This is a genomic window from Pararoseomonas baculiformis, assembly GCF_017813395.1.
In the GTDB taxonomy this organism is placed as follows: domain Bacteria; phylum Pseudomonadota; class Alphaproteobacteria; order Acetobacterales; family Acetobacteraceae; genus Roseomonas; species Roseomonas baculiformis.
On sequence record NZ_JAGIZB010000017.1, the window covers coordinates 1 to 55884 of the forward strand.

General features: G+C 71.1%; 54 protein-coding genes (1 of these 54 only partly in view). 34 read left to right on the top strand and 20 right to left on the bottom strand.

Going from position 1 to position 55884, the window contains the following annotated elements; genetic code table 11:
* Positions 1-123: 123 nt before the first annotated feature.
* From J8J14_RS25765 to J8J14_RS25635, 3 genes are all read right to left on the bottom strand, one after another.
* Positions 124-309, bottom strand: coding sequence for an NYN domain-containing protein (locus tag J8J14_RS25765; RefSeq protein ID WP_408896189.1), 186 nt, complete (start codon positions 307-309; stop codon positions 124-126).
* A 345-nt stretch (positions 310-654) separates the two neighbouring features.
* Positions 655-1851, bottom strand: coding sequence for a Zn-dependent hydrolase (locus J8J14_RS16740; protein WP_245215880.1), 1197 nt, complete (start codon positions 1849-1851; stop codon positions 655-657).
* A gap of 87 nt (positions 1852-1938) precedes the next feature.
* A complete protein-coding gene (locus J8J14_RS25635) occupies positions 1939-3057 on the bottom strand; it encodes a calcium-binding protein (protein ID WP_209380692.1) in 1119 nt (372 codons plus the stop codon).
* A gap of 162 nt (positions 3058-3219) precedes the next feature.
* Here J8J14_RS25635 and queA point away from each other — a divergent pair, with 162 nt between their 5' ends.
* The 4 genes from queA to queG are packed head-to-tail and all read left to right on the top strand — an operon-like array spanning position 3220 to position 6963.
* Positions 3220-4305: a tRNA preQ1(34) S-adenosylmethionine ribosyltransferase-isomerase QueA gene (gene queA, locus J8J14_RS16750; RefSeq protein ID WP_209380693.1), complete on the top strand. Its 1086-nt coding sequence runs from the start codon at positions 3220-3222 to the stop codon at positions 4303-4305.
* Positions 4302-5453 carry a tRNA guanosine(34) transglycosylase Tgt gene (gene tgt / locus J8J14_RS16755; protein ID WP_209380694.1) on the top strand — a complete coding sequence of 384 codons (1152 nt, stop codon included), beginning with the start codon at positions 4302-4304 and terminating at the stop codon, positions 5451-5453. The genes queA and tgt overlap by 4 nt, the downstream gene beginning before the upstream one ends.
* Positions 5450-5911: a preQ(1) synthase gene (gene queF / locus J8J14_RS16760; protein ID WP_209380695.1), complete on the top strand. Its 462-nt coding sequence runs from the start codon at positions 5450-5452 to the stop codon at positions 5909-5911. The genes tgt and queF overlap by 4 nt, the downstream gene beginning before the upstream one ends.
* Positions 5908-6963: a tRNA epoxyqueuosine(34) reductase QueG gene (queG, locus tag J8J14_RS16765; RefSeq protein ID WP_209380696.1), complete on the top strand. Its 1056-nt coding sequence runs from the start codon at positions 5908-5910 to the stop codon at positions 6961-6963. The genes queF and queG overlap by 4 nt, the downstream gene beginning before the upstream one ends.
* Before the next feature lie 19 nt (positions 6964-6982).
* On the opposite strand, the gene J8J14_RS16770 is transcribed toward queG, so the two are convergent.
* Both J8J14_RS16770 and J8J14_RS16775 read right to left on the bottom strand, forming a co-directional pair.
* Complete coding sequence (locus tag J8J14_RS16770) at positions 6983-8218, bottom strand: tetratricopeptide repeat protein (protein ID WP_209380697.1); 1236 nt, start codon at positions 8216-8218, stop codon at positions 6983-6985.
* 135 nt (positions 8219-8353) lie between these two features.
* Positions 8354-9079 carry a GntR family transcriptional regulator gene (locus J8J14_RS16775; protein ID WP_209380786.1) on the bottom strand — a complete coding sequence of 242 codons (726 nt, stop codon included), beginning with the start codon at positions 9077-9079 and terminating at the stop codon, positions 8354-8356.
* Between the two features lie 859 nt (positions 9080-9938).
* Here J8J14_RS16775 and J8J14_RS25090 point away from each other — a divergent pair.
* From J8J14_RS25090 to J8J14_RS16790, 3 genes are all read left to right on the top strand, one after another.
* The gene (locus tag J8J14_RS25090; RefSeq protein ID WP_342452475.1) at positions 9939-10631 is read left to right on the top strand and encodes a transglycosylase SLT domain-containing protein; all 693 of its coding nucleotides are present in this window, start codon (positions 9939-9941) and stop codon (positions 10629-10631) included.
* A gap of 71 nt (positions 10632-10702) precedes the next feature.
* Positions 10703-11743 carry a ligase-associated DNA damage response exonuclease gene (locus J8J14_RS16785; protein WP_245215881.1) on the top strand — a complete coding sequence of 347 codons (1041 nt, stop codon included), beginning with the start codon at positions 10703-10705 and terminating at the stop codon, positions 11741-11743.
* Complete coding sequence (locus tag J8J14_RS16790; protein ID WP_209380700.1) at positions 11740-13350, top strand: cisplatin damage response ATP-dependent DNA ligase; 1611 nt, start codon at positions 11740-11742, stop codon at positions 13348-13350. Before J8J14_RS16785 ends, J8J14_RS16790 begins: the two co-directional genes overlap by 4 nt.
* A gap of 57 nt (positions 13351-13407) precedes the next feature.
* Here J8J14_RS16790 and J8J14_RS16795 read toward each other — a convergent pair whose 3' ends face one another.
* Together J8J14_RS16795 and J8J14_RS16800 are read right to left on the bottom strand one after the other, a co-directional pair.
* Positions 13408-14574 carry an aminotransferase gene (locus tag J8J14_RS16795; protein WP_209380701.1) on the bottom strand — a complete coding sequence of 389 codons (1167 nt, stop codon included), beginning with the start codon at positions 14572-14574 and terminating at the stop codon, positions 13408-13410.
* 105 nt (positions 14575-14679) lie between these two features.
* Positions 14680-15771 (bottom strand): alpha-hydroxy acid oxidase, encoded by a 1092-nt coding sequence (locus J8J14_RS16800; protein ID WP_209380702.1) that lies wholly within the window; start codon positions 15769-15771, stop codon positions 14680-14682.
* 106 nt (positions 15772-15877) lie between these two features.
* On the opposite strand from J8J14_RS16800, the gene J8J14_RS16805 reads away from it, so the two are divergent.
* The 3 genes from J8J14_RS16805 (at position 15878) to J8J14_RS16815 (ending at position 20927) form a co-directional block, all read left to right on the top strand.
* Positions 15878-18364, top strand: a complete 2487-nt coding sequence (locus tag J8J14_RS16805; protein WP_245215882.1) for a heavy metal translocating P-type ATPase — start codon at positions 15878-15880, stop codon at positions 18362-18364.
* Positions 18361-18783 (top strand): Cu(I)-responsive transcriptional regulator, encoded by a 423-nt coding sequence (gene cueR / locus J8J14_RS16810; protein WP_209380703.1) that lies wholly within the window; start codon positions 18361-18363, stop codon positions 18781-18783. The genes J8J14_RS16805 and cueR overlap by 4 nt, the downstream gene beginning before the upstream one ends.
* Before the next feature lie 170 nt (positions 18784-18953).
* Entirely contained in the window at positions 18954-20927 is a 1974-nt protein-coding gene (locus J8J14_RS16815) for a hybrid sensor histidine kinase/response regulator (RefSeq protein ID WP_209380704.1), read from the top strand.
* Positions 20928-21004: 77 nt separating this feature from the next.
* Here the strand turns inward: J8J14_RS16815 and J8J14_RS16820 are convergent, their stop codons facing one another.
* A complete protein-coding gene (locus J8J14_RS16820) occupies positions 21005-22345 on the bottom strand; it encodes an NAD(P)/FAD-dependent oxidoreductase (protein WP_245215883.1) in 1341 nt (446 codons plus the stop codon).
* 30 nt (positions 22346-22375) lie between these two features.
* Positions 22376-23362 (bottom strand): Gfo/Idh/MocA family protein, encoded by a 987-nt coding sequence (locus J8J14_RS16825; protein ID WP_209380705.1) that lies wholly within the window; start codon positions 23360-23362, stop codon positions 22376-22378.
* A 133-nt stretch (positions 23363-23495) separates the two neighbouring features.
* Here J8J14_RS16825 and secD point away from each other — a divergent pair, with 133 nt between their 5' ends.
* From secD to J8J14_RS16845, 4 genes are all read left to right on the top strand, one after another.
* A complete protein-coding gene (secD, locus tag J8J14_RS16830; RefSeq protein WP_209380706.1) occupies positions 23496-25100 on the top strand; it encodes a protein translocase subunit SecD in 1605 nt (534 codons plus the stop codon).
* A 14-nt stretch (positions 25101-25114) separates the two neighbouring features.
* Complete coding sequence (secF, locus tag J8J14_RS16835) at positions 25115-26110, top strand: protein translocase subunit SecF (RefSeq protein ID WP_209380707.1); 996 nt, start codon at positions 25115-25117, stop codon at positions 26108-26110.
* Between the two features lie 8 nt (positions 26111-26118).
* Positions 26119-27084 (top strand): tripartite tricarboxylate transporter substrate-binding protein, encoded by a 966-nt coding sequence (locus tag J8J14_RS16840; RefSeq protein ID WP_209380708.1) that lies wholly within the window; start codon positions 26119-26121, stop codon positions 27082-27084.
* A gap of 82 nt (positions 27085-27166) precedes the next feature.
* A complete protein-coding gene (locus J8J14_RS16845; RefSeq protein ID WP_209380709.1) occupies positions 27167-28348 on the top strand; it encodes an EAL domain-containing protein in 1182 nt (393 codons plus the stop codon).
* Positions 28349-28666: 318 nt separating this feature from the next.
* Here J8J14_RS16845 and J8J14_RS16850 read toward each other — a convergent pair whose 3' ends face one another.
* Positions 28667-29446, bottom strand: a complete 780-nt coding sequence (locus J8J14_RS16850; RefSeq protein WP_209380710.1) for a DUF4394 domain-containing protein — start codon at positions 29444-29446, stop codon at positions 28667-28669.
* 202 nt (positions 29447-29648) lie between these two features.
* Between J8J14_RS16850 and J8J14_RS16855 the strand changes: the two genes are divergently transcribed.
* Positions 29649-30644, top strand: coding sequence for a Bug family tripartite tricarboxylate transporter substrate binding protein (locus J8J14_RS16855; RefSeq protein WP_245215884.1), 996 nt, complete (start codon positions 29649-29651; stop codon positions 30642-30644).
* 31 nt (positions 30645-30675) lie between these two features.
* Here the strand turns inward: J8J14_RS16855 and J8J14_RS16860 are convergent, their stop codons facing one another.
* Positions 30676-31530 (bottom strand): class I SAM-dependent methyltransferase, encoded by an 855-nt coding sequence (locus J8J14_RS16860; RefSeq protein WP_209380711.1) that lies wholly within the window; start codon positions 31528-31530, stop codon positions 30676-30678.
* Between the two features lie 162 nt (positions 31531-31692).
* Here J8J14_RS16860 and ubiM point away from each other — a divergent pair, with 162 nt between their 5' ends.
* Positions 31693-32889, top strand: a complete 1197-nt coding sequence (gene ubiM, locus J8J14_RS16865; RefSeq protein ID WP_342452476.1) for a 5-demethoxyubiquinol-8 5-hydroxylase UbiM — start codon at positions 31693-31695, stop codon at positions 32887-32889.
* A gap of 80 nt (positions 32890-32969) precedes the next feature.
* Positions 32970-34061: a catalase family protein gene (locus J8J14_RS16870; RefSeq protein ID WP_209380712.1), complete on the top strand. Its 1092-nt coding sequence runs from the start codon at positions 32970-32972 to the stop codon at positions 34059-34061.
* A gap of 18 nt (positions 34062-34079) precedes the next feature.
* Here the strand turns inward: J8J14_RS16870 and J8J14_RS16875 are convergent, their stop codons facing one another.
* Together J8J14_RS16875 and bdcA are read right to left on the bottom strand one after the other, a co-directional pair.
* Positions 34080-35534: an MFS transporter gene (locus J8J14_RS16875; protein ID WP_342452477.1), complete on the bottom strand. Its 1455-nt coding sequence runs from the start codon at positions 35532-35534 to the stop codon at positions 34080-34082.
* Positions 35535-35669: 135 nt separating this feature from the next.
* Positions 35670-36383, bottom strand: a complete 714-nt coding sequence (gene bdcA, locus J8J14_RS16880) for an SDR family oxidoreductase (protein WP_209380713.1) — start codon at positions 36381-36383, stop codon at positions 35670-35672.
* Positions 36384-36470: 87 nt separating this feature from the next.
* On the opposite strand from bdcA, the gene J8J14_RS16885 reads away from it, so the two are divergent.
* From J8J14_RS16885 to J8J14_RS16905, 5 genes are all read left to right on the top strand, one after another.
* On the top strand, positions 36471-37049 hold the full coding sequence (locus J8J14_RS16885) for a TetR/AcrR family transcriptional regulator (protein ID WP_209380714.1): 579 nt from the start codon (positions 36471-36473) through the stop codon (positions 37047-37049).
* Positions 37050-37141: 92 nt separating this feature from the next.
* Positions 37142-37960: a type I methionyl aminopeptidase gene (map, locus tag J8J14_RS16890; RefSeq protein ID WP_209380715.1), complete on the top strand. Its 819-nt coding sequence runs from the start codon at positions 37142-37144 to the stop codon at positions 37958-37960.
* Complete coding sequence (locus tag J8J14_RS16895) at positions 37957-38613, top strand: carbonic anhydrase (RefSeq protein WP_209380716.1); 657 nt, start codon at positions 37957-37959, stop codon at positions 38611-38613. The genes map and J8J14_RS16895 overlap by 4 nt, the downstream gene beginning before the upstream one ends.
* Positions 38606-39793: a glycosyltransferase family 61 protein gene (locus J8J14_RS16900; RefSeq protein ID WP_209380717.1), complete on the top strand. Its 1188-nt coding sequence runs from the start codon at positions 38606-38608 to the stop codon at positions 39791-39793. Before J8J14_RS16895 ends, J8J14_RS16900 begins: the two co-directional genes overlap by 8 nt.
* A 116-nt stretch (positions 39794-39909) precedes the next feature.
* A complete protein-coding gene (locus J8J14_RS16905; RefSeq protein ID WP_209380718.1) occupies positions 39910-41031 on the top strand; it encodes an acyltransferase family protein in 1122 nt (373 codons plus the stop codon).
* On the opposite strand, the gene J8J14_RS16910 is transcribed toward J8J14_RS16905, so the two are convergent.
* Positions 40997-41968, bottom strand: coding sequence for a DUF6492 family protein (locus J8J14_RS16910; protein WP_245215886.1), 972 nt, complete (start codon positions 41966-41968; stop codon positions 40997-40999). The two genes, J8J14_RS16905 and J8J14_RS16910, sit on opposite strands and share 35 nt — an antisense overlap.
* Positions 41969-42040: 72 nt before the next feature.
* Here J8J14_RS16910 and radC point away from each other — a divergent pair, with 72 nt between their 5' ends.
* From radC to J8J14_RS16925, 3 genes are read left to right on the top strand one after another with little or no spacing between them, the layout of a single operon-like run.
* A complete protein-coding gene (gene radC / locus J8J14_RS16915) occupies positions 42041-42823 on the top strand; it encodes a RadC family protein (protein ID WP_245215887.1) in 783 nt (260 codons plus the stop codon).
* Between the two features lie 50 nt (positions 42824-42873).
* Positions 42874-44118 carry a helix-turn-helix transcriptional regulator gene (locus J8J14_RS16920; protein ID WP_209380721.1) on the top strand — a complete coding sequence of 415 codons (1245 nt, stop codon included), beginning with the start codon at positions 42874-42876 and terminating at the stop codon, positions 44116-44118.
* A 31-nt stretch (positions 44119-44149) separates the two neighbouring features.
* Positions 44150-45088, top strand: coding sequence for a S1C family serine protease (locus J8J14_RS16925; protein ID WP_209380722.1), 939 nt, complete (start codon positions 44150-44152; stop codon positions 45086-45088).
* A 43-nt stretch (positions 45089-45131) separates the two neighbouring features.
* On the opposite strand, the gene J8J14_RS16930 is transcribed toward J8J14_RS16925, so the two are convergent.
* The 3 genes from J8J14_RS16930 to J8J14_RS16940 all read right to left on the bottom strand — a co-directional run bounded on the left by J8J14_RS16930 (position 45132) and on the right by J8J14_RS16940 (position 47271).
* Entirely contained in the window at positions 45132-45782 is a 651-nt protein-coding gene (locus J8J14_RS16930) for a hypothetical protein (RefSeq protein ID WP_209380723.1), read from the bottom strand.
* Entirely contained in the window at positions 45766-46404 is a 639-nt protein-coding gene (locus J8J14_RS16935; RefSeq protein ID WP_209380724.1) for a TerC family protein, read from the bottom strand. Before J8J14_RS16935 ends, J8J14_RS16930 begins: the two co-directional genes overlap by 17 nt.
* A gap of 213 nt (positions 46405-46617) precedes the next feature.
* Positions 46618-47271, bottom strand: a complete 654-nt coding sequence (locus J8J14_RS16940) for a TerC family protein (RefSeq protein WP_209380725.1) — start codon at positions 47269-47271, stop codon at positions 46618-46620.
* A 280-nt stretch (positions 47272-47551) separates the two neighbouring features.
* Here J8J14_RS16940 and purB point away from each other — a divergent pair, with 280 nt between their 5' ends.
* The 4 genes from purB (at position 47552) to J8J14_RS16960 (ending at position 50947) form a co-directional block, all read left to right on the top strand.
* Positions 47552-48910, top strand: a complete 1359-nt coding sequence (gene purB / locus J8J14_RS16945; RefSeq protein WP_209380726.1) for an adenylosuccinate lyase — start codon at positions 47552-47554, stop codon at positions 48908-48910.
* A gap of 143 nt (positions 48911-49053) precedes the next feature.
* Entirely contained in the window at positions 49054-49386 is a 333-nt protein-coding gene (locus tag J8J14_RS16950) for a hypothetical protein (RefSeq protein ID WP_209380727.1), read from the top strand.
* Between the two features lie 284 nt (positions 49387-49670).
* On the top strand, positions 49671-49877 hold the full coding sequence (locus J8J14_RS16955; RefSeq protein WP_209380728.1) for a hypothetical protein: 207 nt from the start codon (positions 49671-49673) through the stop codon (positions 49875-49877).
* Between the two features lie 164 nt (positions 49878-50041).
* Positions 50042-50947 carry a hypothetical protein gene (locus J8J14_RS16960; RefSeq protein WP_209380729.1) on the top strand — a complete coding sequence of 302 codons (906 nt, stop codon included), beginning with the start codon at positions 50042-50044 and terminating at the stop codon, positions 50945-50947.
* Positions 50948-51029: 82 nt separating this feature from the next.
* Here the strand turns inward: J8J14_RS16960 and J8J14_RS16965 are convergent, their stop codons facing one another.
* Complete coding sequence (locus J8J14_RS16965) at positions 51030-51950, bottom strand: general stress protein (RefSeq protein WP_209380730.1); 921 nt, start codon at positions 51948-51950, stop codon at positions 51030-51032.
* Between the two features lie 48 nt (positions 51951-51998).
* Positions 51999-52592: a hypothetical protein gene (locus J8J14_RS25485; protein WP_209380731.1), complete on the bottom strand. Its 594-nt coding sequence runs from the start codon at positions 52590-52592 to the stop codon at positions 51999-52001.
* 290 nt (positions 52593-52882) lie between these two features.
* Here J8J14_RS25485 and purC point away from each other — a divergent pair, with 290 nt between their 5' ends.
* From purC to purQ, 4 genes are read left to right on the top strand one after another with little or no spacing between them, the layout of a single operon-like run.
* Complete coding sequence (purC, locus tag J8J14_RS16975; RefSeq protein ID WP_209380732.1) at positions 52883-53647, top strand: phosphoribosylaminoimidazolesuccinocarboxamide synthase; 765 nt, start codon at positions 52883-52885, stop codon at positions 53645-53647.
* Positions 53648-53661: 14 nt separating this feature from the next.
* Entirely contained in the window at positions 53662-53901 is a 240-nt protein-coding gene (gene purS, locus J8J14_RS16980) for a phosphoribosylformylglycinamidine synthase subunit PurS (RefSeq protein WP_209380792.1), read from the top strand.
* Between the two features lie 57 nt (positions 53902-53958).
* A complete protein-coding gene (locus tag J8J14_RS16985) occupies positions 53959-54213 on the top strand; it encodes a hypothetical protein (RefSeq protein WP_209380733.1) in 255 nt (84 codons plus the stop codon).
* On the top strand, positions 54210-54884 hold the full coding sequence (gene purQ, locus J8J14_RS16990) for a phosphoribosylformylglycinamidine synthase subunit PurQ (protein WP_209380734.1): 675 nt from the start codon (positions 54210-54212) through the stop codon (positions 54882-54884). Before J8J14_RS16985 ends, purQ begins: the two co-directional genes overlap by 4 nt.
* Positions 54885-54947: 63 nt before the next feature.
* Here the strand turns inward: purQ and J8J14_RS16995 are convergent, their stop codons facing one another.
* On the bottom strand, positions 54948-55352 hold the full coding sequence (locus tag J8J14_RS16995; RefSeq protein ID WP_209380735.1) for a hypothetical protein: 405 nt from the start codon (positions 55350-55352) through the stop codon (positions 54948-54950).
* Between the two features lie 183 nt (positions 55353-55535).
* Here J8J14_RS16995 and J8J14_RS17000 point away from each other — a divergent pair, with 183 nt between their 5' ends.
* On the top strand, positions 55536-55884 hold the start of the coding sequence (locus tag J8J14_RS17000; protein ID WP_209380736.1) for a tripartite tricarboxylate transporter substrate binding protein. The gene runs 611 nt beyond the window's last position; only the first 349 of its 960 coding nucleotides appear in the window; its start codon is at positions 55536-55538; the stop codon falls past the right edge of the window.

The window sequence follows — 55884 nt, forward strand, 5'->3', positions numbered from 1 at the left end:
GGATCACCGCGGCGAAGCGGGTCGGCAGGCAGAGCATGGCGGCGTCTCTTGGCGGGGACGCATCCACCCTAGCCGGTCAGCCCGCTCCGCCGCCTCTCCTCAGCTCAAATGGCCAAAGTCGAGCTAAGTAGACAGCACTTCGGACCAACTCTTGAGTCGGGTTCCCGAAAAGTCCCCGTAGATCCGACGCACACTGGCCTCTCCAATAGCAGCTATTTCTTCAAACAAACCTGCTGCTATGCGATGCGAGGAATTTTCTGCGTCGATGAGGACGGCCAGTTTCAGCGAGCGTTCGTATTCGTTTGGCATCCTAGCAGTATGAACAGCGCGGTTGCCTTGTCATCTCCGAAAGCAGGGGGAGCAGCGGTGCATATCTGCATCTGGTAGGCTCTTGTTCCTTAGCGGATCGTCAGCTTTCGGCCAGGTCTGCCATCAGGCGCGGAGCCAGACAGCTCGCGTTTGCGGCCGCTCGCGAGGCTGGAACGGACATCCAGTCCTACGCCTTCTACCAGCCCGCTGCGCCCCGACCTGCGGTAGCTCTCCCCACTAGTGGAGCGATACTTCCGGCTGAACGATGTGAATTCGGTGGACGCTGCTGCCTCATAGCCGACCCTCGCTGGCCGGGGCATCGCCGCCCCGGCCGCGAGCCCCGCCTCAGGCCCCCAGGATGCGCCGCGCGCCCTCGGCCAGCACGCGCATGCCCAGCGCCAGGTCCTCGTCGCTGGTGTCCTCGGTCCAGTGATGGCTGATGCCGTTGATCGAGGGCACGAAGAGCATCGCCGCCGGCATCACCCGCGCGAGGTACTGGGCGTCATGCCCGGCGCCAGAGGGCATGCGCTGCCACCGGCCCGGCGCCAGCGCCTCGGCGGCATCCGCCAGCGCGTCCTGCAGCCCGGGGTCGCTCACTGCCGGGGTGGAGAGGGACATGGCCTCCAGCGCCACCTTGCAGCGCTCCCGCCGGTTGCTCTCGGCCACGCAGCGCCGCAGCACCACTTCCAGCCGCCGCAGCACGTCAATGTCCACGTCCCGGTACTGGAACAGGATCTCGGCCCTGCCGGGAATGATGGAGGGCGCGCCGGGGCTCAGCTCGATCCGGCCGGCGGTCCACACCGTGCGCTCGGCGCAGTGCCGCGGGAATTCCTCGTCGATCATCGCCAGCAGCCGCACCGCCGCCATGCCCGCATCGCGCCGCTCGGCCATGGTGGTGGTGCCGGCGTGGTTCTGCTGGCCCTCGATGGTGATCTTCCACTGCCAGATGGCGACGATGCCCGTCACCACGCCGATGCCGAGCCCCTGGCCCTCCAGCTGGCGTCCCTGCTCGATATGCATCTCCAGGAAGGCCTTGTAGCGGTCGCGCTCCACCTGCAGGCGCGGCTTGGCTTCCAGCCCGGCCTCGCGCAGCGCCTCGCGCAGCGGCTTGCCGTGGTACTTGTTGGCCAGCCCGTCGATCTCGGATTCCTCGAGGATGCCGGTGAAGGAACGGCTGCCGATGAAGCTGCCGTAATGCCCTTCCTCGTCGGAGAACACCGCCACGTCCACCGGCAGGCCTGACGCCGCGAGGTGCAGGGCGGCCACGCAGCCCAGCGCGCCGTCCAGCCACCCCGCCTCGTTCTGGCTTTCCAGATGGCTGCCCGCCAGCAGATGCGGCCCCGGCTTCGGATTGCGCCCGAGGATGTTGCCGATGCCGTCGATCTCGGCTTCCAGCCCTTCCTCGCGCAGGCGGTCCATGAACCAGCGCCGCGCCTCCATGTCCTGCGGGGAGAAGGTCGGGCGGTGCACGCCGGTCTTGAACGCGCCGAACCTCCGCAGCTCGTGCAGATCCGCCAGGAACCGGTCCGTGTTCACCTGCATGCGCGCCATCCCATCCTCAGCAATGCGCGCCCAGGTGTAATGCGCTTCGCCCGGGCGCGGAATCGCCGGGGCGCAGATTTCCGCCCCTCAGCCCAGCCAGTCGGACGCCGTCGGCGCCACGCCATCCACCAGCACCTCCACCACCTCAAAGCCCGAGGCGGCGATGCCGAGGCGATCGTCCCGGTACACCGCGTCCTCGCCATGGCCCTGGGCCACCCATCGCGCCAGGGAAGTGATGGCCGCGCGGTTCGCCGCCTCCCCCCAGGAGCCGGAATCGATCTCCAGCCGCAGCGTGTCACGCCCCGCCCCGCCCAGCAGGATGTCGGGCGCCACCAGCCTTTCCGCGAAGGCATGGATCACCAGGTCGTCCCCATCCCCGCCCAGCACCCGGTCCAGCCCCGCGCCGCCGGCCAGGATGTCGTCGCCCGCCCCGCCCATCAGCAGGTCCTGCCCGGCACCGCCGAAGATCAGGTCGGCGCCCTCGCCCCCATCCGCGGTGTCGTCGCCATCGCCCAGGAGGATCATGTCGTCCCCTGCGCCGCCCAGCACGGAGTCATCGCCCCCGCCGGATGAGATCAGGTCAGCGCCATCGCCGCCCAGGATGGTATCCCGCCCGCCGCCGCTGCCGATCAGGTCCAGCCCCGCCCCGCCTTCGATCCGGTTGTCGCCCGGCCCGGCCTGGATGAGGTCGTTGCCATCCCCGCCGAGGATCGTGTCGTTCCCTGCGCCGGCGGTGATGTCGTCCCGCCCACCACCGCCGGAGAGGAGGTCATCGCCCCCACCGCCCAGGATCGTGTCGTCCGCGTCTCCGCCCGTCAGCACCTCCCCTGCCGCCCCGCCCCGCAGGAACAGGGGCCGTGGCGGGGTGGGCGGCGCGGGCTGGGGTGCCGGTTCCGGGACTGGCGCCGGAGGGGCGGGAAGCGGTGGTTCCTCCCGCGGAGCCGGCTCCACTGGCGGGGGCGGAGCGGGATCCGGGCGGGGCTGGGCCGGGCTCTCTTCCGCCTGTGTCACCACCGCCGGGGCGAGGGCCACGGGGGGCGGAAGTTCCGGCATCTCCTCCCGACCGGGCAGGGGTGGAGGCCAGCCAGCCAGGCCCGGCCATGGCGGCAGGAGCCCGCCGGACCAGTCGAAGGCCATGGCTTCCGCATGCAGCGCGTCGAGAGCGCCATCGCTGTCACCGGTTCGGAGGGAAGGACGGTTCCGCACGAATCGTTCACCAATCGTCAACGATCTCTTTTCTGAGACGATCCCCGCGCCTCTTCAACCTTCATCTTCATTAACCATTTTGATGTTGTCGTGACCGGCCACGCTTGCCCCACGGCCCCGGAAGGGCTACCGGCCCCCGCCCCCCGAAACAGCCCGAACACCTTGCCCCGCCCCCTCTCGACCAACGACTTCGCCTTCGACCTGCCCGAGGCGCTGATCGCCCAGACACCCGCCCGCCCGCGCGATTCCGCGCGCCTCCTCCGCATCGCGGAGGAACGGCAGGACCTGACCATCCGCGCCCTGCCGGACCTGCTCCGCCCCGGGGACCTGATGGTGGTGAACGACACCCGGGTGATCCCCGCCCGCCTGCGCGCCCGGCGCGGGGAGGCGAAGGTGGAGATCATGCTGAACCGCCAGGAAACGGACGGCACCTGGCACGCCCTGGTCCGCAATGCCCGCAAGCTGCGCGCGGGGGACATCCTTGCCGTCGAAGGCGCGCCGGAACTCGCGCCGCGCGTGGTGGAAAATCCCGAAGGCGGGACCGTCCGCCTCGATTTCGGACCGGACCAGGCGGCCCTTGCCGCCGCGTTGGAGAAGGCGGGCGAAATCCCCCTCCCCCCCTATATCGCCCGCCCCGAAGGCCCCAGGCCGGAGGACCGCGAGGATTACCAGCCCATCTTCGCCCGCATCCCCGGCGCGGTCGCGGCGCCCACGGCCAGCCTCCACTTCACCCCGGAGCTGCTGGCGGCGCTCGATGCCCGCGGCGTCGCCCGCACCACCCTTACCCTGCATGTCGGCGCCGGCACCTTCCTGCCGCTGCGCGGCGAGGACCCGCGCGCCCAGCGCCTCCACGCCGAATGGGGCGAGGTGACGGAGGAAGCGGCGCAGGCCATCAACGAGACGCGCGCGCGCGGCGGCCGCGTCGTCGCCATCGGGACCACCGCGCTCCGCCTCCTGGAAACCGCGACGGGCAGCGACAACATCACCCGTCCCTTCCGGGACCTGACCGACATCTTCCTGCTGCCCGGCCACCGCTTCCACGGGGCCGACCTCCTCCTCACCAACTTCCACCTGCCGAGAAGCACCCTCTTCATGCTCGTCTGCGCCTTCGGCGGCACCGACCGGATGCGCGCGGCCTATGCCCACGCCGTCGCGGCCGGCTACCGCTTCTACTCCTATGGCGATGCCTGCCTGATCGACCGCAACGACGTAGAGGCTGCGCCGGACGACGCAGAGGCGGCGGCATGAGCGCGCGCTCCTTCACCCTCCAGGCGCGGGACGGCACCGCGCGCGCCGGCACGCTGCACACGGCGCATGGGGAGGTTCAGACGCCGGTCTTCATGCCGGTCGGCACCGCCGGCACGGTGAAGGCGATGACCGCCGATGCCGTGCGCTCCACCGGCGCGCGCATGATCCTCGGCAATACCTATCACCTCATGCTCCGCCCGGGCGCCGAGCGCGTCGGCCGCCTCGGCGGGCTGCACAGGCTGATGGATTGGGACGGCCCGATCCTGACCGATTCCGGTGGCTTCCAGGTCATGTCCCTGGCGGGCCTGCGGAAGATGGATGCCGATGGCGTCACCTTCCAGAGCCATATCGACGGCTCGAAGCACCGCCTGACGCCGGAGCGCAGCATCGAGATCCAGCATCTGCTCGATGCCGACGTGACCATGTGCTTCGACGAGTGCACGCCCTTCCCGGCGACGCATGAGGACGCGGCGAAGAGCATGCGCCTTTCGATGAAATGGGCCGCCCGCTCCCGCGAGGCCTTCCGCCCGCGGGACGGCTACGGCCTGTTCGGCATCCAGCAGGGCAGCACCTTCGAGGATCTGCGCGCCGAAAGCGCGAAGGCCCTGACGGAGATCGGCTTCGAGGGCTACGCCATCGGCGGCCTGGCGGTGGGCGAGGGCCAGGCGGAGATGTTCCGCACCCTCGACTTCTCCCTGCCCATGCTGCCGCAGGACAAGCCGCGCTATCTGATGGGCGTCGGCACGCCGTCCGACATCATCGGCGCCGTCGCGCGCGGCGTGGACATGTTCGACTGCGTGATCCCCACGCGGTCCGGCCGCACCGGCCGCGCCTATACCAGCCGCGGCGTGCTGAACATGCGCAACGCGCGCCACGCTGACGATGCGTCCACGTTGGATCCGGAATGCGATTGCCCCGCCTGCACCCGGCACTCGCGCGCCTATGTCCAGCACCTCATCCGCGCCGAGGAGATGCTCGGCCCGATGCTGCTGACCTGGCACAACATCCGCTACTACCAGACCCTCACGGCGCGGCTCCGCACCGCCATCCTGGAGGGTCGCTTCGAGGCCGAGGCCGCCGCGATCATGGCGAAGTGGGAAAACACCCCGCCGCCCGAGCCGCCCTCGCCGGAGGAGACGACATCATGAGCCACGACCTATCCGGCCTGACCATGCTCGGCCGCAGCACTTCCCAGCCCGACAGCCCGGAAGAGGCGGTGCTGGAGCGCGTGCCTAACCCGCACCCCGGCACGCATTACGTTGCCCGCTTCACCGCGCCCGAATTCACCAGCCTCTGCCCCATCACGGCGCAGCCGGACTTCGCGCATCTGGTGATCGACTATATCCCCGGCGACTGGCTGGTGGAGAGCAAGAGCCTCAAACTCTACCTCACCTCCTTCCGCAACCATGGCGCCTTCCACGAGGCCTGCACCATCGACATCGCGAAGCGCCTCGTGGATTTGCTGGAACCTGCCTGGCTCCGCATCGGCGGCTACTGGTACCCGCGCGGGGGAATCCCGATCGACGTCTTCTGGCAGACCGGCGCCCCGCCCGCCGGGGCCTGGATCCCCGAGCAGGGCGTCCCGCCCTATCGCGGCCGCGGATGACGGAAGAGGCGCGCGCCGCTATCCGCGACGAAGCCCTGCGCCTGGGCTTCGATGCGGTGGGTTTCGCGCGCGCCGATCTCGGCCCGGAGGTGCGCGAGCGCCTCGCGGACTTCCTGGCCCAGGGCTATCACGGCGAGATGGGCTGGATGGAAACCCGCGCGGAACAGCGCGCCCATCCCCAGGCCCTCTGGCCCGAAGCCCTGTCCGTCATCTCCCTCGGCCTCTCCTACGCGCCGGAGGACGATCCGCTCTCCTATCTGGACATGCCGGATCGCGGCACGATCAGCGTCTATGCCCGCCATCGCGACTACCACGATCTCGTCAAATCCCGCCTGAAGGCGCTGGCACGCTGGATGGTCGCGCGTTTCGAAAGCCCGGGCGTGAAGGTGTTCGTGGATACGGCCCCCGTCTCGGAAAAGCCTCTCGCGCAGCAGGCCGGGCTGGGTTGGCAGGGCAAGCACACCAACCTCGTCTCGCGCACGCATGGCTCCTGGCTCTTCCTCGGGGAGGTTTACACAACCCTCGCGCTTGAGCCTGACGCGCCCCATGCCGACCGCTGCGGCTCCTGCACCCGCTGCCAGGTCGCCTGCCCCACCGACGCATTCCCGGCGCCCTACCGGCTCGACCCGCGCCGTTGCGTCTCCTACCTGACCATCGAGCATCGCGGCCCCATCCCGGAGGAGCTGCGCCCGCGCCTGGGCAACCGCATCTATGGCTGCGACGATTGCCTCGCCGTCTGTCCGTGGAACCGCTTCGCGACACCGACGAGCATTCCTGGCCTGATCGCGCGGGAAGACCTCGTGGCGCCGCGCCTCGCCGAGCTGGCGATGCTGGACGATGCCGCCTTCCGCGCCCGCTTCTCCGGTTCTCCCATCAAGCGCATCGGGCGCAATCGCTTCGTGCGGAACGTGCTCAACGCCATCGGCAATTCAGGCGACGCCTCGCTCCTGCCCATCGCGTTGCAACTCCGCGATGACGAGGACGCGGTGGTGGCCGACAGCGCCCGCTGGGCCGCTGCGCGGCTGGGCGCCTCTACACCACAATCCGCCTGAGCGGGACCGCAGGGCGGCCCTAGGCGTCCTCCTCCTCGGCTTCGTCGCCTGTGTTCGCTTCGGCGATTTCCAGGGCCAGGGCGGCCGCGCCGCCCTCCTTGCTCCCGGCGCTGCGGAGAAGGCGCTCCGCACGCTTGCGGAGATCCGCGCCGGCACCCAGCTCCTCCGCCTCAGCAAGTAGTCGCCGCGCGGCCTCCGTATCGCCCAGCACCGCCTTTGCCTCCGCCATCCCTGCCAGAGCTGCGGCGCGATCCCGCGCATGCAGCAGCGCCGCCTCGTATTCGGCCAGTGCCCTGGCGGGCTGCCCCGCTAGCATCAGCAGCCGCGCGCGATGCAGGCGGTACTTGGCGTTGCGCGGCTTCGCCATGCAGGCTGCCTCGGCCGCCGCGAGCCCTTCCTCCCGCGCCCCGCCCCGGAAGAGCGGCACGCTCGCCAGGAAGGCCACGCTCGGATCCGCGGGCGCCAGGGCCCGGGCGCGCCGCGCTGCAGCCAAGCCAAGCGCCGGCCGCCGGTCTGCCGCGTTGCGGGCCAGCCGCGCCCACCACAGCGGGATCCGGCGCCGCCGGGCGCGGAAGCGCATCCGCACCCCCACATCCGGTCGGCCACGGACGATGCCCAGGACCCAGAACTTCAACTCGCTGCCCTGCTGCAGCAGCAGCCCCGTCGGATGGCCCGACAAGGGCATGACGAGAGGCTGCGGATTGGCGGAATGCGCCAGGAGCGCCTCCGCATGCAGCCGGTCTCCCCTGAGCAACGGGTCATAGGCCAGATGCAGTTCCGCCTCGGGGCGAATCAGGTTCGCCATGTTATCGCGGCAGAACCCGGCGCCCTTGCGGATGCGCGCCGCCCAGGTCTGATAGCGGCGGTCCCATGGCGCCTTTCGCTCATCCACCGAGAATTGCGGCGAGATGGCGATGATCGCATCGGCGCCGAGCGCCGAGCTGGCCGCTGCGGCCGCATAGCCGCCCATGCTGGATCCATAGGTGACGACCCGCCGGAACCGGGCCGCCACCGGCCGGATCGCCTCCAGCGCAGCATCGCATTCTTCCGTCTGGAACCAGTGGCTCCATGCCGCCGTGAACACCACGGCGGAAATGCCCTGTGCGGCCAGGAAGCGGGCACCGAAGCCCTCCCCGTCCAGCGAAAGCCTTGGGCTGGACGGCGGAAAGGTAACGACCAGGGTTCCATCATCCCCCGGGCGCGTGAGATCGACGACGCGAATATCGTCACCGTCGAACAGGCGCTCGCCCGTCATCCTGGACCCACTCTCCCCCGCGCTTCGCATTGATCTGGATTCGAGAGGCTGCATCGGTCAGGCGAGCCACCCAACCGTCACAATATATCACGGATCAACAAAGGGAACCGCCCATGCGGAGGGCGGTGGCGAGGCTCAGGCGATTTCCACCGCGTACCGATGGGAGCGCGTGTCCAGCCGCGAAACGCGCAGCTCCACCGGGCGCCCTGCCGCGTCGAAGGTCACGCGCTCGATCAACAGCAGCGGCGTTCCCACGGCGCAGCCCAGCACCGCCGAATCCGCCTCGGACGCTGCCGTGGCCGACAGATTCTCCTCGGCCTGCACGACGATGATCCCATGCGCGTTGCGGTAATGCACATAGATCTCCGTCGCCAGCTGCGCCGGGGCGAGCGGAAGCGAAAGGCCGGGGAAGAGCGCGGCCGGGACGATGATCTGCTCGGCGATGCGCGGCTCTCCCTCGAACACCCGGCTCCGCTCGATCCGGTGCACGGTTTCGCCCGGCTGCAGCCGCAGCTTCGCGCCCTCCTCCTCCGTCGCGGGTCCGGTGGCCACGCCGGTGATGAGCGTCTCCGGCTCCACCGGCATTCCTGCCAGGTTCCGCACCCGGAAGAACTGCCCCAGCGCCTGTTCGCTCGTCTGCTGGGTGACGTAGGTGCCGCGCCCCTGCCGGCGCTCGATCAGGTGGCGCTGCTCCAGCCGTGCCAGTGCGCGCCGCAGCGTGCCGGCGGAAACGCCCAGCTCGGCCGCAAGCTCCGGCTCGGCCGGCAGCGCCTGGCCCGACTTCCAGTCGCCCGAGACGATCCGGGCATTCAGGATGGCCTCGACCTGCACATAGAGGGGCCGGGCATCGGGGCGACGCATCTCGTTCACGGGACGCTTCTGCATTGGTGGAAGGCGCCGATCCTACCATCCCGCAACGCAACAGGGCGAGGCCCATCCAACACCGCAGGGCCCAGGCCGGACTAGATCACGCCTCCGCGAGCGATAGGGCTCGTTCAAATTGCGTCTTGTGTCTTATATAAGACCATGCGAGAAAAACCGTGCCGCCGTCAAAGACGGGCCGGGTTTGGGGAAGGAAACGAGGAGACGGCGCTGAGCCGCGGGGTTCCAGAGGCGCAATGTACGCCACGGACCCGGGGCTCGGCGTCGTTAACCTTTTCCGGTCACACCTCCCCCGTCTTCCCCCTGAAATCAGCAACTTCGCCGCAGGCCGCATGAAGGCCGCGGCGAATCGTTGCTGCGCGCCGTTTCCAACCTTTCCTTTCGCCCTCGCTGCCAAGGAGGCGCGGCTGCCCCCCGCGCTGCCTGCGAGGGCGCTTGGCCAAAAGGGCCACGACTCCGTTTTTACTGTATTCGTAAGTACTCATCAGCCCCGACGGACGCCAACATAAGTCCAAACTTCATGGTGGATACTTACAGGCCACCACACGGCGAAACATCCCTCCCCGATTGTGGCGAGAGCGGGGCGGAAACCTTCGTTTCGTTCTGGCGTTTTTACCCGCGCGACCAATCCCGCGGCGTTTTGGGTTGCGCTGAGCTGCGCCTTGCTGGTAGCGCTTCCTGCATGACGTCCGCGCCCCGACTGTCGGCCCCCCCGGGCCGACTGCCCAACGCGGCGTTCCCGTGCGCGAAGCCGCGGAGCGCCCCTCCGACCCGAGCCGGGAGCCCGACCCGACGACGCCAGAACAGCGTCGCCCGGGCCGCGCTCGCCTCGACCATCGTGATCAGCCTCGGCTCCCTTGCCGCCGGTTGTGCTACGGCGGACGAGCCCCATCTCGCCTCCCAGCCCACACCCCCGCCGGCCGACCTGCCGCGGCACATCCAGACCGTCTCGCTCGTCTCGCCCAGCACCACCATCCGCGCGCGCCCGGCCGTCCTGCGCCGGACGGATCTCGACAGCCCCCGCGCTGCCTGCCTCGACGCCGTGCGCCAGGCCGAGCTCGCCCACAACATCCCTGAAGGGCTGATGGTCGCCATCTCCCTCGCGGAATCGGGCCTGCACGCCCATGCGATGAATATCGGCGGCCGCGCCTACTATCCCGACACGATCGACGAGGCCCGCCGGATCTACCGCGGCGCCCCGTCTGGCGCCTACGTCATGGCCGGCTGCGTGCAGGTGAACGCCCGGGTCCATGCCCGCAGCTCCGACTGGCCGCTGGATCCCTGGCGGTCGGCCGATTGGGGCGCCAGCTATCTGCGCCAGCACTTCGACACCTATGGCAACTGGGTGGATGCCATCCGGCGCTGGAACGGTGCGGGCAACAACAAGCTCGCCTGCCGCGTCCAGGCAAAGCTGCAGGTGACCAACCCGGACAGCGACGTGCTGGACGGCGTGAGCTGCGGCGGGACCTCCATCGCGCGGGAGCGCCGCAACGGCGCCGCCCTGCTCGAGATTGCCGAGGCCGCGGAGTGATCCGCGCCGCTTGAAGCGGGGGCAGGAGGCCCAATCTAACCTCGCCCATGCCCCCGCATCCCGAAACCTGGATGAAGGTCACGCCCCTCGGCCTCTATTGCGAGCCGGGGGGTTTCCATGTGGACCCCACCCGCGCGGTGGATCGCGCCGTCATCAGCCACGGCCATGCGGACCACGCCCGCCCCGGTCACGCCGCCGTTCTCGCCACGCCCGAAACGCTGGCCATCATGCGCGCCCGTTTCGGCGAGGATCGCGCCGGCGACACACAGCAGCCGCTGCGCTACGGCGAATCCGTCACCATCAACGGCGTCCGCCTCACCCTCCATCCCGCGGGCCATGTCCTCGGCTCCGCCCAGGTGGCGCTGGAATGGCAGGGCAGCCGCATCGTGGTCTCGGGCGACTACAAGCGCCGCCGCGACCCGACCTGCGCGGGCTTCGTGCCGGTCGAATGCGATGTCTTCGTTACCGAGGCGACCTTCGCCCTCCCCGTCTTCCGGCACCCGCCGGATTCGCATGAGATCCGCCGCCTGCTCGACAGCGTCGCGCTCTTTCCCGAACGCGCCCATGTCGTCGGCGCCTATGCGCTGGGGAAGACGCAGCGCATCATCGCCCTGCTGCGCGAAGCTGGCTGGGATCGCCCCATCCATCTCCACGGCGCCGTGGAAAAGCTCTGCACGTTGTATGAATCGCTCGGCGTCCCGCTCGGCGCGCTTCTTCCGGTGCCGAAGGGCCTGAAGCGCGGGCACCCGCCCATTCTCGCCGGGGAAATCGTGATCGCCCCGCCATCCGCCGAGGCCACACCCTGGGCCCGCCGCCTGGCCGATCCGGTCACCTGTGCCGCCTCGGGCTGGATGACCGTGCGCCAGCGCGCCAAGCTGCGCGCCGTGGAGCTTCCCCTCATCATCTCCGACCACGCCGACTGGGACGAGCTGCTGCAGACGATCGACGATGTCCGCGCACCGGAGGTCTGGGTCACCCATGGCCGCGACGACGCCCTGGTCCATGCGCTGTCCCTGAAAGGAATCCGTGGGCGGGCCCTGCACCTCGTCGGGCGGGAGGACGAGGAGGACGAGGGCGCGCCCGAAGCCCTCGGCGAAGAGACCACCCCGTGAGCGTCCAGGCCTTCGCCGACCTGTTGGAGCGCCTTGTCTTCACGCCCGGCCGCAACGCCAAGATCGCACTCATCCGCCGCTGGTTCGCCGACCAGCCCGACCCGGACCGCGGCGTTGGCCTCGCGGCACTGACCGGCGAGCTTGCCTTCACCGCCGCCAAGCCGAGCATCATCCGCGACCTCGTCGCCAGCCGGGTCGATCCGACGCTCCTCGCGCTCTCGCATGACTATGTCGGCGACCTCGCCGAAACGGTCGCCCTGATCTGGCCCGAATGCCACGGTGTGAACACCCCGCCGCCCTCGCTGTCCGAAGTGGTCGAAGGCCTTGAACTCGCCTCCCGCGCCGAGGTGCCGGCGCTGATGGAGGGCTGGCTCGATACCCTCGACGCCGGCGGCCGCCTCGCCCTCATCAAGCTGGTCACGGGTGGTTTGCGCGTCGGCGCCTCCGCGCGCCTGGCGAAGACCGCGCTGGCCGAATGGTCCCGCCAGGAGATCGGCGAGATCGAGGAAGTCTGGCACGCCGTCGTGCCACCCTATCTTCCCCTCTTCCGCTGGCTGGAAGGCAAGGGCCCGCGCCCCGATGCCGCCGGCGCACCTGTCTTCCGCCCGCTCATGCTCGCCCACCCGCTGGAGGCCGAGGCTGACATCGTCGCCATCGAGCACGCCCCCGCCGAATGGCGTGCCGAGTGGAAGTGGGACGGCATCCGCGTCCAGCTGACCGGCGCGCCTGGCGGCAGGCGCCTCTGGTCCCGCACGGGTGAGGACATCTCCGGCGCCTTCCCCGAGATCGCGGACGCCATGGATTTCCACGGCGTGCTGGATGGCGAACTCCTCGTCATCCGCGACGGTGCCGTGGCGCCCTTCTCCGATCTCCAGCAGCGCCTGAATCGCAAGGTCATCGGCCCCAAGCTGATGCGCGACTATCCCGTCGCCGTCCGCCTCTACGACCTGCTGCTGGATGGCGAGGAGGATCTCCGCTCCCTTCCCTTCACCACCCGCCGTGCCCGGCTGGAGGCCTGGTTCGCGCGCCACGCCCCGGCGCGCATGGATGTTTCCGAACTCATCCCTTTCGAGAAGCTGGAGCACCTGTCCGCGCTGCGGGACAGCGCGCGCGAGGCCTCGATCGAAGGGCTGATGATCAAGCGCGCCGACAGTGCCTATGTGCCGGGGCGTGTCAAAGGCCTTTGGTGGAAATGGAAGCGCGCCCCGCTCAGCGTCGATGCCGTGCTGATGTATGCGCAGCGCGGCCATGGCAAGCGTAGCTCCTACTACAGCGACTACACCTTCGGGCTTTGGCGCACGAACGAGGATGGCACGCGCGAGCTTGTGCCGGTCGGCAAGGCCTATTCCGGCTTCACCGACCAGGAACTCATCTTCCTGGACCGCTGGGTGCGAAACCACACCACGGCCCGCTTCGGCCCGGTGCGGGAGGTCGAGAAATCCTTCGTGCTGGAGGTTATCTTCGACGCCGCGCAGCTTTCCTCCCGCCATCGCTCCGGCGTTGCCATGCGCTTCCCCCGCATCGCTCGGCTTCGCCAGGACAAGCCCGCCGAAGAGGCGGACAGGCTCGAGACCCTAATGGCGATGGTGGAGAACAGGCCCGGATGAAAGCGGGTGGCGCCTTCCGGGCCGTCTTCGCTAGATGCGGGCGTTCCGCGCGCTGAGCTAGGGCGTCGCGTCCCGCAGCCGCTCCTCCATCGCCGCGATCCCGGCCAGGTCCAGATTCGCGAAGGCGATGCGCAGATGCGCCTCCTCCCCCGCGAAGGCCGGTCCCGGCAGGCACATCGCCCCGTGCCGGTCCACCAGCGCCTTCACCACCTCCCGCGCGCTGCGCCCCACCAAGGGATGCCGCACATAGGCGAAATAGGCGCCGCAGGCCTCCAGCCTCCATCCCGGCAGGCGCGAGAAGACGGCGCGCACCGCCTCCACCCGCTCCCCCATCTCCGCACGTTTTCCCGCGCGCCATTCATCCAGATTCGGCAGCCCCCAGGTCAGCGCCGCCTGCCCCACCCGCCCCGCGCAGATCTGCACGGAATCCACCACCTTCCCGACCTCCGGCATCGCCGCGGCCGGCGCGCCCAGCGCACCCAGCCGGTAGCCCGGCACTGCGAAGGATTTGGAAAAACTGTAGAGCTGCACGAGGTTTTCCGGCCATTCATCCCCGGCCAGCAGGTCATGCGCCCGCGCCTGCCCGGGCGGCAGGAAGTCGCGATAGGTTTCGTCCAGCACCAGCCAAATGCCGCGCTCCCGGCACAGCGCGTGGAAGCGCGCGATCACCTCGGGCGGGTAGATCGCGCCCGTCGGGTTGTTCGGCGTCACCAGCACGATCGCCCGCACGCGGCCATCGATCAGCGCCGCCGCATCCTCCACATCCGGCACGAAGCGCTGCTGCGCGCGGCAAGGCAGCGCGCGCGCCTCGATACCGAGCATGTTCAGGGTCATCTGGTGGTTGAAGTACCAGGGCGTGGGCAGCATCACCGCATCGCCCCGCTGCGCCAGCGCCATCATCGCGATGAAGAAGGCCATGTTGCAGCCGGCGGTGATCGCCACCTCCGCCGCATCGCGCCGCCCGCCATAAACGGCCGACAGATGCGCCGCATAGGCCTCGCGCAATGCCGCATCGCCCATGATCGGCCCATAGCCCGCCATGCGCGGATCCCCTGCCGCCTCCGCCAGCCGCGCTAGCATCCCGGGCGCCGGCGCATGGGCGGGCACCGCCTGGCACAGGTTCAGCAGCGGTCCCGCCGCACCGTCATAGGCGGCGCCCCAGCCCTGGATCTCCGGGATCGGCGGGCTGCCCGTGTCGAGAAGGAGCGGATTGATCGGCGGCATCGGCGGGTCCTGCTGGGCGCGGCATCACGCGTCCTGCCGCCCGGCCGCAGCCTTGTCCAGCCGCAGGAGGGCGCGGGATGGCCAGGCCAGCGGCGCCGGCGGGCCCTAGCCGCGCCGCCAGATCACCTCTTCCCCGATCGCCTCCAGCGTCGGGCACCCTGTCTGCACCATCGCCACTTCCAGTTCGGTCCGCAGCAGCTTCAGCACATGCGCCACACCCATGGCGCCGGCCACAGTGAGGCCGTGCAGCACTGGCCGCCCCACCAGCACGGCCTTCGCACCCAGCGCCAGTGCCTTCAGCACATCCGTCCCGCGCCGGATGCCGCCATCCAGCAGCACCGGCACCCGCCCCGCCACCTCCCGCGCGATGGCGGGCAGCACCTCGATCGTGGCCGGCTGGGTGTCCAGCACCCGCCCCCCATGGTTGGAAACCACGATGCCATCCACCCCCGCGGCCACTGCCCGCGCGGCATCGCCGGATGTCATGATCCCCTTCAGCAGCACGGGAAGACGCGTTGCCCCGCGCAGCGCCGCGATATCGTCCCAGCTGGCCGCCCTGGCCACGGCGCCGAAGATATCGCTCTCCCCGGCGACCGGAACCGGTGGGCGGGCGCCGCGCAGGTTCACCGCCTCCACCCCCGGCGGAAGCTGGAAACCGGCCCGCTGCTCCCGGTTCCGCAGGCTTACCGGCGCATCCACCGTCACCACCAGCGCCGCATAGCCCGCCGCCTCCGCCCGCCGTGCCAGGGCAAGGGTGAAGTCGCGATCCGGCTGGACATAGAGCTGGAACCAGGGCGCCTGCCGGGCCTGCGCCGCCACTGCCTCCAGTGGCAGGCTCGCCTGCGCGCTGACCACCATGCCGGACCGCGTGGCCGAGGCGCCGAGCATGGTCGCCACCTCGCCATCCTGGTGCAGCAGGCGGTGGAAGGCCGTGGGCGCCACCATCACGGGGTGCTCGAAATCCTGCCCCAGCAGCCGCAGCCTGGTATGGGCGCCGCCCATCGGCACCAGCACGCGGGAGTTCAGCCGCAGCCGCTCGAACGCGGCCCGGTTCTCCCGTTGCGTCAGCTCATCCCCCGCCCCGCCGCCCACATAGGCCCAGGCATTCTCCCCCATGCGCTCGCGCGCGGGCTGCTCGTAATCCGGCACGCAGACGATGCCGGCCGGGATGGGATCGAAACCGGGGGATGCGGACATGCGCCCGGATTAGGCCGGAACCCTGGCCGCGCAAACAGGCCGCCCGTGCCCCTTGACCTTCCCATGATGGGAATCCCCATCTGACCGGCAGCGAAGGAGACCGGCCATGTCCGCTGCCACCGCCACTCGCCTCTCCCTGCCTGTCGAGGGCATGCATTGCGCCGGCTGCGCCGGGAAGGTGGAGCGCGCCCTTGCCGCCCTGCCGAATGTCACGGCCGCCGCCGTGAACCTTGCCACGCGCCGCGCGACGGTGGAGGGCGAGGCCCTGAATCCCACCGCCCTGCGGGACGCCATCGCCCGGGCCGGCTTCGCCTCCCCCACCGAAACCACCGAGCTGGCGGTGGAGGGCATGAACTGCGCCGCCTGCACCGGCCGGGTGGAGCGTGCCCTCGCCGCCCTGCCCGGCGTGGAGGAAGCGGTGGTGAACCTCGCCACCCGCCGCGCCACCATCCGCCACGCCCCCGGCACCCCCGACCGCCAGGCGATCGAGGAGGCCATCCGCGCCGCCGGCTACCAACCCGCCCCCGAGGCGGCGCCCGAGCCCGCGCCGCGGGACCATGCCGGCGCCGCCGCGTCCGATCCGGCGCATGCCCGCCACGCCGCGCCCCCGGAGGCGGGAGAGGAAGCGGGCCTGCGCCGCGACACCCTGCTTGCCCTCGCCCTCGCCGCCCCGCTCTTTCTCATCGAAATGGGCGGCCATCTCCTGCCCGCCCTGCACCACGCCACCGCCGGAACCACCTGGAACTTGGTCCAGCTCGCCCTGGCCACTGCCGTCATCCTGGGGCCCGGCCGCCGCTTCCACGCCATCGGCTGGCCCGCGCTCTTCCGCGGCGCACCGGAGATGAACAGCCTCGTCGCCCTCGGCACCGCCGCCGCCTGGGCCTATTCCGCCGCCGTCACCCTTGCCCCCGGCCTCGTGCCGGAGGAACAGCGCCATGTGTATTTCGAGGCGGCGGCCGTCATCACCGCCCTCGTCCTGCTCGGCCGCTGGCTTGAAGCGCGCTCGCGCGGCCGCGCCTCGGCCGCCATCCGCCGCCTGCTGGACCTCCAGCCTGCCACGGCCCGGGTGGAGCGCGACGGGGTGGAGCAGGAGATCCCCGCCACCCGCCTCCGCGCCGGCGACATCCTCCGCCTCCGCCCCGGCGAGCGCATCCCGACCGATGCGGAGATCATCGAGGGCGAGAGCCATCTCGATGAATCCATGGTCACCGGCGAATCCCTGCCCGTGCATCGCGGCCCCGGGGAGAGGGTCATCGGCGGCACGGTGAACGGCCCGGGCGCGCTGCGGCTGCGCGCCACCGCCGTCGGCTCGGCCACCGTCCTCGCGCGCATCACCCGGCTGGTGGAGGAAGCCCAGGGCGGCAAGCTCCCGATCCAGGCGCTGGCCGACAAGGTCACACGGTACTTCGTTCCCGCCGTCATGGCGGTGGCCGCCCTCACCTTCGCCGGCTGGCTCCTGGCGGGCGGCGGGATCGCGCATGCCCTGGTGGCGGCCGTCGCCGTGCTCATCATCGCCTGCCCCTGCGCTATGGGCCTCGCCACCCCCGTCGCGGTGATGGTGGGCACGGGCCGTGGCGCCGAGCTCGGTGTCCTCTTCCGCCGTGGTGCCGCCCTTCAGGCCCTGCAGGATGTCTCCACCATCGCCATGGACAAGACCGGCACGCTGACGGAAGGCCGCCCGGCGCTGACCGACCTCATCCCCGCGCCGGGATTCGATGAGGCCAGCCTTCTCCCCCTCATCGCCGCCGCGGAATCCGCCAGCGAGCATCCGGTGGCCGAAGCCATCCGCGCCGCCGCCAGGGACCGCGACCTCCCTATCCCCCGTGCCATGGCGACCCAGGCCATCCCTGGCATGGGGCTGCGCGCGGGGGTCGAGGGCCGGCGGGTGGAAGTCGGCGCGGACCGCTTCATGGAATCCCTGGGGATCGATATCGCGCCCTTCGCCGAACGGGCCGCGCGCCTCGGCGATGCCGACCGCAGCCCGATCTACGCCGCAATTGACGGCCGTCTCGCGGCCATCCTCGCCGTGGCCGATCCCATCCGCCCCAGCACCGCGCCCGCCCTCCAGGCCCTGCGCGGCATGGGCCTCGACCTCGCCATGGTCAGCGGTGACAACCGCCGCACCGCCACCGCCATCGCCCGCCAGCTCGGCATCGGGAAGCTGGAAGCCGAGGTGCTGCCCGAGGGCAAGGTGGAGGCCATCCGCCAGCTGCGCGGCGCCGGGAAGCTCGCCTTCGTCGGCGACGGCATCAACGACGCCCCGGCGCTTGCCGCCGCCGATACCGGCATCGCCATCGGCACGGGCACGGATGTCGCGATCGAAAGCGCCGATGTGGTGCTGATGTCGGGCGATCCCCGCGGCATCCCCACCGCCATCGCCCTCAGCCGCGCCACGCTGCGCAACATCCGCCAGAACCTCTTCTGGGCCTTCGCCTACAATGTCGTGCTCATCCCCGTCGCCATCGCCGGCCTGCTCTCCCCGGTGCTCGCGGCGGCCGCCATGGGGCTGTCCAGCGTCTTCGTCGTCGGCAATGCGCTGCGCCTGCGCCGCTTCCGCGCGCCGGAGATGGCCGCCACGGAGAAGCCGGCATGAGGATCGGCGAAGCCGCCCAGGCCTCCGGCGTCTCGGCGAAGATGATCCGCCACTACGAGGCCATCGGCCTTCTTCCGGCCGCCGCGCGGTCCGAGTCGAATTACCGCGACTACACCGAGGCGGAGATCCACACCCTCCGCTTCATCCGCCGCGCCCGCGACCTCGGCTTCGCCCTGCACGAGATCGCCAGCCTCCTGGCTCTCTGGGGAGACCGCCAGCGCGCGAGCGCCGAGGTGAAGCGGCTGGCCCTGGCCCATGTCGAGGCGCTGGAGGCGAAGGCGCGCGACCTTTCCGCCATGGCGGCCACGCTGCGCCACCTCGCGGCCCATTGCCACGGCGATGCCCGGCCGGACTGCCCGATCCTCGATGAGCTGGCGGGCCCCGGCGAAGCCCCCGGCGCAGGGCGAAACAGCTTGTAATGGCCCTTCGCCCGGGTTTGTGAAGGGCCGACCGCTTGAGACGGGCGGAGGATGCTGAGACACCACGGGACGGGCTGCAGAGTACCGGCCGCGCAGGCCGGTGCCGCCCGCATCACAGCTGACCGGATCCTCGGAATGCCACGCGCGCGAACGGACGAACGCCCAGCAGCATGAACGGATCCAAGGAGCTCTCCCGCACCGCCCCCGCCAGGCAGACCATCTCCCCGGCGGCGGCCGCCGAACTTCTGGTCCAGGCCGCCGTGGACTACGCCATCTACATGCTCGACGCCGAGGGCCATGTCGTCAGCTGGAATCCCGGCGCCGAGCGCATCAAGGGCTACGCGGCCGAGGAGATCATCGGCTCCCATTTCTCCTGCTTCTACACCGCCGAGGACCGCGAGGCCGGCATCCCCGCCCAGGCCCTCCGCAGCGCGAGAGAGGCCGGCCGCTTCACCGCCGAGGCCTGGCGCCTGCGCAAGGACGGCACCCGGTTCTGGGCGATGGTGGTGATCGATCCCATCCGCCAGAACGGCAAGCTCATCGGCTTCGCGAAGATCACCCGCGACATGACCGAGCAGCGCATGATGCAGCTGGCCGCCATGGAGAGCGAGCGGCGCTTCCGCCTGCTCGTGCAGGGGGTGGTGGACTACGCCATCTTCATGCTCAGCCCCGAGGGCTATGTCACCAACTGGAACGCGGGCGCGGAGCGCATCAAGGGCTATTCCGCCGGCGAGATCACCGGCCAGCATTTCTCCCGCTTCTACACGCCCGAGGACGTGGCCACGCGCCTGCCCTGGCGCGCCCTGGAAACGGCGCGCAGGGATGGCCGCTACGAGGCCGAGGGATGGCGGCTGCGCAAGGACGGCGCCCGCTTCTGGGCCAGCGTCGTCATCGATGCCGTCCGCGACGAGGCGGGCAGCATCATCGGCTTCGCCAAGGTCACGCGCGACCTGACCGAGCGGCGCGAGGCGCAGCTCAAGCTTGAAGAAGCCCGCCAGCAGCTCTTCCAGGCGCAGAAGATGGAGGCGCTGGGCCACCTTACCGGCGGCCTGGCGCATGACTTCAACAATCTCCTCACCGGCATGCTCGGCAGCCTGGAGATGATGCGCACCCGCATCGCCCAGGGCCGCCTCAAGGATCTCGACCGCTACCTCTCCGCCGCCAATGGCGCCGCCAGCCGCGCCGCCGCGCTTACCCACCGGCTCCTCGCCTTCGCGCGCCGGCAGACGCTGGACCCCAAGCCCACCGATGCGAACCGCCTTGTCACGGACATGGAGGATCTCATCCGGCGCACGGTCGGCCCGGCGGTTGTGATCGAAACCAAGCTGGAGCCCCGGCCCTGGACGGTGCTCTGCGATCCCAACCAGCTCGAAAGCGCGATCCTCAACCTCTGCATCAATGCGCGCGACGCCATGCCGGATGGCGGCCGCATCACCATCGAGACTCGCCACGAGGCCATTACCGAAGCCCCGGCATCGGCGCCCGATCTCCGGCCCGGCGACTACTTGGGCATCCTCATCACCGACACCGGCACCGGCATGCGGCCCGAGGTGCTGGAGCGCGCCTTCGACCCGTTCTTCACCACCAAGCCGATTGGCCAGGGAACCGGCCTCGGCCTCTCGATGGTCTATGGCTTTGCCCGGCAGTCCGGCGGCACGGTCCGGATCCGATCCACGCCGGGCGAGGGCGCCACGATCCATCTCAGCCTTCCCCGCCACAGCGGCCCGGCCGAGGCCGAGGAAGACCCGCGCCCCTCCCCGGGCGCCAGCCATGCCGGCGCGGGGGAGACGGTCCTCGTGGTCGATGACGAGGGGACGATCCGCATGCTCCTGACCGAGCTGCTGCAGGAGATGGGCTACACCACCGTCGAGGCCGCCGACGGTCCCTCTGGCCTGCGCATCCTGCAATCGGACATCCGGGTCGATTTGCTCATCACCGATGTCGGCCTGCCCGGCAGCATGAACGGGCGCCAGCTCGCCGATGCCGCCCGCCAGACCCGCCCGGAGATGAAGGTTCTCTTCATCACCGGCTATGCGGAGACGGCCACCCTCGGCGAGGGGCGGATGGAGCCGGGCATGCACCTGCTCACCAAGCCCTTCGCCATGGAGGCCGTCGCCGAGAGGCTCCGCACCATCCTGGCCTGACCGGCGGACAACGACCGGCCCGGGCGGGCACCGCCCGCCCCGGCGGGCAACGCCCGCCCCAGTGGGCGAAGCCCGCTTCAGATCATCCCGGGCTCCTGGATCGGCGATCCATCCACCAGCCGCTCCAGCCGGAAGGGCCGGGGGTCCACGACCGGGTTCGTCCCCAGGATCAGGTCCGCCGCCAGCCGCCCCGCCCCGGGCCCGATGCCGAAGCCATGCCCGCTATAGCCGGTGGAGAGGAACAGCCCGGGCAGCGCGTCGATCGGGGCGATCACCGGCACCGCATCCGGGGTGGAATCGATCCACCCGCCCCAGGTCGCCTCCGCCTTCGTGCCGGCCAGGGCCGGCCAGGATTTGGCAAGCTGCTCCAGCCCCGGCTCCTCCACGCCCCTGCTCGGCGCGGGGTCCAGCACGCGCATGTCCTCCGCCTCGTAGGGCGCCGGCCCGTCGAAGGACCATTTGCCCGCCAGCGCGTCCGGCCCCCGGAAGAAGGAGGCGCCCACGCCGAAGCTCACGCTATTCCAGCGGCTCACCAGGGTTGGCCAGAACTTGCGGGCATGGCGGATCCCGCCCGGCGTCACCTCGATCCGCCCGCGATTCCTCGCGGCCACGATGTAGCCGCCATTCCCACGCCGGCTGATCGTGATGTCGGGCGTGTAGATCCCGCCCTTCGTCACCTCCGGCGCCGGCCTGGTGAGGAAGACGGTGGAGCGCACGCTGGTCTGCGGCAGGTCCACCCCGTGCCGCCGCAGGAACATCGAGGACCAGGCCCCGCCCGCCAGCAGCACGGCATCGGTGCGGATCCGCCCGCGCTCGGTGATCACCCCGGCCACCCGCCCGGCCACCATGTCCAGCCCGCGCACCGCGCAGCGCTGGTGGATGGTCACGCCGAGCTTCTGCGCCGCCTGGGCCAGGGCCGGCACGGCCTTGAACGGCTCCGCCATGCCATCCCGGGGGGAGGAGACGCCGCCGATCCAGGCACCGTCGTTTCCCGGCGTCGCCGCCCGCGCCTCCTCGGCCGTCAGCATCCGGCTGTGCACCTGGTATTGCCGGGCCATGTCCACCCAGGCCTGCCAGCGCGCCATCTCGGACTCGCTGCGGGTCACATAGACCAGCCCGTCGCGCCGGAAGCCGTAATCGCCCCCCGTCTCTGCGGCCAGCCCATCCCAGATCTCCTGGCTGCGCAGCATCAGCGGGATCTCCCGCTCGTCCCGGTTCTGCACGCGGCACCAGCCCCAGTTCCGGCTGGACTGCTCGCCGGCCACCACGCCCTTCTCCAGCAGCGCGACCGAACGCCCCGCCTTCGCCAGGAAATAGGCCGCCGCCACCCCCGCGATCCCGCCGCCGATCACGGCGACATCCACCTGGCCCGGCAGGCCCGGATCATCCTGCACCCGGCTGATGGGCGGCATGGCCATGAATGCGTCTCCGGTCCAGGAATCGCGGGGTCAGCCCGCGGCGGCCGCCTCCAGCGAGGCCCGCACCGCCGCCTCCACGCGCAAGGCGGCATCCAACGCCGCACGGCCGGCCACACCATCCGCCTCCACCGGCGTGCCGTCCAGGCAGGCGGCGGCGAAAGACGCGTGCTCGGCCTCCAGGCTGTCGCTCTCCGCCCAGGTGGCGCGCGAAAGCCCATGGCCGGGAACCTGCTCCAGCGCCTCGCCCTCGCCGCGCCGCACCCAGAACATCTCCCGCTTCAGGTGGTCCAGGTTCAGGTAGCCCGCATCCCCGAAGACCCGCAGCCGGCGCTCCATCTGCAGGGAGACCCGGCTGGCCGTGATCGTCGCCACCGCGCCGTTCCCGAAGCGCAGCCGCGCATTGGCGATGTCGATGGTGGGGGAGACGACGCGGCTTCCCACCGCATCCACCCCCACCAGGGGGCTGCCCGCCAGGGCCAGCGCCAGGTCCAGGTCATGGATCATCAGGTCCAGCACCACCGAGACATCCAGGCTGCGCGGCCGGAAGGGCGCGATGCGGATCGCTTCCATGTAGAGCGGCCGCCCTACCCGCGCCGCCAGCCCGCCATCCACGGCGCCCGGACCGCGCAGCGCCCGCATGCCGCCGGAGAACCGCTCCAGCTGCCCGACCTGCAGCACCACGCCCTTGGCCCGGGCGAGCGAGATCAGGTTGTCCGCCTCATCCAGCGTCGCCGCGATGGGCTTCTCCACCAGCACATGCCTGCCCGCCGAAAGCGCCGCATGGGCCAGACCGTGGTGGAAGGCGGTGGGCGCCGCCACGATCACGGCCTCCGCGCGCTCGATCACCGCCTCGGCCGGAAGGGCGGGGCAGCCTGCCTCCCCCGCCACCAGCGCCGCCCGCTCGGGGTTCGCATCATGTAGCCCGACGAAGTCGAAGCGCGGCCCCCTGGCCGCCTTCAGCGCATGGAAGCGCCCGAAATGCCCCGCCCCCAGGATCCCAAGCCGCAGACGGCGCATATCCGAATTCCCCAAGAAACCCGGCGGCGTGTAGCAAAACCGCGCAAGGGTTGCATCGGGGGGCGCCGGGAAGCATGTTCCGCCCCTGTTTCTCGGGCAATCGCCAGTTCTGACACGGGGGGCCGAACAGGCCATGCTGTATTTCGCGCGGTGGAAGGTCGCCGCGATCCTGGGCGTCATCGCCCTGGGCCTGCTGCTCTGCGTCCCGAATCTCGTCCCACGCTCGGCCTTGCCGAACTGGGCGGCGCGCCAGATCTCCCTCGGCCTCGACCTGCGCGGCGGCTCCTACCTCCTGCTGGAGGTGGACATGAACGCCGTGGTCCGCGAACGGGTCGAGAGCCTGGTCGATGCGACCCGCACCGGGCTCCGCCAAGCCAATATCGGCTACCTGAACCTCACCGGCGACCCGAACAACCGCCGCCTCTCGCTCCGCGTGCGCGACCCCGCCCAGGCCGAGGCCGCCGCCACGAGGCTGCGTGAACTGGCCATCCCCGTTCCCGTGCGCGGCTCCGCAACCGGCGCGACCGAGCCGGACATCACCGTGACCACGGCGCCCGACGGCACCGTGACCGCCACCCTTTCCGACGCCGCGCTCGTGGCCAAGTCGAGCAACGCCGTCGAGCAGTCCATCGAGATTGTGCGCCGCCGCATCGACGAGACGGGCGTGGCCGAGGCCCTGATCGCCCGGCAGGGACAGAACCGCGTCCTTGTCCAGCTTCCCGGCGTCGAGGACCCGAACCGCATCAAGGAACTGCTGGGCCGCACCGCCCGCATGACCTTCCACCTGCTGGACGAGAACGCGAATCCCACTGCCGGCGCCCCGCCCCCGGGCGTCCAGTTCCTTCAGGGCGAGGCCCGGGGCGGGCTTCAGCCCGAGCGCTACGCGGTCCGCCGCCGCGTCGAGGTGGATGGCGCCAACCTCTCCGATGCCCGCGCGGGCCAGGACAGCCGCAACGGCGAATGGGTGGTGAACTTCACCTTCGATTCCGTCGGCACCCGGCGCTTCGCGGAGGTGACGCGCCAGAATGTCGGCCGCCCCTTCGCCATCGTGCTGGACGAAAAGGTCATCACCGCCCCCGTCATCCGCGAGCCCATCATCGGCGGCTCCGGCCAGATCAGCGGCAGCTTCACCGCCCGCACCGCGAATGACGTGGCCGTGCTGCTCCGCGCCGGCGCCCTTCCCGCCCCGCTCACCGTCGTCGAGGAACGCACCGTCGGGCCCGAGCTGGGGGCGGACGCCATCCGCGCCGGCATGCTCGCCCTGGCTGCCGGCACCGCCTTCGTCTTCCTCTATATGGGCTTCGCCTACGGGCTCTTCGGCTGGTTCGCCAACATCGCCCTGGCGGTGAACATCATGCTGATGATCGCCGCGCTCTCCCTGCTGCAGGCCACGCTCACCCTGCCCGGCATCGCCGGCATCGTGCTCACCCTCGGCACCGCGCTGGATGCGAACATCCTCATCAACGAGCGCATCCGCGAGGAGGTGCGCGCGGGCCGGACGCCGATCCAGGCGCTGGAGGCCGGATTCACCAAGGCCTCGGGCACGATCATGGACAGCAACCTGACAAACCTGATCGCCATGGCCTGCCTCTACGCCTTCGGCTCGGGCCCGGTGAAGGGCTTCGCCGTCACGGTTGCCATCGGCACCGTGGTCCAGATGTGGACCGCGACCACCCTCGTCCGCCTGATCGTCTCCTGGTGGTATCGCGCGCGCCGCCCGCGCGAATTGCCGGTCTGAGAGAGAACACGCCCATGTTCGGCTTCCTCCGCCGCCCCCTCTTCCGCCTCGTCCCGGACGACACCCGCATCCAGTTCATGAAGGGACGGTTCGCGGGCCTCGCTCTCTCCGCCATTCTCTCCACCGCCTCCGTCATCCTCGCCTTCAACCCGGGCCTGGAGCAGGGCATCGACTTCAAGGGCGGCATCATCATGGAGGCCCGCACCCCGGGCCCCGCCGATCTCGGCCAGCTCCGCGGCGCCGTCTCGGGCCTCGGCCTGGGCGATGTGGGCGTGCAGGAATTCGGGGATGCGTCCACCGTCCTCATCCGCCTGCCCGTCCAGGGTGAGGAAGCGGCGACCCAGCAGGCCGTCTCCCGCGTGCGCGGCGCGCTGGAGCAGGTGGCGCCGGGAGCCCGCATCCTGCGCACGGAGGCTGTCGGCAACCGCGTTTCGGCGGAGCTCTTCCAGGGCGGCCTGATCGCCCTCGGCGTCTCGCTGGCCGCGATGCTGATCTACATCTGGTTCCGCTTCGAGTGGCAGTTCGCCGTCGGCGCCGTCATCACCCTTCTCCTCGACACGACGAAGGTGGTCGGCTTCCTGGCCGTGACGCGGATCGAGTTCAGCCTCACCACTGTCGCCGCCATCCTCACCATCATCGGCTTCGGCGTGAACGACAAGGTCGTGGTCTATGACCGGATGCGGGAGAACCTGCGCAAGTTCAAGACGATGCCGCTGCGCGAGCTGATCGACCGCTCGATCAACGAGACGCTGAACCGCACCCTCGGCACCTCCATCACCGTGGCGCTTTCGGCCCTGCCGCTGGCGCTGTTCGGCGGCGACACCCTCTCGGGCTTCGCCTGGACAATGCTGTTCGGCATCGTTGTCGGCACCTCCTCCTCCATCTTCATCGCGGCGCCGATCCTGCTCTTCCTCGGGGAGAACCGGCTGCGCCGCGGCACGGAGGCGCCGGCCAGGCCGGCCCCGGCGGGCAAGGCCCCCGCCACCAGCTCCGCGGGCCGCCGGGGCTAGCCAGGCCGATGGTCACCCGCCGCGCATGGATCGGTGCGCTCTCCATGGCGGCGGTGGCGCGGCCGGCCGGCGCGCAGATGTCCATTCCCTATGTGGCGCCGGTGACCAAGCCGAAGGCCGTCACGCTGCTGCTGGGCTCCCCAAGCGGCAGCGCGACCGATCTCTGGGTCCGCGGCTTCGCGCCCTTCCTGGAGCGCCACCTGAAGCAGGTGCAGGTCACGGTCGCCAACCGCGTCGGTACGGGCAGCCTGACCGCCCTGCGTGACCTTGCCGATTCCCGCACGGATGGTTCCGTCATCGCCTATGCCTCCACCCCCTTCCACATCGTGCGGATGGTGGAGCGGGGCGCCGCATCCCTGCTCGACCGCATCACCCTCCTGGGCGCGGTGACCGAGGAGCCGGTGATCCTCGTCGCCCATCCGAACACCGAGATCGCCTCCCTGCGCGAAGCGGGGGCCGCCCGCCCCCTCGCCCTGCCGCCCCCGGCCAGCGCGGCATCCGTCGCCGCCGCCGAGCTCGCCCAGATGCTGCCGCTGGAACAGCTCCACTTTCCCTCCGCCGCCGCCGCGCGGCAGGCCGCCGCCGCCGGCAATGCCGCCGCGGCCCTCCTCACCCTTTCCGAAGCGGTGGTCGCGATCCGGGAGGGGAAGCTGGTCCCCCTGGCCATCGGAAGCGCCGCCCGCCATCCCCACTGGCCCGAAACCCCGACGCTCCGCGAGGTCGGCATCCCGCTGGTCGCCGCCCTGCGCCGCGGCATCGCCGCCCCGGCCGGCATCGCGCCCGAGACGGCGGCGGCCCTCCCCCGCGCCCTTCGCGCCGCCGTGGCGGACCCCGAGTTCCTCGCCCAGGCCGAGACGCGCGGCATCCTGCCTGTCTTCCGGGATGGCGAAGCCTGGACGGCCCTTGCCCGCCAGGACCTGGCGGAGCTGACCCATCGCTGGGAAACCTCGCCCTGGCCGCTTAGCGGCGGGTAAGCGGGGCGCGGGCCGCCTCATTCTGGCCACATACGCCCCCGGCGGTTATCCTTCGGGCCCTTGGTGGAGGCAGGTGCCATTCGTGCCCACTGAACCGGCCCAGGCCGAAGGCCCGCGGCTCCCTCCCCCCCGGGAGGAGGGCGAGATTCTTGCTGTCCTGCGCAGCCCGCACCTTCTCGCCATGGCGCAGGATGGGCTCCGCAGCATCGGCGCCCCGCCCGCGCGCCCCATGACCATCGCCGAGGCGATGGCGCGTCTGGTCGGCCCGCACCGCCCGCCGCTTGGCCTTCTTTGCGAACCGCAGCCGGATGCCCCCGCCTGGTCCAGCTTCCAGGCCGCTGCCCAGGATCCGTTCAGCCCCACCCAGCTGCTGCTGCTCGGCCAGGGGCAGCCGATCCCGCCGGATCCGGCCGCGCTCGTCATCGCTCTCCGCGCCCTGACCGGGCGCCACGAGGGGAATGACGCCCGTGACGCCGCCGCCCTGCGCCGGGGCCTGGAGGAAGGCGAGGTCGCCCTGCGCTACCAGCCCATCGTCCGCATCGCGGACCGCGCGCCCGCAGGGCTGGAGGGACTGGTCCGCTGGCTCCGTCCCGATGGCCATCAGGGCACCACGCCGCTCGGGCCGGATGCCTTCGTCCCGATGGCCGAGCGCAGCGGCCTCGGCCCGGCCCTCACCCGCGCCGTGGCGCAGATGGCCGCGGCCGACATGGCCGCGCTCCGGCCCGGCCTTTCGCTTCCCGTCTGCATCAACATGCCGCTTCAGGTGGTGCTCCGCCGGGACACCCTGACCTGGCTGCGCCAGCTGGCACGGGCAGCCCGCCTCCGCCCGGCCTTCCTGGGGGTGGAGCTGACCGAAACCACCCCGGTCCGGGATCCGGCCCCTCTCCTGCGTGCCGTCACCCGGCTCCGCGAGGCCGGCCATGCCGTCTGGATCGACGATATGAGCCTGGAGGAGAACCGCGACCTCCTTCTCGGCCTTCCCTTCACCGGGCTGAAGCTGGACCGCTTCCTGGTCGGCGCCATGCCCGGGAGCCGCCGCGCCAGGGCCGAGGTGGAGCGGCTTGTTGCCGCGGCCCATGCCCGCGGCATGCTCGTCACGGCCGAAGGGGTGACGGGCGCCCGGCTGTGGCGTGCCGTCGCCATGGCCGGTGTGGACCGGGCCCAGGGTTTTGCCGTCGGCCGCCCACTCCCCGCGCAGGCCCTTCCGGCCTGGCTCCAGGCCTGGCGCGCCGAGCGCCGCATCGCGCCCGAGGCGGTGGGTTGAGGCCACGCGGCACTGGGTTCCTGCTGGTGCTTCCCGGAGAGGGCTCCGCCCTCTCCGGACCTCACCCGCCAAGGGCCTGAGGCCCTTGGAACCCCGTCTGGCTGCCGCGGATACGATGCGACACGGGGTTTTTGAGGTCTCATCCTGCCTCTGCAGTCGCCTCCGGTCATGGACCGGAGGCGCACCGTCCGCCGGGCTTTTCCAAACTTCTGAAAGAAGATGATGGTGAGGGGTCCGGGGAGAGGAAGAATTCCTTCTTCCTCTCCCCGGGACAGACCGCCACCCCAGGCCGCGAAGATCGGCGGCCCCGTCCGGCGCTCAGCGCATGGCGGCGATATCGATCACCTCCGCCGCACCCGAGACCGGGCCCATCGGCGTTGGCGTCCCGTTTTCCAGGTTGATCTGGTGCAGCACGCCCCCGGCGAGCAGGTAGCCGGTGTTCGTCGTCCCTTCGGTCAGGATGTCGAAGGCCGCGGAGGCGGGCACGCCTTCGCCGATCCGCCCGCGCACCTGCTGCACCCCGTCATTCGGCGGCGCCTGCAGGTTCAGCTGCCCCAGCACGGCGTCGATGGTCAGCAACGCGGTCTGCTGCGCGCCCTGCATGCTGTTGGTATAGGCGCCGGCACTGATGCGCGGGCTGGTATCGGCCAGCGGGGTGCCGGGCTGGTACTTCAGCTGGCCGTCCCGCACCACCTGCCCGTTGTCCACATTCACCCGGAAATTCACCCCCGAGCTGCCCATCAGCCGCAGCCTGTCCGCCACGGGGTTGAAGTCCACCACGGCGCGCCCGCCGGATTCGAAGCGCTCGCCCAGCTGGCTCACCCGTGTCGCCATGCCGCTCATCGGGTCGATCGTCACGATCTGCCCGGAATCGGTCACGCCGTAGAGCTTCCCATCTGCCGGGCGCATGTCGATGCCGAGCAACTGCCCCTCCGCCCCGCGCACCCGCACGGGGGACGAGGCCCGCCGCGTCTCGCTGTCGATCCGCACCAGGCTTCCGTCGGAGGTCAGGCCGATCAGCGTCGCGCCCTGTGCCATGCCGGACAGGCCGAGGAAAGCAGCGCCGGTAAGGGCCAGGCGACGAATGGAGGAGGTCATTGGTGTCTCCGTCTGAAAGGCGGGACGCCATGCCCCGCCCTCACGCTACGGAGCGCCCGGCACGGTGGACGCAGCCCCGGCGATCACAGCGCCGTGAGCCTGTGGCCGGCTTTCCTGTCCAATTCGTCATCCAGCGCTCGATCAGCGGCACATCCGCCGTCTAAGCTTCCCCGCAACAAGATCACGCAGGGAGACGAAACGGATGCAGCACACCCGTATGACGCGACGCGGCCTGGGCGCCGGGCTTCTCACGGGCCTCGCGGCCCCAGCCATTGCCCAGTCACAATCCGCCTCCGCCTGGCCGGATCGCCCCGTCCGCCTCATCGTCCCCTTCGGCGCGGGCGGCGCCATCGACACCCTCTCCCGCACCGTCGCCCAGCGCTTCTCCGAATTCGCGAATGGCCAGAGCCTGGTCGTCGAGAACCGCTCCGGCGCCGGCGGCACCGTGGCCGGCGGCTTTGTCGCCCGCGAGAAGCCCGACGGCTACACGCTGATGATGGCGGATGTCGGCTCCAACGCCATCGGCAAGCTCCTCAACCCCGGCCTTGCCTATGATCCCGCAACGGCCTTCACCCCGATTATCCATCTGGTGAACCTGCCTGGCGTGGTGATCGCCCATCCATCCGTCACAGTGAAGGACCTGCCGGACCTCATCGCCCAGGCCAAGGCGCGCCCGGGTGCCTTCACCTATTCCTCCGCCGGGATCGGCAATGGCAGCCACCTTTTCATGGCGTTGCTGCTCCGCCAGGCCGGGGTGGAGATGGTGCATGTGCCCTATCGCTCGGGGGCCGAGATGGTCACCGCCCTGGTGCGCGGGGATGCGCAGTTCGGCTTCCCCACCGTTTCCTCCGCCCTGCAGATGATCCGGGGTGGCCAGGCGAAGGCCATCGCCGTCAGCACCGCCGAGGAAACCCCGGCTCTCCCCGGCATCCCGCCCGTCGCCCGCACCATTCCCGGCTTCAACCTGGCCGTGTGGCACGGAATCATGGCTCCGGCGGAGATGGAGCCCGCCCTGGCCAGCCGCATCAATACCGTTTTCGCCCGGGTCGCGGCCCTGCCCGAGGTACAGGAGGCCGTGTTCCGCGCCCAGGCCGGCCGCATGGTCGGCGGCAGCCCGAAGGACTTCGCCGATCACATCGCCCGCGAGATCGCCCGCTGGGAACCGCTGATCCGGGAGGGCGGCTTCAAGGTCGAGTAGCCGCCCGGCCCGGCATGGTCCCCGGGGAGGGTCAGACTCCCCGGTGGAACGGAGCCTGGCCGAAGCCGCCGCCCGGTGCCATCCGCGCCAGGCAGATCTGATTCAGGCTCAGCCGCCCCAGCGGGTTCCGCGCGAAATCCCCGTAGCGCTCCACCAGTTCCAGCCCCGAAGCTTCCAGCAGAAGCGGGATCTCCCGCGGGAAGAACTGCCGCAGCGCCAGCGGCGCCATCTGCCGCTCCCGCCCGTCCCGGTCGCGGATGTGCCAGTGCGAGACCCGCACCTGCGCCACCGGGTCATACCGCGCCACCTCCTCCGCCTGGATGGCGGAGGACGGGTTCGGCCCAAGGTCCAGCCGCCGCGGCGCCCCCTCGGGCTGCGCCAGCAGCCCCGGATCGGGCAGCACCACGTCAAAGGCCAGGGCCCCGCCGGGCTCCAGGTGGCGCCGGACCGAGGCCAAGCAGGCGCGCAAATCCTCCGGCTCATGCAGATGGGCCAGCGAGTTGCAGGAGATCACGATTAGCCCGAAGCGCCGCCCCAGGTCGAATTCGCGCATGTCTCCCAGCACGAAGCTCGCGGGCAGCCCCTGGTCCGCCGCCTTCCGTGCCGCTGCGGCCAGCATGGGGCGGGAATTATCCAGCCCCACCACCTCATGCCCATGTGCCGCCAGCGGCAGGGTCAGCCGCCCCGTCCCGCAGGCCAGTTCCAGTATCGGCCCGCCCCAGCGCGCCGCCTCCTCCCGGTAGAACCCCTCGCAGGGTCCGGGCTGCACGATCGCGTCATAGAGCTCGGCTTCGTCATAGAGGGAGGACAGGGAGGAGGAATGCCCCCCCAACGAGCCCGCATCCCGGTCGAGAAGCGGCTGGGAGAGGGCGTGATCCGGTGTCATTCGCATGGTTCCAGGAGGTGTCACCGAAGCAGAGCTCACTCAACCGCGATCGCGGGCTCCTCCTGATCGATTGAAGCCTCCCGCAACCGCCGGGCCGCCCCCATCTTCACCCCGCGGCCTCCCGCCCCTAAGGGAAGCCCGGCCAGAAGGAGTGCCGCTTCCGTGCAAGGCGTGGAGCATGACATCGCCATCATCGGCGCCGGCCCGGTCGGGCTGAGCTTCGCCATCGCCCTCGCCGGCCAGGGAATCTCCACCCTCCTGGTGGAGCGCCAGCCCGCCGAGGTCCTCGCCGAACCCGCCTTCGACGGGCGCGAGATCGCCCTCACCCACCATTCCCGTGCCCTGCTGGAAGCGCTGGGCGCCTGGACACGCATCCCCGCCAACGCCGTCTCCCCCCTGCGGGAAGCCCGCGTCCTGAACGGCACCGCCTCCTACGCCCTGACCTTCGACACGGGGAGCGAGGGCGCGGAGGCGCTCGGCTACCTCGTCTCCAACCACCTGATCCGACGCGCCCTGCACCAGGTGGCGCGGGAAAGGTCGGAGATCACCATCCTCGCCGGTACCGGCGTGGACCGGGTCTCCACGACAGGCGAATCCGCCCGCCTCGTTCTCTCCGACGGCCAGGAGGTCACGGCCCGCTTGGCCGTCGCGGCGGATACGCGCTTTTCCCGCTCCCGCCAGCAGCTCGGCATCGGCGTCTCCACCCTGGACTTCAACCGCTCCATGCTCGTCTGCCGCATGGCGCATGAGGCCCCGCACGGCCATGTCGCGACGGAATGGTTCGACTATGGCCAGACCATCGCCCTGCTGCCCGTGAACGGGAACGCCTCCTCGGTCGTCATCACCCGCAGCCACCAGGAGATCGGGCGGCTGAAGACCCTTCCCCAGCCGGAATTCGAGGCCGAGATGGCACGCAGCCTCGCCCGCCGGAATCTCGGCCCGCTGCGCCTCGTCAGCACCCGCCACGCCTATCCGCTGGTCGCCACCTATGCCCGGCGCTTCATGGCCCGGCGCTTCGCCGTGATCGGGGACGCGGCGGTGGGCATGCATCCCGTCACCGCCCATGGTTTCAACCTCGGCCTGCGCGGCGCCGAAAGCCTGGCGCGGGAAATCCTCTCCGCCCATCGCCGCGGCCGCGACATCGCGGCGCCCGATGTGCTGGGCCGCTACGAGGCCGCCCATCGCCTCGCCACCGGCCCGCTCTATGCCGGCACCAATGCCCTCGCCCGCCTCTATGCCGAGGAAGGCCCGGCGGCCCGCATCCTCCGCCACGCCGTGCTCCGCGCCGGCGGCGTCCTCACGCCCTTCCGCAAGGCGGTCGCCTCCATGCTGATGGACAAGGGCACCAACGCCGCCTGAGCGGGGCGCGCAGCGTCACCGCGGGGACAACCCACCGCGGGCGCCGGTGTTCTCCTGCCGCACCAGCTCCGGGCGCCGGCATGACCCAGTCCTTCCTTCGCTATTCCCCCGATGTGGAAACCGTGCCGCCGGAGGAGGCCGGGACGATCGAGGCCATCCTCGAGTCCATGCGCCGCCTCGCGACCCGGACGCCGGAGGAATACGGCCATGCCGTCCGGGTCTCCCATGCCAAGAGCCACGGCCTGGCGGTGGGCGAGCTGGAGGTTCTGCCCGGCCTTCCCGCCCATCTCGCCCAGGGCCTTTTCGCCAGCCCTGCCCGCTACCCCGTCGTCGCCCGGCTGGCCAATGTCCCCGGCGAGATCATCACCGACGCCGTCTCCACCCAGACCGGCCTTTCCATCAAGATCCTGGGTGTGCGGGGCGAGATGCTGCCGGGCCATGAGGGCGAGGTGACCCAGGATTTCGTGCTGGACACCGGCAGCCGGTTCGCAGCCGCCGATGCGAAGGCCTTCCTCCTCACCCACCGCGCGCTGGAACATGCGCCGCGGATCCCCGACCGGATGAAGGAAGCGGTTTCCAAGGCGTCCCGCGCCGCGAACAAGGCGCTGCACGCCCTGGGCACGGACAGCCCGAAGCTGGACTTCTTCGGCCACCCGCGCATCCACCCGCTGGCCGAGGCCTATTTCACCCAGGCCCCGATCCGCTACGGCGAGCATGTCGCCAAGCTCGCCGTCGTCCCGGCCACGCGGGAACAGCAATCCCTCGCTGGCGGCGCCCTCGACACCGATGCTGACGAGAATGCCCTCCGCACCGCTACCGTCTCCTACCTGCGCGCGCGGGACGCGGTCTTCGACATCCGGGTCCAGCTCTGCACCGATCTCGAGACCATGCCGGTGGAGGATGCCAGCCGGGAATGGGACGAGGAGCGAAGCCCCTACCAGACCGTCGCCCGCCTCACCTTCCCCCGCCAGGAAGCCTATAGCGAGGCGCGGCGGGACCATGTGGACCAGAACCTCGCCTTCTGCCCCTCCCACGGCCTGGCGGCGCATCGCCCCCTGGGCTCCATCATGCGGGCCCGCCTCCGCGCCTATCCCGAGATGTCCCGGCTCCGCCGGCAGGCGAATGGCCGCCCCCTGGCCGAGCCGCGCTCCATCGACGAAATCCCGGCCTGAGCCGGGCCATCCCCGCCCCTATCCCCGCCGGTGCCCGGAGGCGCGTGCCCCCGCATCCGGCGCCAGCCGCGCCGCCAGCGGCGCCGCCAGCAGCACCGGCAGCGCCGCCCCGAGGAAGGCGATGGCGAAATCCGCCACGGCCGGCTCCGCCCGCCCGCCCAGCGCGCTGGAGGCCGCCAGCCAACCTGCTCCCCATGTCACCCCCAGCGCCATGAAGAGCTGCTGCGCGGTCGCCGTGATGGAGGTGGCCGAGGACAGCTTCCCCGGGGGCACGTCCACGTAGCTGAGCGCGTTTGAGGCGGTGAATTGCAGGCTTCGCGACAGCCCGCCCCAGGCCAGGACGAGGAACACGGCCCAGAGCGGCCAGCCCGGCGTGAACAGGGAGCAGGCCACGAAGGAGGCCGCCACCATCCCCGCGTTCCAGGTCAGCACCCGGCGGAAGCCGAGATTGCGAAGCGCCATGCTCGTCATCGGCTTCATCACGAAGGCGCCCAGCGCCGTCGCGAGGGTGATCAGCCCCGAGGTAGTCGCCGAGGCCCCGAAGCCAAGCTGCATGAAGAGCGGCAGCAGGAAGGGCGACGCCCCTGCCCCGATCCGGAACAGGCTGCCCGAGGCTACCGCGATGCGAAAGGAAGGCACCGAGAACATCGAGAGGTCCAGCGCCGGATTCGGCGCCCGCCGCGCCCAGCGCACCGCCATCCAGCCCAGCCCACCCCCCAGCGCGAAGCCCGCCAGCGCGAGGGGCGCCGGCACCAGGCCGCGCCCGATCGTCTCCGCCCCGAACATCAGGCAGGCCAGCGCGGCGCCGATCAGCCCCACCCCCACCGCGTCCAGCCGCGGCGGCCGCGCGCCCCGCTCATCAGGGATCAGCCGCCACACGGCCAGCAGCCCGGCGGCTGCGACGGGCAGGTTGATCCAGAAGACAGCCCGCCACGACACCGTATCGGTCAGCAGCCCGCCCAGCGGCGGCCCCAGGATCGGCCCGAGCAGCGCCGGCATGGTCAGCCAGGTCGTCGCCCGCACCACATCCTCGGGCCGCACCTGCCGCAGCAGCAGCAGCCGCGCCACGGGCAGCATCATGGCGCCGCCCATGCCCTGCAGCACGCGCGCGGCGACCAGCTCCCCAAGCCCGCGCGAAAGCCCGCACAGCGCCGAGGCGAAGGCGAAGACCGCGATCGCCACCATGAAGACCCGCTTGGCCCCGAACCGGTCCGCCACCCAGCCCGAGACGGGGATGAACACCGTCAGCGCGACCAGGTAGGAGGTGATGGCGGCCGAGAGATGCAGCGGCTCCGTCCCCAGCTCCCGCGCCATCGCCGGCAGCGCCGTCGCGATCACGCTCGAATCCAGGTTCTGCATCAGCAGGGCGCTGGCCACGATCACGGCCGTGCGCCGCGTGTTCGGCGGCGGGGTGGGCAGATCGCCCGGCGCCCCCGCAACACCCTCTGCCGCATCCAGGCCCGATACCGCCACCACCCCTCCCGCGCCCCGTCACCGAGGGCGGGCAACATGCGCCCGCCCCGGCGCCGCGCGAAGTCCCGGAGGGGCGTGGAACACGACAAAAGCGGGCCGGGGCCAATGGCGGCCCCGAACCCCGCCCCTGGTGGCTCAGGCGCCGAAGCCGCCATCGATCGTGTGCATCGCCCCGGTCACGAAGCCCGCCTCCGGCCCTGCCAGCCAGGCCACCATCCCCGCCACGTCCTCCGGCCGCCCGTGGCGCCGGATGGCCATCACGGCGTGCTGGATGTCCTTCATCGGCCCGTCCGCCGGGTTCATGTCCGTGTCGATCGGCCCGGGCTGCACGACGTTCACCGTGATCCCGCGCGGCCCGAAATCCCGCGCCAGCCCACGCGCCATGCCCTGCAGCGCCGACTTGCTCATCGCGTAGGCGGAGAGGCCCGGGAAGGGAATCCGGTCGCCGTTGACGGAACCGATCACGATGATCCGCCCGCCCTCGGGCATCTGCCGTGCGGCCTCGACCGCCGCATGATAGGGCGCGTTCACGTTGATCCGGATCAGCCGGTCTACCGCGTCCGGGTCCTGCTCCAACGGATCACCGAAGGCGCCCACCCCCGCATTCACCACCAGCACGTCCAGCGGCCCGCTCTCCCGCACCCGCGCGATCACCGCGTCCCGGTCGGCGCTGTCCGTCACCGCCGCCGTGCTGCCGGTGTCGCGCGCCAGCTGCTCTGCCGCCTCGTGCGAGCCGGCATAGGTGAAGGTCACCACGGCGCCCTCCGCCGCGAAGCGCCGCACAATCGCCGCCCCGATTCCCCGGCTGCCGCCGAGCACGAGAATGGACTTACCCTGGAAACCGGCCATGAGGCCCTCCTTGAGATTTAAGTAGTAATCACTACATTAAATCCCGGAAGGCCCCCGTCAAGGGATTTTGTATCGGTGACTACAAATATGCCCCGCCCCCGCGGCCGGCCGCGCCGCTTCGATCCGGAAGAGGCGCTCGCCACGGCCCAGCGGCTTTTCCACGCCCACGGCTATGACGCGGTCAGCGTCGCCGACCTTACCCAGGCCCTCGGCATCAACCCGCCCAGCTTCTACGCCGCCTTCGGCAGCAAGGCCGGCCTCTATGCCCGCATCCTCTGCCGCTACAGCGCGGCCGAGGGCGTTCCCCTGGCCGAGATCCTGCGCCCCGGGCGCCCGGTCGCCGAAGCCCTCGCCGCCGTGCTGGAGGAGGCCGCCCGCCGCTACGCCGCCGATCCCGCCGCTGCCGGCTGCCTCGCCATCGAGGGCGCCCGCTGCAACGACCCCGAGGCGCGCGAGGCCGCCCGCGCCCTGACCGCGGCCGGCGAGGACACCATCCGCCGCTATGTCGCGGAGCATCACCCGGCGGATGCCGAGCGCCTGGCCGACTTCGTCGTCACCCTCATGGCCGGCCTCTCCACCATGGCCCGCGAGGGCCACGGCCTGGACCGCCTTCTCGCCACCGCCCGCCTCGCCGGCCAGGCTATCGCCCAGGCCCTTCCTGCCTAAGCGCCGCGAGGCGCCCGGTGGCGGCGCGCCATCCCGCCCGCGCATCCCCGCCATGCCTTGCAACCGCCCGGTCACGCGCGCATTTTCGCCTCATGGACCAGTCTGCCGGCGAAGCGCGCCGCATCCCCATCCACGGCCCGGAGGATTTCGAGGGCATGCGCCGCGCCGGCCGCCTCGCGGCCGAGTGCCTGGACATGATCACCCCCCATGTGCGGCCCGGCGCCACAACCGGCCAGCTCGACAAGCTGTGCCACGACTTCATGCTGGACCATGGCGCCGTGCCCGCCACGCTGGGCTATCGCGGCTACACCAAGTCCTCCTGCATCAGCATCAACCACGTGGTCTGCCACGGCATCCCGGGCGACCGCGTGCTGCTGGAAGGCGACATCCTGAACATCGATGTCACCCCCCTGCTCGATGGCTGGCATGGCGACAGCTCGCGCATGTATGTCGCGGGCCAGCCTTCCACCAAGGCGCGCCTGCTGATGGACGTGACGCATGAGAGCATGATGCGCGGCATCGCGGCGGTGAAGCCGGGCGCCACGCTCGGCGATATCGGCCACGCCATCCAGTCATATGTGGAGAAGAACCGCTTCTCCGTTGTGCGGGACTTCTGCGGCCATGGCGTGGGCCGCAAGTTCCACGCGCCCCCGAACATCCTGCATTTCGGCCGCAAGGGCGAAGGCCCTGTGCTCAAGCCCGGCATGTTCTTCACCATCGAGCCGATGGTGAATGCCGGCCGCCCCGACGTGAAGGTGCTGGATGATGGCTGGACGGCCGTGACGCGGGACCGTTCCCTCTCCGCCCAGTTCGAGCATATGGTGGGCGTGACCGAAACGGGGGTGGAGATCTTCACCCTTTCCCCCGCCGGCCTGCACAAGCCACCCTACGAGACCCAGACGACCGCATGAACATCCCGGCCAGGCTTGTGGAAGGGTATCGCGGCTTCCGCCATACCCGGTTCCGGCGCGAGCGCGACCATTATCTCCGCCTGGCCCAGAGCGGCCAGCGCCCGACCACGCTGATGATCGCCTGCGTGGACAGCCGGGTGGCGCCCGAGGTCGTCTTCGATGCCGATCCTGGCGAGATGCTGGTGGTCCGCAACGTCGCGAACCTCGTTCCGCCCTACCAGCCCGATGCCGGCTACCACGGCACCTCGGCGGCCATCGAATTCGCCGTGCGCCAGCTCAAGGTCGCCCATATCGTCGTCTGCGGCCACGCCTCCTGCGGCGGCATCAACGCCTTCCGGCACAATACGCTGAACGGAGTGGACGCGGCGCATGGCGACTTCGTCACGCGCTGGGTGGACATGGTGGCGCCTGCCACGAAGCTCGCCCTGACCTGCGAGGGCGTGGACCCCTTGCAGGACCAGACCGCGATGGAGCTGGCCGCCATCCGCCAGTCGATCATGAATCTCCGCAGCTTCCCCTGGCTGAAGGCAGCCGAGGATGCCGGGGAGCTTTCCCTGCACGGCCTTTGGTTCGACGTGGCGGACGGCTCGCTGCGCGTGCTGGACGAGGCCGCCGGCGCTTTCGACACGCTGGACGACGCCCCGCTTGGATGAAGCGGCGCGGCAACTTGGGCTGAGGTGCTTCGAGGACGTCCTCGTCACCCCCAGCGCCGCCGCGCTCAACCGCCCCGAGCCCTTCGAATTCAAGGGCGGCCCGCTCTGGCCGGACTTCGACAACCAGGTTGAAATCCGCTTTGGCCGGGGCCCCAGGCCCATTCCCTTCGATACCTGCCCGGATCCCGGCCAGCCCCCGACCGCAACGCTGGAGGAGGCCGCCTGGTGCGGCCCGGTCTGCCACCATTTCGGTCACCAGATCGCCGATTTCGGCATGCGGATCGCGGCCTCCGCCCATCTTCTGCCCGGCGTCCCCCTCCTCTTCTCCGCCAGCCCCACGGATCCCGAGGATGTGCGGCCCTTCTTCTGGGGCATCCTCGACAGCTTCCGCGTTCCCAGGGAGCGCGCGGTGCTGCTGCGCGAGCCCGTGCTGGTCCGCCGCCTGCACGTCTTCCCGCAGGCCGAGCGCATCCAGGGCCCGCCTCCCTCGCCCCACTACCTGGACCTGCTGGACACCGCCTGCCGCCCGGAGCCGGACCCGGCCATTGCCGGCCGCACCGTCTTCGTCACCCGCAGCCACTTCCGCTCCGACAGCATGGTGGGCCGCTTGGCGGGGGAAGCCTATCTGGACCAGGCCATGGGCGCGGCCGGCGTGATCCTCGCCTGGCCCGAGGAACTTTCCGTCCCCGACCAGGCCCGCCTCTACCGCAGCGCAGCCCAGCTTCTCTTTTCCGAGGGCTCCGCCATCCACGGCCTCCAGCTGCTCGGCCGCATCGAGGCCCCGGTAGGCGTCATCAACCGCCGTCCCAAGGGCCGCATGGCGCCCAGCGTTCTCAGGCCGCGCAGCCCGCACGTTACCTGGATCGATGCGATGGACGGCCAGATCTGCGGCATGAAGCGCAACGGCGTCTCGGCCGAGGTCAGCAACGGCCTCACCATCCTCGATCCCGACATCCTCCTTCCGCTTCTCGCCGCCGATTTCGGCATCGACCTCGCCCCGCACTGGGACATGCGGGCCTATCGCGATGCCTGCCTCGCGGATGCCGAGCGCTGGATTAACTTCCGCCGCATCATCCACCGCCGCCGCGGCGTGCCGCCGGGCGATGCCGAAGCCATCACCGCCTCCATCCGCTCCATCCGCCTTTTCACAGGTGCGCTGGACCATGTGAGCTTCGGCTGAGCCGTGCCCCGCAGAGGCGAGGCGCCGCACGAACGATCCCCACCAAGCAAAAAGAGGTGGAAATCACGAACACTTGATATTAGCTAACGGGGAACACTCCACGGCCCGTTCCCGCCATGCCTGTCCCGACCACCCGCGCCCACCTGGCCGCACTGGATCTGCTCCGGGGACTCGCCGCTCTCTCGGTTATGCTTTTCCACATCGGCGGAAAGGCTTTCGAGAACCTCCTCGGCCACCGCCCGGTCGGCGACGCACTGGCCTTCGGCTATGCGGGGCTGGACTTCTTTTTTGTGCTCAGCGGCTTCATCATCCTGCATGTGCATCGCGGCGACATCGGGCATCCCCGCCGCCTTGCCTTCTATGCCTGGAACCGCCTCGCCCGGGTCTTCCCGCCCTATTGGATCGTCACCCTGGTCTATGCCTCGCTCGCGCTGACCAGCGGGCTGGAAATAGGGGCGGATCGCTTGGTCAGTTCCATGCTCCTCTGGCCGGGCCTGCCGCCGCTTTTGGGGGTAGCATGGACCCTTTCCCACGAGCTTCTCTTCTACGCCGTCTTTGCCATCGTCATCGCGGCACCCCGGCTGGGCCTGTCCCTCGCCTTCTTCTGGATCCTCGGTTCCTTCCTGGTTCCGGCTGGGATTTCCCCGGTGCTCGACTTCTTGTTCAACATCCGCCATTTCGAGTTCCTGGTCGGCGCCGCGGCCGCCTGGGGCCTCGGCCGCATGCCCCTCTCCCGCCCGATTGCCTTTGCCGGAGCCGGGGCCGCGGTTTTTGCTGCTGCCGCCCTGCTGGATGTGTGGCAGGCCCCCCTGCCCGCCACGGCCTTCATCCTCGCCTATGGCCTGGCCAGTGGCGTGATCATCTTCGGCCTGGCGCGCGCGGACATGGCCGGCCTCCTCCGCGTCCCCGCCTCGCTTCGCTTGGTCGGGGAAGCCTCCTACGCTATCTACCTGACCCATCTGCTCGGCTTCAGCCTCACGGCCCGTGCGGCCATGATGCTCGGCCTCCAAAGCCTCATCCCGGGCTGGGCGCTGCTGCTGCTGCTCGCCGTGGTCATCACTCTCGGCGGCATCCTCTTCCATCTCTGGGTGGAACTGCCGCTGCTCCGGCACTGCCGCACCCTGCGGAACGCCCTCCTCAAGCCGCTTCCCGAGACCAGCCAGTCCTGGCCCGCCGCCTCGCTCTCGCGCGGCAACCGGGCTCTCAGACCGGCCGCCGCGCCCCAGCGGGCGGCGTGAGGAAGGTCTCTCCCTCCGCGGCGTCCCGAACCAGCCCAAAGCCCATCCACTGCCCGATGATCGCCGCCTTCACCGCTGGCGCCGCCCAGCCGGCACGGCGATGCACCCCCATGATCCGCATGCCGGGCCGGTCCAGCCTGGAGAGGAAATCCGCCAGCTGGTCTTCGCCCTGGCCGTGGAAGCTCACAGCCGGTGGCTGGGACAGCACGTGGCCCGCCTCCCACCCGCCGCGGCAGGCCTGGAGAAAGGCGCAGTAGACGCGGTACTCGACCACCGAATCATCGGAAACCGGCAGCATCCCCGCGCTGGCCAGGCCCCGCGCCCGCAAGGCCTCGTCCAGCGCCTCCACCTCTGCCCTCCACATCGGGAAAGGCGTGCTGATACCGAAGATCACCTCCGGCCAGGATTCCTCCGCCACGCCGAAATAGCGGAAGGCGCCCATATGTCCGGGCTGCACCCCGCGCGGCGGCATGCGCAGCCGCCCCTCCTCCATAAACGCGGAGGCGTCGGTCGGCCGGATGAAGTGGTTCTTGCAATCCAGCGTTACATAGGCCTCGCTCTCCACGACGCGATGTACATCCAGCTTCAGGCCCTGCTGCCGTCTCCAGCCCCGCCCCGCATGGGCCGCCCCGGCGTAATCCTGCACCTCCGCCCCGGCCAGGAGCCGCACCCGCGGCGCCAGCCACCCGTATTCCGGCATCACCTCGCGGGCGAAGGCCACGGGAAAGCCGTCCCCCGCCACCCCGTTGTCCACCACCAGGATCTGCCCGGCCGCTGCCGCGTCCAGATACAGCGCCATGGAGCGTGCCTGCAGCCGGAGCATCGGCAGGTCCTGCGCGAAGGCCACCGTCACGAAGTCGAACCGCATCCCGCTTCCACCAGGCCAGAGCGCGCCCTCCTGCCAGCAGAGCCCGCGCTGCGGCAACCCCCTGGGCATTCCCGTTCCACCGGATGGACAAGCCGCCCTCTCCCGCTACAACCTGGGTGCTCACGAATTCGGGAGATTTCCTTGGCCCGCAAGCCCGGCCTGGAGGAGGCGAGCCCCGGCTTCGCCGCGCTGCTGGACCTGCCGGCCGGCCAGCCCTCCTCCCGCCCGGCTTCCAGTGCGCCACCCACCCCAACGCCAGGCCCGGAAGGCCACCGTCGGCGCCTGCGCGACCGCCTGCTCCGCGCCGGCCCCGCCGCCCTCGCGGATTATGAGTTGCTGGAGATGCTGCTCTTCCTCGCCCTGCCCCGCGTGGACACCAAGCCGCATGCCAAGCGCCTGCTCGCGCGTTTCGGCAGCTATGCGCGCACCATCTCCGCCACGGATGCTGAGCTGCGAGGGGTGGAGGGAATCGGCGAGGCGGCCATTGCCGCGCTCCGCCTCGTCCAGGCATCGGCCCTTCGCCTCCTGGCCGAGGAGGTGCGAGACCAGCCCGTGCTGAACAACTGGGAACGGCTGATCGGCTATCTTTCCGCCGCCCTGGCACGGGAGGGGGTGGAGCAGTTCCGCATCCTGTTCCTCGACACCCGGAACCGCCTGCTGGCCGATGAGGCCCAGGCTCGCGGCACGGTCAACCACACGCCGGTTTACCCGCGCGAGGTCATCCGCCGCGCCCTCGACCTCGGCGCGACGGCCCTCATCCTCGTGCACAACCACCCCTCGGGCGATCCCAACCCCTCCCGGGCCGATATCGAGATGACCACGGAAATCCGCCAGGCAGCCGCCACGCTGGGAATCGTGGTCCATGATCACCTCATTATCGGCAATGGCCGGCACTTCTCCTTCCGGCGCGAGGGGCTGCTGTGACCCGCCGCCCCGGCAAGCCCCTGCCGGCCGGCAGGGCCCCCTGAAGCCGGATGGCGAAGCCCCCACCGAGCCCCGCCACGCCCCCCCGCCCGATCCTCGACCTGGCCGCGCTCGCCTATGATGCGGCGGCGGGCGAGGCGTGCTGGCATGATGTCGCCCAGGCGCTGACAACCGCCTTGGGCGCCACCGGCACCTCGCTCTGGGTCGGCGATGCCGAAGCCGGGCGCGTGGACATCCTGCGTGCCATCCCGGGCGCTGCGCCGGTCTACACCACCCAACGCTACGGCCCGGATCCCTGGATCCGGGGTTTCCTCGCCGCGGCCCGCCCCGCCATGGCCGAGGGCGCGCCGCCCATTATCCTTGGCCCCGGCGACCTGCCCGACGAAGCCTATCGGCGCAGCGACTTCTACGCCGGCTTCGCCCGTCAGCTCGGCCCCAGCCACCTGGTCGGCAACCTCGCCCTGCAGGGCGAGCCCGGCTGCATGCCCATGGGCTTCCACCGCCCTGAGGGCTCGCCACCCTTCGGCGCGGAGGAACAGGCTGCACTTGGCGCCCTTTTTCCCCATCTCCGCCGCGCCCTCCGCCTGCGCCAGCGGCTTCGCCAGTCCGCTGCCGGCCCCCACCACGCCACCGCCGCGCTGGAGGCCCTGCCCATCGCCGCCATCGCGGTGGATGCCGATCTCCGCATCGCCCGCACCAACGCGGCCGCGGAGGCCCTGCTCCGCGCGGGGACCGGCCTACGCCTGTTGCGGGTGGCCCCGCCGCCCTCCCCGGTCCGGCTCGGGGCGGCGCGCAGCACCGAATCCTCCGAACTCGCCCGGCTGGTCCGCCGAATCGCGCAGGCCAGCGGCCAGGACAACATCCAGGGCGGCAGCCTCCGGATCAGCCCCCCGGACCCGGAAGGCGGCCCGCCCCTCGCGGTCCTCGCCACGCCCCTGCCCGCCCATCTGATCGCCGTCCCGCCCGGAAACCGGCAGGGCCGCCTGCCCGGCCTGGTCCTCCTGGCGATCCGCGAGATCGGCATCCCGCGAAGCCCCTCGCCCTGGATCCTTGCGGACCTTTTCGGCCTCAGCGCTGCGGAGGCCAGCGTCGCCATCGCCCTGGCCGGCGGGGCAACAGCCGAGGCGGTGGCCGCGCAGCGCCGGGTCGGCCTCGCCACCGTGCGCGCCCAGATCCGGACCATCCTCGAAAAGACCGGGGCGAGCGGCCTGCGGGACCTGGAACGCATCCTTGCCACCCTGGGCGATGGCAGGCCGGGCCCCCGGCCCGTTCCGGCACCGCGACCGGATGATTGACCACCCGCCCGCGCGCGCCCACCCTCGGCGCATGCGCGCCCCCATCGCCGCGATCCTGCCCGCCCTGCTGCTCGCCGCCACGCCGGCCCCCGCGCAGCTCGTCTATGACCCGGCCAAGCCGCCGCCTGCCGGCGGCCCCGCCGGGGGTTCCCGCATCCAGGCCCAATCGCCCGAGGGCAAGCCGCCCCCGCTCTACGACATGCCGGATCCCGCCCCGCGCCGCCCCGGCCCGCCCTCGCGGCCCGGCACGGTGCCGGAGGCCCGCCCCCAGCCCGCGCCGCCCGGCCCCGCCGGCAAGCCCCCGCCGCTGGACCCGGATCAGGCACCCGCCCCGCGCCAGCGCGAGGTGTCCTCCGGAACCGGCTTCATCATCGGGGACCGCCAGGCCCTCACCAACGACCATGTCGTGCGCGGCTGCCGTGCCGTGCGCGCCCGCACGGCGGAGGGCCGGGAGGTCACCGCGACGATTCGCACCCGCGACAGCCGCCGGGACCTCGCCATCCTCGACCTGCGCGAGGCGGCCGGCCCCGCCCTCGCCTTCCGGGCCGAACCCGCGATCCGGCGTGGCGATTCGGTCGTGACCTATGGCTTCCCGCTGGCAGGAATGCTCGCCTCGGGCCCCACCCTCACCACCGGGGATATCTCGGCGCTCGCCGGACTCGCGGACAACCGTGCGCACTACCAGATCAGCGCGCCCGTCCAGCCCGGCAATTCCGGCGGCCCGCTGCTGGACCTCTCGGGCCATGTGGTCGGGATCATCACCAGCAAGCTGAACGCCCAGCGCGTTGCCCAGCGCACCGGCGACATCCCGCAGAACGTCAATTTCGCTGTGAAGGCCGAGGAGGCCCTCGCCTTCCTGCGGGAGAACGGTATCCGCGCCCAGACCGCCCCCAGCACCGCCGGCCGCAGCGCGGCGGAGGTGGGGGAGGCGGTGCACCCCTCGGTGCTCTTCCTGCGCTGCCTCGGCTGAGGCGGCGGAGCGGGGCCGGGCAGCCCCGCCCCGCCCGGGGCCTCTAGCCGCGCCGCGCGGCCCCGGCGATCGCGGCCGTGAACTCCCGCGCATTTGCCACCGGCTCGCCGCGGCTCGGCATCGTCACCTGCACGCGCATGAAGCGCCCGCCGGCCACGCCCACGCAGACCTGCCGCTCCACGCGGTTCCGTCCGAAGGTTCCCTCCAGCGCCGCGCAGGAGAAGTCCCCCCCGGCCACAGGCAGGGGCGAGCGGGAGACAACGGAAAGCTGCCGCCCCGTCCGGTCCGCCGGCAGGGCCGTCGCCTCGGAGACGGCGCGCTCCACCTCCGCCGGCAGGTCCGCCGCCGTGACCCTCGGCCGTCCGAGGTCGTAGAGGAACACGAAGGCCACCGCCACGCGCCGGGGCGTGGTGTATTCCACCACCTTGCCCGCCGCGGCATCATTCGGCGCCACATCTTGCACCTGGCCCCGCTCGAACCCCGCGGCCTGGGCCGGCAGCCGGGCCAGCACGGCCTCCACCGGCGGCCTCTCGCGCGGGCCCTCCGCGTCCTCGGTGGTCGTGGGCGCGCAGCCTGCAAGCAGCCCGCCCGCCAGCGCCAGCGGCACCGCCAGGGCCCTGAACCGGGCGGCGCCGGCCGGCGCCGCCACCCTCGTTCCCAGCCTCAAGCGGCCGCCCTCAATGGGCCGCGGCATGGGGTGCCGGCAGCGGCAGCCCCATGTTCAAGGTCGCATTGGCCATGACCAGACCCTCCCAAAGCAGTTCAACGCCGATATAGGCGATCAGCGCGACGCCGAGATAGGCGATCCACTTGTAGCGATCCAGAATGCGGGCGAGCAGGCCGCCCAGAAGGCCCATCATCACGATGGAGATGGCCAGGCCGACGATCAGCAGCGTGATGTTGCTGCGCGCCACCGCCGCCACCGCGAGCACATTGTCCAGCGACATGGACACATCCGCCACGATGATCTGCCACAGCGCCGCCATCAGCGTCTTGTCGTGATGGGCGCCGCCCTCGCCCGCCTCATCGTGCTGGGCCTTCCGCAGCTCCACCAGGAAGTTGATGGCGATGTAGAGCAGCGCCAGCCCGCCCACGATGTCGATCCACCACAGCGCCAGCAGTTGCTGCGCGATGAGGGAGAAGACGATGCGCAGCACCGCCGCCGCGCCGATACCGAACAGCACGGCCTTGTTGCGCTGGCTCTCGGGCAGGCCCGCCGCCGCGAGGCCGATCACCACCGCGTTATCGCCCGAGAGAATGATGTTCAGCCACATGATCTCAAGCAGCTGCGGCAGCGCGCCGGTGATGGATTCCATGAAACTCTCCGGTCAGGCCGCGGCGACCTGGGCGCCGCGGCCCGGTTCTGGGGAAGAAATGGCGCTTCCGGGGCCATGAACCGGCCCCGCGCCTGCGCCGGACCCTAGACGCCGACCCCTGGAATCAAAAGCGCCGCCCGGTCCCCCGGGCGGCGCCAAACCTCTTTTATGACAGAGCCTTAACCGCCCCGTCACCTCATCCGGAAACGGCGCTCAGTGCGCCGCGGGACGCTCGAAAGGCGTGCCCGTCCACCAGGCACCCACCTCGGTCGAACCCGTCCAGATCATCTCGACCGCCACATACAGGATGACCAGCAGGCCCACCCAGGCGATCCAGCGGTGCTTCTCCAGCAGCCTCGCGATGAAGGTCGCGGCCAGGCCCATCAGCACCACGGAGATGGCCAGGCCGATGACCAGCACATCCAGGTGGTCCTTCGCCGCGCCGGCCACCGCCAGCACGTTGTCGAGCGACATGGAGACGTCCGCCACCAGGATCTGGATGATCGCCTGGGTCAGTGTCTTGCGCGGCGCGCCCGTGTCGGTGCCCTCGACATTGCCGGAAACGACCTCGGCGCCATGCGCCTGCTCATGCGGCTGGCGCAGTTCGCGATACATCTTCCAGCAGACCCAGAGCAGCAGCAGGCCGCCGAACAGCGTCAGGCCGATGATCGCGAGCAGCTGCGTCGTGATCGCGGCGAAGCCGATGCGCATCAGCGTGGCGGCGACGATACCCCAGAAGATCGCCTTGCGCCGCTGGTCCGGCGGCAACCCGGCCGCGGCCATGCCGACCACGATGGCATTGTCGCCCGCCAGCACCAGGTCGATCAGAAGAACCTGGCCAAGGGCGATGAACCAATCCGCTCCCATCGGCGATCTGCCTCCCCTTCCGGCCGCCAATGGTCGGGCGCCCGAACTTGAATGAACACGCCTCTCCCTTGACGGAAGGGCGCTTACCGCGCCGTCGCGGCCCCTGGCGCATAAACAATCGGCAATGGTCGAGCAACCATTCACGACGCCCCTTGTCCGGAATTCCGGATTTCCGGGCCGCGGCCTTTCGGAAATCTGAACGCGGTTGACGCGGCGGCGCCCCCCGGATACCGCCGCCACGCCGCCCCGAACGCTCCTCCAGCCACACCGGAACGCCCCGATGGTCCCGCGCTACACCCGCCCCCAGATGGCCGCGATCTGGTCCCCCGAGGCCCGCTTCCGCATCTGGTTCGAGATCGAGGCCCTGGCCGCCGAGGCGATGGCGGAGCTGGGCACCATTCCCCGCGAATCCGCCGAGGCCATCCGGCGCGAGGGCGACCGCCGCATCGCCGCGATCTCGGAGGCGGACCTGGACCGCATCGACGAGATCGAGCGCGTCACCCGCCACGACGTGATTGCCTTCCTCACCTGGCTCGGCGAGACCCGCCCCGATGGCAGCGGCATGGGCGAGCACGCCCGCTTCATGCACCAGGGCATGACCAGTTCCGACGTGCTGGACACCGCCCTCAACCTCCAGATGGTCAAGGCGGCCGACCTGCTGATCGAGGATCTGGACGCGCTGCTGAAGGCCCTCCGCAACCGCGCCGAGGAGCACGCCCTCACCCCCACCATCGGCCGCTCCCACGGCATCCATGCCGAGCCCACCACCTTCGGCATCAAGCTGGCCGGTCACTGGGCCGAATTCGCCCGCTGCCGCGCCCGCATGGTCGCCGCGCGGGAGGAGGTGGCCACCTGCGCCATTTCCGGCCCCGTCGGCACCTTCGCCAGCGTGGACCCGCGCGTGGAGGCCTTCGTGGCCAGCCGCCTCGGCCTGCGCCCGGAACCCGTGTCCACGCAGGTGATCCCGCGGGACCGCCACGCGGCCTATTTCTGCGCCCTCGCCGTCACGGCCAGCGCGATCGAGCGCCTGGCCACCGAGGTCCGCCATCTCCAGCGCTCCGAGGTGCGGGAGGCCGAGGAATACTTCCACCCGGGCCAGAAGGGCTCCTCGGCGATGCCCCACAAGCGCAACCCGGTGCTGTCCGAGAACCTCACCGGCCTGGCCCGCCTGGTCCGCGGCTATGCCATGCCCGCCCTGGAGAACGTCGCCCTCTGGCATGAGCGCGACATCAGCCACAGCAGCGTCGAGCGCGTGATCGGCCCGGACGCGACCATCGCCCTCGACTTCGCGCTGATGCGCGCCGCCGGCATGATGGAAAAGCTGACCGTCTATCCCGAGCGCATGAAGGCGAACCTCGAAAGCCTCGGCGGCGTGGTGCATTCCCAGAAGGTGCTCCTCGCCCTCACCCAGGCCGGGATGAGCCGCGAGGAGGCCTATGCCACGGTCCAGCGCAACGCCATGGCAACCTGGGAGAACCTGGGCCAGCCCGGCGGCCGCAGCTTCCGCGACAACCTCCTGGCCGATCCGAAGGTCACCGCCCTGATCAGGCCGGAGGAGCTGGACGGTGTCATGGACCCGCAGCGGGACTTCACCCATGTCCGGGACACCCTCGCCCGGGTCTTCGCCCAGCCTGCCTGACCGCCGGCAGCCGGGGGATCCGCTCGCCGAGGCGTGATCCCTCCCGCCGCAATGGGGCGGCCCCTGCCTCCGTTACGCCGTGATGGATGCCCAGGAATCGGGCGTTCCGATCCCGTCCCCCGGGCACACGGAGGAGCCTTGAGATGATCCCGCCCCTGACCAGGCCAGCCCTTGCTCTGGCGGCGCTGGCAGGCGCCCTGGCCGCGGCCCCACGCCCGGCCGAGGCCGCCCCCGGCCCTGGCGCGCTGCCCAGCCAGGCAGCCCAGGCCTTGCAGCCGGTCCAGTACTATTACTGCCCACCCGGCTATCACTTCAGCCGCCGATGGGGTGGCTGCCGCCCGAACCGGCCGCCTGAATATTACGCGCCGCCGCCGACCTACTATGCGCCGCCACCCGCCTATTACGCTCCGCCACCGCCGCGGTACTACGTGCCGCCCCCGCCTCCGCCAGGGCCGCGCTACTACTACCGGTACTAGCCAGCCGCAGGACCATGGTGGACATGCCGGTCCGGACAGCAGGGCTCGGCCACCTGATGGGCGCGAGCGCCCGGTTTTCAGCGCCCCGCTTGTTGCGGGCGCAGGTGGGGAAGGACTGCTCCGCAAGCACCCTGAATATCCGCTGGAAGCGACCGATACGGCCCTTGCCGTCCCTGCGCAAGGACGGCTTGGCGGCTCCTATCGGCGAAGAGCCACGGCATCCCCGCCCACCCCCGGGCGTTGACGGGGAAATGGGCCTGATTCCCGGCCCAGGGAGATCCCAGATGAGCGCCAAGGACAACAAGCCCAGCCCAGTCCCGGAGCCCTCGGCTCAGGATCCCGCTCACACCGAAGGCGGCGCCCCTACTGACGCGGCCCATCAGGCGGATGGGGATGGCACGCTCACCGGCTCGGTCCCGGCCGGTCTATCGGCCGATGAACTCCACAAGATCGCCGAGAGCGACAAGACCGGCGATACCGGCACGAGCTGACCAGCCCGGGCGTCAGCCCATCGCCAGCGCTGCCAGGGCGAAGGCGCCATGCGCCCGAGCGGCCATCCCGCACGCTCTCTCCTTCGCCCGCGCCTCCATGTGGGCCCCCGGAGGACAGGGGCCGGACCCTTGACCCCTGGGGGCTCGGCCTGGACACTCCGGCCGTGCCCTCCCCTCCGCCGCGCTTCCTGATCCTGGCCGCGCTGGCCGGCCTCCTTGCACTGGCCCTGCCACAACCCTCCCGAGCGCAATCGGCCGCTTCGGTCCCGCCCGGCGCAGCCGCGGCCTGCGACCCTTCGCCGGACCCGCTCGCGACCGCCACCTGCGCCGATCCCGCCGCGCGCCTCGCCGATCGCCGCCGTGCCCTGGCCCATGAGGCCCTACGCCACCAGCTCCACCCGGCCCAGCGCGCCGGCCTGGAAGCCGATGCCCGCGCCTTCGGCACTTTCCTGCAAACGCATTGCCTGCCCCAGGGCCGGGCCGATCCCGCCTGCATCGCCAGGGCCCATGCCGCCAAGCGCGAGGATCTTCGCCGCTGGCTCCAGCCCCCGGCCACGGATGAGGCGGACCGCGACCCGGTGGAAGCCGAGGCCCTTGCCGCCCGGCTCGCCGCGCGCGGCATCCCCCAGGCCCCGCCGGAAGCACAGCGGGATGCCATCGCCGCCCTGCAGCGGCAGGCTGGCTTGCCGCCCACGGGCTTCCTCGATTCCGCCACCGCCGCCCTGGCCGCGCCCGCGCCCCCACCCGCGCCGGCCGGCGCCCTTCCGCCCGATGCCGTATGGCTGCCGCGCTTTCCGGCGGCGCTCAACACGCGCTTCGCCCTCACTGGCTGCGACGGCCCCGCCATATCCTGGGCCGGCAACGCCCTGCGCATCGGCGAAATCGCCGAGCCCGGCGAGAGCTACGAGATCTTCGCCGACCCGGAACGCTTCTACCTGCTTCCGCCCGCCGGTCCCGCCCGCATCCTTGAGGGCCTGGCCGACGGCACCCTCCGTCTCTCCGGCGCCATACCCCCGGCCCTTGCCCGACGGGGCGTCCGGCCCGGAACCATCCTGCGCCGCTGCGGCTGAACCGGGACCGGCTCCTCGAACGCAAGCGGGGCGGCTCCCCGGAAGGAACCGCCCCGCCCTTACTGAAGCGCCTGGAGGCGGATCAGATGTCCCGGCGCGTCGTGCCGGTCGTGTTCGTGCCCAGGTTCCGGTCCGCCGCACGCCCGGCAGCCGTGCCCGGCGGGTTCGCCGCCGTCCCGTCGGACTGGTGCGGATAGGCGCCGGACACGTTGGTGCCCGCCGTCCGGTCAAAAGCGCGGCTCGCCTCGGTGCCCGGCGGGTTGCCCGGCGTGCCGTCCGCGCCCGTGCCGCTCTTGGGGTACACGGTCGTGTCGGCCCGGCTGGTCTCATTCTCCGGATGCGCGCCGGAGATGTTGGTGCCCAGCGTCTTGTCCAGACCGCGGGACGCCATGGTGCCCGGCGGGTTGCCCGGCGAGCCATCAGGGGAATTCCCCATCATCCCGTCGTCATCCCGGCCGGTGTAGCCGTTCCAGCCGCTGCTCCGGTAATCGGCCTCGCGGGTGGTCGCATCCACCGGGTTGTAGCGCATCAGGATGCTCTCGACCTCGGCGGCGCGCATGTCGTCGGTGCGCACGGTCACCAGGCTGCCGCCGCGGCGCACGCCCTCGGAATAGACATGGGCGTCGCGCTCCTCCACGCCGGCGCCGGTCAGGCTGCCCAGCAGGCCGCCCGTGGCGGCGCCCACGCCGGCGCCGGTCAGGGCCGCGACCAGCCAGCCGGCCGCGACGACCGGGCCCAGGCCGGGGATCGCCAGCGCGCCGATGCCGGCGAGCACGCCCGCGCCGCCGCCCAGAACGGTGCCGATCGTTGCGCCCGTCCCGGCACCCGTCGCGGTCTCGTCGTGGTCGTGGTGCGCCGTCTCACCCGTGGTCGTCCCGGCGGAGCCGTCGCGGGCCACGATGCTGATGTCGTCACGCATGAAGCCGGCCGCCTCCAGCGCGCTCACCGCGGCGCTGGCATCGGAGTAGTTGTCGTAGAGGCGGGCGATGGTTCGCGTAGCCATGTGTCTGTTCCTTGTTCTGTGTTCTGTTCTTCGGCGTCGTTCCCCGGCTCAGCGCGCAGGGGCGTTCCCGACCACGACATTGCCCTGGAAGTCCAGGCCCACCTCGGCGGTCTGGCCACCGCGCATCGCGCGGCCACGCCACACGCCGGACTCGTCCTTCCGCAGTTCCTGCACGCCGGTGAAGCCCGCCGCCTCGATCCGGCTGCGCGCCTGGCCCTCGGTGAAGGAGTTGGCGCCGGCCGCGGGCGCGTTCACCACGCGGGGGGCATCGCCGGGGTTGTTCTGCACGGCGGCGTTGTCGTTGCCGTCGGTGCGGTTCTGCGTGGTGCCGGAATTGCCCGTGGTGCCGGCGGCGGTGCTGCCGGTCGTTCCGCGGTCCGTGGTGATCCGGGTGTCTCCGGAGGTGCTGCCCATCGGCGCCATCTGCGTCGCCGTCCCCGCGCGTGACTGGGAGGCGGCCGGGCCCGAGGTGGTGCCCGGGGCGGCGGTCATGCCGGGGGGCTGGGTGGCGGGCGCCATCGTCGCGCTCGGGGCGCCGCCCGAGGTGCCCTGCGAACCGGGATTGGCGGTGTTGCCCTGCTGGGCCAGGGCCGGCGCGGCCAGGGTGGCGGCAAGGGCCAGTGCGGCAACGCTCGTGCGCATCGGTGTTCTCCCAAAATGTTACAGCGGCGGTTTCGTCGCTGAAGGCGCAACGAACGGCGCCTTGCCATGGGTTAACGCCGCCCGGCGCAAGAGGGCGGCGTCGGTCACGCAGCCGTGAGGAACAAGGGCCGGACTGCCCTGCGCCGCACGGAACACCGGGCACAGGGCCGCCCTGCGCCGGGCGCGGTGGCCCTTCCCCGCCCCCCCTGCTATACGGCTCCCTCAATCGCCGCCGTGAACGGGGCCGGAAGGCCCCAGTTCCGGCGGCCGCACGAATTTCGGAACCCCCCATGGCCCGCAGGCGACAGCTCTACGAAGGCAAGGCCAAGGTCCTCTTCGAGGGCCCCGAGCCCGGAACCCTCGTCCAGTATTTCAAGGACGACGCCACGGCGGCCAATGGCACCAAGAAAGGCGTCATCACCGGCAAGGGCGTGCTCAACAACCGCATCAGCGAATACCTGATGACGAAGCTGGGCGAGATCGGCGTTCCCACCCACTTCATCCGCCGCCTGAACATGCGCGAGCAGCTGATCCGCGAGGTGGAGATCATCCCGCTCGAGGTGGTGGTGCGCAACATCGCCGCCGGCGGCCTCGCCGCGCGCCTGGGCATCCAGGAGGGCACCCGCCTGCCCCGGAGCATCGTCGAGTACTATTATAAGAATGACGGCCTGCAGGACCCGCTGGTGAGCGAGGAGCACATCACCTGCTTCGGCTGGGCCGGCACACAGGACCTGGACGACATCGTGGCGCTGGCGCTGCGCGTGAACGACTTCCTCACCGGCCTCTTCCTCGGCGTCGGCATCTCCCTCGTGGACTTCAAGCTGGAATTCGGCCGGCTCTACGAGAATGACGAGATGCGCATCGTCCTGGCCGACGAGATCTCCCCCGATAATTGCCGCCTCTGGGATGCCAAGACCGGCGAGAAGATGGACAAGGACCGCTTCCGCCGCGATCTCGGGAAGGTCGAGGAGGGCTACCAGGAGGTCGCCCGCCGCCTCGGCATTCTCCCGGAAGCGGGCGTTCGTGACCTCAAGGGCCCGGAGCTGATGCAGTGACCACCCCCAGCACCATCAAGGCGCGCGTCTTCGTCATGCCGAAGAACGGCGTCCTCGACCCCCAGGGCAAGGCCATCGGCCACGCCCTTGGCACCCTCGGCTTCGAGGGCATCGGCGAGGTCCGCACCGGCAAGGTCATCGAGCTGGAGCTGGCCGGAACCGACCCGGCCGCGGCCAAGGCCGCCGCGGAGGAGATGGCGCGCAAGCTGCTCGCCAACACCGTGATCGAATCCTTCCGCGTCGAGCTCGCCTGACCGCCGCCCCGGTCGCCCCCCCCCGCGCGGTGATCCCGATCCGATGATCCCGATCCGATGATCAAGGTCAGCCTTCTCATCATGACCGTGCTGACGGTCCTGATCGCGATGCTCCTGTCATGGCGCGAACGCCGCATGGCCGCGGCCCGGCCGGCCGTGCCCGTGCCGCGCGGCCGCGCCCCCCGGCGCCCGGGCCTCATCGCCCGGGGCAAGGCGGGGATCGACCGCTGGATGACCGCCGCGGCCATCGCGGCCATCATCACCATCGCCGTCCTCGGCGGCCTACACTGGCTCAGGGTGTTCCAACAATGAACGCGACCATCCTCCTCTTCCCCGGCACGAACCGCGAGCGCGACATGGCCATCGCGCTGCAGAAGGCGACGGGCCGCAAGCCCTCCATCACCTTCCACCGCGAGACCGAGCTGCCGAAGGGAACCGACCTTGTCGTCCTCCCCGGTGGCTTCTCGCATGGGGACTATCTCCGCTGCGGGGCCATGGCCGCCCAGTCGCCCATTATGGCGGCGGTACGGGACTTCGCGGCCGGGGGCGGCCATGTGCTGGGCGTCTGCAACGGCTTCCAGATCCTCTGCGAGGCCGGGCTCCTCCCCGGCGCCCTGCTCCAGAATGCCGGCCTGCGCTTCCTCTCCATGGATTGCGTGCTCCGCGTCGAGCGTGCCGGCACGCCCTTCACGTCCCGCTGGCAGAAGGGCGCCACCTTCCGCGCCCCCATGGCCCATGGCGACGGTAACTACTTCGCCGACGGCGCCACGCTGGACCGGCTGGAGGGCGAGGGCCTGGTCGCCTTCCGCTACGCCGACAAGAACCGAAACGGCGCCGCGCGGGACATCGCCGGCATCCTCTCCCCCAATCTCCGCATCTGCGGCCTCATGCCGCATCCGGAGGACCTGGTGGACCCGCTGATGGGCGGCGAGGACGGGCTACCCATGTTCCAGTCCCTCGCCGAGAGCCTCGTCTCCGCCTGAAGCCCGGGCGGCACGGAAGGCCGGCGGCGGAAGCCTCCGCCGGCCATCCGGTGCAGCGCTGCCTCAGCGCCCGCCCAGCAGGGGGCGCAGCGCCTCCAGGTCGGGCAGGATGCGCGGGGCCTCGCGGCGCGCGTCGTCCCAGCGCCGGCCGTCGTCGCGCCGCCGCTCAGCCTGCTGGCGCTCCGCCTCCCAGCGCCGCCGATCGTCCCGGTGCCTCTGCTCGGCCCAGCGATCCCGGTCGTCCCGGCGGCGCTCCTCGGCCCAGCGGTGCCGGTCATCCCGCCTCCGCTCCTCGGCCCAGCGCCGGTCGCCATCGTGCCGCCGGTCAAAGCCGCGCCGCTCCTCATAGCGTCCCCAGCGCCCGTTGCCGCTCTCATCCTTCCATGGGTCCGCCATGGCGGGCGAGACCGTGGCCCCCGCGCCAGCGATGACGCAGCCCAGAAGGGCAAGCTTCCAGTTCTTCAGCACGGCATTCCTCCTGCGATGTCCCTCTGGTCGCACCAGGAACAGAACGCCTGGGAAAGGAGGACGTCACATCCGCGGCCGCAGGGGCCCTTCGACGGCCGATGCTCCCCGCCCCCCTGGCCTCCGCGCCACGCCCCATGGCAACCTCCCGGGCAAAGCCGCGAGACGGCCGAACGGGAGAACGCCATGATGAATCGCCGCACCCTCATGGTGGGGATTGCTGCCGCCATCCCCGCAGCCACCGCCCGCGCCCAGGCGCCCTACCCCGATCGCCCGGTGCAGATGATCGTCGCCTACCCGCCCGGCGGTGGCACCGACATCGCGGCCCGCACGCTCGCGCAGTTCATGGAGCGCGAGCTGGGCCAGCCCGTCGTCGTCCTCAACCGCGCCGGGGCCGGCGGCGAGATCGGCTTTGGCGAGCTCTCCCGTGCGAGGCCTGACGGCTACACCATCGGCTTCCTGAACACGCCCAACATCGTCACCATGCCGATCGAGCGCCGCACGGCCTACAAGCTCGATGACATCGCCCCCATCG

Coding starts and splice junctions, on each gene's coding strand:
- queF (WP_209380695.1), top strand. CDS start 5,450: ATGAGCCACGACCTATCCGGCCTGACCATGCTCGGCCGCAGCACTTCC.
- J8J14_RS16955 (WP_209380728.1), top strand. CDS start 49,671: ATGAGCGCCAAGGACAACAAGCCCAGCCCAGTCCCGGAGCCCTCGGCT.
- J8J14_RS16805 (WP_245215882.1), top strand. CDS start 15,878: ATGTCCGCTGCCACCGCCACTCGCCTCTCCCTGCCTGTCGAGGGCATG.
- bdcA (WP_209380713.1), bottom strand. CDS start 36,383: ATGGCCGGTTTCCAGGGTAAGTCCATTCTCGTGCTCGGCGGCAGCCGG.
- J8J14_RS25765 (WP_408896189.1), bottom strand. CDS start 309: ATGCCAAACGAATACGAACGCTCGCTGAAACTGGCCGTCCTCATCGAC.
- J8J14_RS16820 (WP_245215883.1), bottom strand. CDS start 22,345: ATGGCCATGCCGCCCATCAGCCGGGTGCAGGATGATCCGGGCCTGCCG.
- J8J14_RS16855 (WP_245215884.1), top strand. CDS start 29,649: ATGCAGCACACCCGTATGACGCGACGCGGCCTGGGCGCCGGGCTTCTC.
- tgt (WP_209380694.1), top strand. CDS start 4,302: ATGAGCGCGCGCTCCTTCACCCTCCAGGCGCGGGACGGCACCGCGCGC.
- cueR (WP_209380703.1), top strand. CDS start 18,361: ATGAGGATCGGCGAAGCCGCCCAGGCCTCCGGCGTCTCGGCGAAGATG.
- J8J14_RS16930 (WP_209380723.1), bottom strand. CDS start 45,782: ATGCCGCGGCCCATTGAGGGCGGCCGCTTGAGGCTGGGAACGAGGGTG.
- purC (WP_209380732.1), top strand. CDS start 52,883: ATGGCCCGCAGGCGACAGCTCTACGAAGGCAAGGCCAAGGTCCTCTTC.
- J8J14_RS16860 (WP_209380711.1), bottom strand. CDS start 31,530: ATGACACCGGATCACGCCCTCTCCCAGCCGCTTCTCGACCGGGATGCG.
- J8J14_RS16795 (WP_209380701.1), bottom strand. CDS start 14,574: ATGCCGCCGATCAATCCGCTCCTTCTCGACACGGGCAGCCCGCCGATC.
- purB (WP_209380726.1), top strand. CDS start 47,552: ATGGTCCCGCGCTACACCCGCCCCCAGATGGCCGCGATCTGGTCCCCC.
- J8J14_RS16905 (WP_209380718.1), top strand. CDS start 39,910: ATGCCTGTCCCGACCACCCGCGCCCACCTGGCCGCACTGGATCTGCTC.
- J8J14_RS16885 (WP_209380714.1), top strand. CDS start 36,471: ATGCCCCGCCCCCGCGGCCGGCCGCGCCGCTTCGATCCGGAAGAGGCG.
- J8J14_RS16825 (WP_209380705.1), bottom strand. CDS start 23,362: ATGCGCCGTCTGCGGCTTGGGATCCTGGGGGCGGGGCATTTCGGGCGC.
- J8J14_RS16910 (WP_245215886.1), bottom strand. CDS start 41,968: ATGCCCAGGGGGTTGCCGCAGCGCGGGCTCTGCTGGCAGGAGGGCGCG.
- J8J14_RS25485 (WP_209380731.1), bottom strand. CDS start 52,592: ATGCGCACGAGCGTTGCCGCACTGGCCCTTGCCGCCACCCTGGCCGCG.
- J8J14_RS16935 (WP_209380724.1), bottom strand. CDS start 46,404: ATGGAATCCATCACCGGCGCGCTGCCGCAGCTGCTTGAGATCATGTGG.
- secD (WP_209380706.1), top strand. CDS start 23,496: ATGCTGTATTTCGCGCGGTGGAAGGTCGCCGCGATCCTGGGCGTCATC.
- J8J14_RS16940 (WP_209380725.1), bottom strand. CDS start 47,271: ATGGGAGCGGATTGGTTCATCGCCCTTGGCCAGGTTCTTCTGATCGAC.
- J8J14_RS16985 (WP_209380733.1), top strand. CDS start 53,959: ATGATCAAGGTCAGCCTTCTCATCATGACCGTGCTGACGGTCCTGATC.
- J8J14_RS16815 (WP_209380704.1), top strand. CDS start 18,954: ATGAACGGATCCAAGGAGCTCTCCCGCACCGCCCCCGCCAGGCAGACC.
- J8J14_RS16800 (WP_209380702.1), bottom strand. CDS start 15,771: ATGTCCGCATCCCCCGGTTTCGATCCCATCCCGGCCGGCATCGTCTGC.
- J8J14_RS16950 (WP_209380727.1), top strand. CDS start 49,054: ATGATCCCGCCCCTGACCAGGCCAGCCCTTGCTCTGGCGGCGCTGGCA.
- J8J14_RS16785 (WP_245215881.1), top strand. CDS start 10,703: ATGAAGGTCACGCCCCTCGGCCTCTATTGCGAGCCGGGGGGTTTCCAT.
- J8J14_RS16840 (WP_209380708.1), top strand. CDS start 26,119: ATGGTCACCCGCCGCGCATGGATCGGTGCGCTCTCCATGGCGGCGGTG.
- J8J14_RS16925 (WP_209380722.1), top strand. CDS start 44,150: ATGCGCGCCCCCATCGCCGCGATCCTGCCCGCCCTGCTGCTCGCCGCC.
- J8J14_RS16850 (WP_209380710.1), bottom strand. CDS start 29,446: ATGACCTCCTCCATTCGTCGCCTGGCCCTTACCGGCGCTGCTTTCCTC.
- J8J14_RS16740 (WP_245215880.1), bottom strand. CDS start 1,851: ATGCAGGTGAACACGGACCGGTTCCTGGCGGATCTGCACGAGCTGCGG.
- J8J14_RS16965 (WP_209380730.1), bottom strand. CDS start 51,950: ATGGCTACGCGAACCATCGCCCGCCTCTACGACAACTACTCCGATGCC.
- J8J14_RS16770 (WP_209380697.1), bottom strand. CDS start 8,218: ATGACGGGCGAGCGCCTGTTCGACGGTGACGATATTCGCGTCGTCGAT.
- purQ (WP_209380734.1), top strand. CDS start 54,210: ATGAACGCGACCATCCTCCTCTTCCCCGGCACGAACCGCGAGCGCGAC.
- J8J14_RS16870 (WP_209380712.1), top strand. CDS start 32,970: ATGACCCAGTCCTTCCTTCGCTATTCCCCCGATGTGGAAACCGTGCCG.
- J8J14_RS16895 (WP_209380716.1), top strand. CDS start 37,957: ATGAACATCCCGGCCAGGCTTGTGGAAGGGTATCGCGGCTTCCGCCAT.
- queG (WP_209380696.1), top strand. CDS start 5,908: ATGACGGAAGAGGCGCGCGCCGCTATCCGCGACGAAGCCCTGCGCCTG.
- J8J14_RS16775 (WP_209380786.1), bottom strand. CDS start 9,079: ATGCGTCGCCCCGATGCCCGGCCCCTCTATGTGCAGGTCGAGGCCATC.
- secF (WP_209380707.1), top strand. CDS start 25,115: ATGTTCGGCTTCCTCCGCCGCCCCCTCTTCCGCCTCGTCCCGGACGAC.
- map (WP_209380715.1), top strand. CDS start 37,142: ATGGACCAGTCTGCCGGCGAAGCGCGCCGCATCCCCATCCACGGCCCG.
- J8J14_RS16920 (WP_209380721.1), top strand. CDS start 42,874: ATGGCGAAGCCCCCACCGAGCCCCGCCACGCCCCCCCGCCCGATCCTC.